Source organism: Streptomyces sp. NPDC032091 (assembly GCF_055580265.1).
The window spans coordinates 1-53,906 of record NZ_JBVILR010000012.1 but is presented as its reverse complement, the minus strand read 5'-3'; the positions used below and the strand labels follow the sequence as shown (position 1 = coordinate 53,906).

At 75.0% G+C, this 53,906-nt stretch carries 55 protein-coding genes (1 of these 55 running past the window's edge); 34 read left to right on the top strand and 21 right to left on the bottom strand.

Going from position 1 to position 53,906, the window contains the following annotated elements; all coding sequences use genetic code 11:
• The 4 genes from ACZ5NJ_RS20320 to ACZ5NJ_RS20305 form a co-directional block, all read left to right on the top strand.
• A protein-coding gene (locus tag ACZ5NJ_RS20320; protein WP_468766437.1) for an Orn/Lys/Arg family decarboxylase crosses the window boundary here: on the top strand, positions 1–1,274 show its 3' portion. It extends 1,090 nt beyond the left edge of the window; the window shows 1,274 of its 2,364 coding nt (coding positions 1,091–2,364); the start codon falls outside the window, past its left edge; its stop codon occupies positions 1,272–1,274.
• Between the two features lie 207 nt (positions 1,275–1,481).
• Positions 1,482–2,594: a glutamate--cysteine ligase gene (locus ACZ5NJ_RS20315; protein ID WP_468766436.1), complete on the top strand. Its 1,113-nt coding sequence runs from the start codon at positions 1,482–1,484 to the stop codon at positions 2,592–2,594.
• 84 nt (positions 2,595–2,678) lie between these two features.
• Positions 2,679–3,215: a CbrC family protein gene (locus tag ACZ5NJ_RS20310; RefSeq protein WP_468766435.1), complete on the top strand. Its 537-nt coding sequence runs from the start codon at positions 2,679–2,681 to the stop codon at positions 3,213–3,215.
• A 131-nt stretch (positions 3,216–3,346) separates the two neighbouring features.
• On the top strand, positions 3,347–3,910 hold the full coding sequence (locus ACZ5NJ_RS20305) for a transposase (protein ID WP_468766434.1): 564 nt from the start codon (positions 3,347–3,349) through the stop codon (positions 3,908–3,910).
• A gap of 8 nt (positions 3,911–3,918) precedes the next feature.
• Here the strand turns inward: ACZ5NJ_RS20305 and ACZ5NJ_RS20300 are convergent, their stop codons facing one another.
• On the bottom strand, positions 3,919–5,418 hold the full coding sequence (locus ACZ5NJ_RS20300) for an MFS transporter (RefSeq protein WP_468766433.1): 1,500 nt from the start codon (positions 5,416–5,418) through the stop codon (positions 3,919–3,921).
• Positions 5,419–5,622: 204 nt separating this feature from the next.
• Here ACZ5NJ_RS20300 and ACZ5NJ_RS20295 point away from each other — a divergent pair, with 204 nt between their 5' ends.
• Together ACZ5NJ_RS20295 and ACZ5NJ_RS20290 are read left to right on the top strand one after the other, a co-directional pair.
• Positions 5,623–5,949, top strand: a complete 327-nt coding sequence (locus tag ACZ5NJ_RS20295) for a type II toxin-antitoxin system RelE/ParE family toxin (RefSeq protein ID WP_468766432.1) — start codon at positions 5,623–5,625, stop codon at positions 5,947–5,949.
• Positions 5,950–6,000: 51 nt separating this feature from the next.
• Positions 6,001–6,123: a hypothetical protein gene (locus ACZ5NJ_RS20290; RefSeq protein WP_468766431.1), complete on the top strand. Its 123-nt coding sequence runs from the start codon at positions 6,001–6,003 to the stop codon at positions 6,121–6,123.
• A gap of 189 nt (positions 6,124–6,312) precedes the next feature.
• Here the strand turns inward: ACZ5NJ_RS20290 and ACZ5NJ_RS20285 are convergent, their stop codons facing one another.
• Together ACZ5NJ_RS20285 and ACZ5NJ_RS20280 are read right to left on the bottom strand one after the other, a co-directional pair.
• Positions 6,313–6,771, bottom strand: a complete 459-nt coding sequence (locus ACZ5NJ_RS20285) for an ATP-binding protein (RefSeq protein WP_468766430.1) — start codon at positions 6,769–6,771, stop codon at positions 6,313–6,315.
• Positions 6,772–7,053: 282 nt separating this feature from the next.
• Positions 7,054–7,866, bottom strand: a complete 813-nt coding sequence (locus tag ACZ5NJ_RS20280) for a SigB/SigF/SigG family RNA polymerase sigma factor (RefSeq protein ID WP_468766429.1) — start codon at positions 7,864–7,866, stop codon at positions 7,054–7,056.
• 291 nt (positions 7,867–8,157) lie between these two features.
• Between ACZ5NJ_RS20280 and ACZ5NJ_RS20275 the strand changes: the two genes are divergently transcribed.
• The 8 genes from ACZ5NJ_RS20275 (at position 8,158) to ACZ5NJ_RS20240 (ending at position 13,614) form a co-directional block, all read left to right on the top strand.
• Complete coding sequence (locus ACZ5NJ_RS20275) at positions 8,158–8,502, top strand: STAS domain-containing protein (RefSeq protein ID WP_468766428.1); 345 nt, start codon at positions 8,158–8,160, stop codon at positions 8,500–8,502.
• 65 nt (positions 8,503–8,567) lie between these two features.
• Entirely contained in the window at positions 8,568–8,729 is a 162-nt protein-coding gene (locus tag ACZ5NJ_RS20270) for a hydrophobic protein (protein ID WP_468766427.1), read from the top strand.
• 133 nt (positions 8,730–8,862) lie between these two features.
• Positions 8,863–9,045: an antitoxin gene (locus ACZ5NJ_RS20265; RefSeq protein ID WP_468766426.1), complete on the top strand. Its 183-nt coding sequence runs from the start codon at positions 8,863–8,865 to the stop codon at positions 9,043–9,045.
• An 84-nt stretch (positions 9,046–9,129) separates the two neighbouring features.
• Complete coding sequence (locus ACZ5NJ_RS20260; protein WP_468766425.1) at positions 9,130–10,158, top strand: S66 family peptidase; 1,029 nt, start codon at positions 9,130–9,132, stop codon at positions 10,156–10,158.
• Between the two features lie 109 nt (positions 10,159–10,267).
• Positions 10,268–10,897 (top strand): helix-turn-helix domain-containing protein, encoded by a 630-nt coding sequence (locus ACZ5NJ_RS20255; protein WP_468766424.1) that lies wholly within the window; start codon positions 10,268–10,270, stop codon positions 10,895–10,897.
• Entirely contained in the window at positions 10,894–12,258 is a 1,365-nt protein-coding gene (locus ACZ5NJ_RS20250; RefSeq protein WP_468766423.1) for an MFS transporter, read from the top strand. Before ACZ5NJ_RS20255 ends, ACZ5NJ_RS20250 begins: the two co-directional genes overlap by 4 nt.
• Before the next feature lie 41 nt (positions 12,259–12,299).
• A complete protein-coding gene (locus tag ACZ5NJ_RS20245; protein ID WP_468766422.1) occupies positions 12,300–12,881 on the top strand; it encodes a GNAT family N-acetyltransferase in 582 nt (193 codons plus the stop codon).
• A gap of 121 nt (positions 12,882–13,002) precedes the next feature.
• Positions 13,003–13,614 (top strand): LppU/SCO3897 family protein, encoded by a 612-nt coding sequence (locus tag ACZ5NJ_RS20240; RefSeq protein ID WP_468766421.1) that lies wholly within the window; start codon positions 13,003–13,005, stop codon positions 13,612–13,614.
• Between the two features lie 12 nt (positions 13,615–13,626).
• On the opposite strand, the gene ACZ5NJ_RS20235 is transcribed toward ACZ5NJ_RS20240, so the two are convergent.
• On the bottom strand, positions 13,627–14,031 hold the full coding sequence (locus tag ACZ5NJ_RS20235) for a MerR family transcriptional regulator (protein ID WP_468766420.1): 405 nt from the start codon (positions 14,029–14,031) through the stop codon (positions 13,627–13,629).
• 131 nt (positions 14,032–14,162) lie between these two features.
• Here ACZ5NJ_RS20235 and ACZ5NJ_RS20230 point away from each other — a divergent pair, with 131 nt between their 5' ends.
• The 3 genes from ACZ5NJ_RS20230 to ACZ5NJ_RS20220 all read left to right on the top strand — a co-directional run bounded on the left by ACZ5NJ_RS20230 (position 14,163) and on the right by ACZ5NJ_RS20220 (position 16,167).
• Positions 14,163–14,828, top strand: a complete 666-nt coding sequence (locus ACZ5NJ_RS20230) for a class II aldolase/adducin family protein (protein WP_468766419.1) — start codon at positions 14,163–14,165, stop codon at positions 14,826–14,828.
• On the top strand, positions 14,825–15,283 hold the full coding sequence (locus ACZ5NJ_RS20225) for a carboxymuconolactone decarboxylase family protein (protein WP_468766418.1): 459 nt from the start codon (positions 14,825–14,827) through the stop codon (positions 15,281–15,283). The genes ACZ5NJ_RS20230 and ACZ5NJ_RS20225 overlap by 4 nt, the downstream gene beginning before the upstream one ends.
• A 275-nt stretch (positions 15,284–15,558) precedes the next feature.
• Positions 15,559–16,167 (top strand): response regulator transcription factor, encoded by a 609-nt coding sequence (locus ACZ5NJ_RS20220; RefSeq protein WP_468766416.1) that lies wholly within the window; start codon positions 15,559–15,561, stop codon positions 16,165–16,167.
• A gap of 20 nt (positions 16,168–16,187) precedes the next feature.
• Here ACZ5NJ_RS20220 and ACZ5NJ_RS20215 read toward each other — a convergent pair whose 3' ends face one another.
• From ACZ5NJ_RS20215 to lanKC, 4 genes are all read right to left on the bottom strand, one after another.
• Entirely contained in the window at positions 16,188–17,996 is a 1,809-nt protein-coding gene (locus ACZ5NJ_RS20215; RefSeq protein ID WP_468766415.1) for an ATP-binding cassette domain-containing protein, read from the bottom strand.
• Positions 17,993–19,753: an ATP-binding cassette domain-containing protein gene (locus ACZ5NJ_RS20210; protein WP_468766414.1), complete on the bottom strand. Its 1,761-nt coding sequence runs from the start codon at positions 19,751–19,753 to the stop codon at positions 17,993–17,995. The genes ACZ5NJ_RS20215 and ACZ5NJ_RS20210 overlap by 4 nt, the downstream gene beginning before the upstream one ends.
• Before the next feature lie 100 nt (positions 19,754–19,853).
• On the bottom strand, positions 19,854–19,988 hold the full coding sequence (locus ACZ5NJ_RS20205; RefSeq protein WP_468766413.1) for a SapB/AmfS family lanthipeptide: 135 nt from the start codon (positions 19,986–19,988) through the stop codon (positions 19,854–19,856).
• Positions 19,985–22,621: a class III lanthionine synthetase LanKC gene (gene lanKC, locus ACZ5NJ_RS20200; protein WP_468766412.1), complete on the bottom strand. Its 2,637-nt coding sequence runs from the start codon at positions 22,619–22,621 to the stop codon at positions 19,985–19,987. Before lanKC ends, ACZ5NJ_RS20205 begins: the two co-directional genes overlap by 4 nt.
• Before the next feature lie 360 nt (positions 22,622–22,981).
• On the opposite strand from lanKC, the gene ACZ5NJ_RS20195 reads away from it, so the two are divergent.
• Entirely contained in the window at positions 22,982–23,434 is a 453-nt protein-coding gene (locus ACZ5NJ_RS20195; protein ID WP_468766411.1) for a subtilase-type protease inhibitor, read from the top strand.
• 133 nt (positions 23,435–23,567) lie between these two features.
• The gene (locus ACZ5NJ_RS20190) at positions 23,568–25,619 is read left to right on the top strand and encodes a dynamin family protein (protein WP_468766410.1); all 2,052 of its coding nucleotides are present in this window, start codon (positions 23,568–23,570) and stop codon (positions 25,617–25,619) included.
• A gap of 30 nt (positions 25,620–25,649) precedes the next feature.
• Here ACZ5NJ_RS20190 and ACZ5NJ_RS20185 read toward each other — a convergent pair whose 3' ends face one another.
• Entirely contained in the window at positions 25,650–25,895 is a 246-nt protein-coding gene (locus tag ACZ5NJ_RS20185) for a hypothetical protein (protein WP_468766409.1), read from the bottom strand.
• Positions 25,896–26,108: 213 nt separating this feature from the next.
• Between ACZ5NJ_RS20185 and ACZ5NJ_RS20180 the strand changes: the two genes are divergently transcribed.
• Positions 26,109–26,753 carry a dihydrofolate reductase family protein gene (locus ACZ5NJ_RS20180; RefSeq protein ID WP_468766408.1) on the top strand — a complete coding sequence of 215 codons (645 nt, stop codon included), beginning with the start codon at positions 26,109–26,111 and terminating at the stop codon, positions 26,751–26,753.
• Positions 26,754–26,782: 29 nt separating this feature from the next.
• Here ACZ5NJ_RS20180 and ACZ5NJ_RS20175 read toward each other — a convergent pair whose 3' ends face one another.
• Positions 26,783–27,418, bottom strand: coding sequence for a TetR/AcrR family transcriptional regulator (locus ACZ5NJ_RS20175; RefSeq protein ID WP_468766407.1), 636 nt, complete (start codon positions 27,416–27,418; stop codon positions 26,783–26,785).
• Between the two features lie 88 nt (positions 27,419–27,506).
• Here ACZ5NJ_RS20175 and ACZ5NJ_RS20170 point away from each other — a divergent pair, with 88 nt between their 5' ends.
• The gene (locus ACZ5NJ_RS20170) at positions 27,507–29,066 is read left to right on the top strand and encodes an FAD-dependent monooxygenase (RefSeq protein ID WP_468766406.1); all 1,560 of its coding nucleotides are present in this window, start codon (positions 27,507–27,509) and stop codon (positions 29,064–29,066) included.
• 25 nt (positions 29,067–29,091) lie between these two features.
• Here the strand turns inward: ACZ5NJ_RS20170 and ACZ5NJ_RS20165 are convergent, their stop codons facing one another.
• Together ACZ5NJ_RS20165 and ACZ5NJ_RS20160 are read right to left on the bottom strand one after the other, a co-directional pair.
• On the bottom strand, positions 29,092–30,723 hold the full coding sequence (locus ACZ5NJ_RS20165) for an amidohydrolase (RefSeq protein ID WP_468766405.1): 1,632 nt from the start codon (positions 30,721–30,723) through the stop codon (positions 29,092–29,094).
• Positions 30,724–30,764: 41 nt separating this feature from the next.
• The gene (locus tag ACZ5NJ_RS20160; protein ID WP_468766403.1) at positions 30,765–31,415 is read right to left on the bottom strand and encodes a TetR/AcrR family transcriptional regulator; all 651 of its coding nucleotides are present in this window, start codon (positions 31,413–31,415) and stop codon (positions 30,765–30,767) included.
• Between the two features lie 70 nt (positions 31,416–31,485).
• Between ACZ5NJ_RS20160 and ACZ5NJ_RS20155 the strand changes: the two genes are divergently transcribed.
• Together ACZ5NJ_RS20155 and ACZ5NJ_RS20150 are read left to right on the top strand one after the other, a co-directional pair.
• The gene (locus ACZ5NJ_RS20155) at positions 31,486–32,943 is read left to right on the top strand and encodes a purine-cytosine permease family protein (protein WP_468766402.1); all 1,458 of its coding nucleotides are present in this window, start codon (positions 31,486–31,488) and stop codon (positions 32,941–32,943) included.
• A gap of 104 nt (positions 32,944–33,047) precedes the next feature.
• Positions 33,048–33,731: an alpha/beta fold hydrolase gene (locus ACZ5NJ_RS20150; RefSeq protein ID WP_468766401.1), complete on the top strand. Its 684-nt coding sequence runs from the start codon at positions 33,048–33,050 to the stop codon at positions 33,729–33,731.
• A gap of 18 nt (positions 33,732–33,749) precedes the next feature.
• On the opposite strand, the gene ACZ5NJ_RS20145 is transcribed toward ACZ5NJ_RS20150, so the two are convergent.
• The 3 genes from ACZ5NJ_RS20145 to ACZ5NJ_RS20135 form a co-directional block, all read right to left on the bottom strand.
• On the bottom strand, positions 33,750–34,184 hold the full coding sequence (locus ACZ5NJ_RS20145; RefSeq protein WP_468766400.1) for a VOC family protein: 435 nt from the start codon (positions 34,182–34,184) through the stop codon (positions 33,750–33,752).
• A gap of 112 nt (positions 34,185–34,296) precedes the next feature.
• The gene (locus ACZ5NJ_RS20140) at positions 34,297–35,115 is read right to left on the bottom strand and encodes a M15 family metallopeptidase (RefSeq protein ID WP_468766399.1); all 819 of its coding nucleotides are present in this window, start codon (positions 35,113–35,115) and stop codon (positions 34,297–34,299) included.
• A 179-nt stretch (positions 35,116–35,294) separates the two neighbouring features.
• Positions 35,295–36,527: a glycosyltransferase gene (locus ACZ5NJ_RS20135; protein ID WP_468766656.1), complete on the bottom strand. Its 1,233-nt coding sequence runs from the start codon at positions 36,525–36,527 to the stop codon at positions 35,295–35,297.
• A gap of 301 nt (positions 36,528–36,828) precedes the next feature.
• On the opposite strand from ACZ5NJ_RS20135, the gene ACZ5NJ_RS20130 reads away from it, so the two are divergent.
• Complete coding sequence (locus tag ACZ5NJ_RS20130) at positions 36,829–37,506, top strand: macro domain-containing protein (protein WP_468766398.1); 678 nt, start codon at positions 36,829–36,831, stop codon at positions 37,504–37,506.
• Positions 37,507–37,579: 73 nt separating this feature from the next.
• A complete protein-coding gene (locus ACZ5NJ_RS20125) occupies positions 37,580–39,211 on the top strand; it encodes an ADP-ribosyltransferase domain-containing protein (RefSeq protein WP_468766397.1) in 1,632 nt (543 codons plus the stop codon).
• A 47-nt stretch (positions 39,212–39,258) separates the two neighbouring features.
• Here ACZ5NJ_RS20125 and ACZ5NJ_RS20120 read toward each other — a convergent pair whose 3' ends face one another.
• The gene (locus ACZ5NJ_RS20120; protein ID WP_468766396.1) at positions 39,259–40,272 is read right to left on the bottom strand and encodes a polysaccharide deacetylase family protein; all 1,014 of its coding nucleotides are present in this window, start codon (positions 40,270–40,272) and stop codon (positions 39,259–39,261) included.
• A gap of 233 nt (positions 40,273–40,505) precedes the next feature.
• Between ACZ5NJ_RS20120 and ACZ5NJ_RS20115 the strand changes: the two genes are divergently transcribed.
• Positions 40,506–42,131 carry a putative glycoside hydrolase gene (locus tag ACZ5NJ_RS20115; RefSeq protein ID WP_468766395.1) on the top strand — a complete coding sequence of 542 codons (1,626 nt, stop codon included), beginning with the start codon at positions 40,506–40,508 and terminating at the stop codon, positions 42,129–42,131.
• Positions 42,132–42,212: 81 nt separating this feature from the next.
• Here the strand turns inward: ACZ5NJ_RS20115 and ACZ5NJ_RS20110 are convergent, their stop codons facing one another.
• Positions 42,213–43,001, bottom strand: a complete 789-nt coding sequence (locus ACZ5NJ_RS20110; protein ID WP_468766393.1) for an SDR family NAD(P)-dependent oxidoreductase — start codon at positions 42,999–43,001, stop codon at positions 42,213–42,215.
• 93 nt (positions 43,002–43,094) lie between these two features.
• Between ACZ5NJ_RS20110 and ACZ5NJ_RS20105 the strand changes: the two genes are divergently transcribed.
• Complete coding sequence (locus tag ACZ5NJ_RS20105) at positions 43,095–43,691, top strand: TetR/AcrR family transcriptional regulator (protein WP_468766392.1); 597 nt, start codon at positions 43,095–43,097, stop codon at positions 43,689–43,691.
• Positions 43,692–43,700: 9 nt separating this feature from the next.
• On the opposite strand, the gene ACZ5NJ_RS20100 is transcribed toward ACZ5NJ_RS20105, so the two are convergent.
• A complete protein-coding gene (locus ACZ5NJ_RS20100) occupies positions 43,701–43,994 on the bottom strand; it encodes a WhiB family transcriptional regulator (protein ID WP_468766391.1) in 294 nt (97 codons plus the stop codon).
• A gap of 230 nt (positions 43,995–44,224) precedes the next feature.
• Between ACZ5NJ_RS20100 and ACZ5NJ_RS20095 the strand changes: the two genes are divergently transcribed.
• Positions 44,225–44,611 carry a VOC family protein gene (locus ACZ5NJ_RS20095; RefSeq protein ID WP_468766390.1) on the top strand — a complete coding sequence of 129 codons (387 nt, stop codon included), beginning with the start codon at positions 44,225–44,227 and terminating at the stop codon, positions 44,609–44,611.
• Between the two features lie 43 nt (positions 44,612–44,654).
• On the opposite strand, the gene ACZ5NJ_RS20090 is transcribed toward ACZ5NJ_RS20095, so the two are convergent.
• On the bottom strand, positions 44,655–47,171 hold the full coding sequence (locus tag ACZ5NJ_RS20090; RefSeq protein WP_468766389.1) for a helix-turn-helix domain-containing protein: 2,517 nt from the start codon (positions 47,169–47,171) through the stop codon (positions 44,655–44,657).
• Positions 47,172–47,346: 175 nt separating this feature from the next.
• On the opposite strand from ACZ5NJ_RS20090, the gene ACZ5NJ_RS20085 reads away from it, so the two are divergent.
• Complete coding sequence (locus ACZ5NJ_RS20085; RefSeq protein ID WP_468766387.1) at positions 47,347–47,580, top strand: hypothetical protein; 234 nt, start codon at positions 47,347–47,349, stop codon at positions 47,578–47,580.
• A gap of 646 nt (positions 47,581–48,226) precedes the next feature.
• Positions 48,227–48,598 carry a hypothetical protein gene (locus ACZ5NJ_RS20080; protein WP_468766386.1) on the top strand — a complete coding sequence of 124 codons (372 nt, stop codon included), beginning with the start codon at positions 48,227–48,229 and terminating at the stop codon, positions 48,596–48,598.
• A gap of 19 nt (positions 48,599–48,617) precedes the next feature.
• On the opposite strand, the gene ACZ5NJ_RS20075 is transcribed toward ACZ5NJ_RS20080, so the two are convergent.
• Positions 48,618–49,496, bottom strand: a complete 879-nt coding sequence (locus ACZ5NJ_RS20075) for an EamA family transporter (protein ID WP_468766385.1) — start codon at positions 49,494–49,496, stop codon at positions 48,618–48,620.
• A 52-nt stretch (positions 49,497–49,548) separates the two neighbouring features.
• On the opposite strand from ACZ5NJ_RS20075, the gene ACZ5NJ_RS20070 reads away from it, so the two are divergent.
• Positions 49,549–50,397: a MurR/RpiR family transcriptional regulator gene (locus ACZ5NJ_RS20070; protein WP_468766384.1), complete on the top strand. Its 849-nt coding sequence runs from the start codon at positions 49,549–49,551 to the stop codon at positions 50,395–50,397.
• Positions 50,398–50,457: 60 nt separating this feature from the next.
• Here ACZ5NJ_RS20070 and ACZ5NJ_RS20065 read toward each other — a convergent pair whose 3' ends face one another.
• Positions 50,458–51,087 carry a TetR/AcrR family transcriptional regulator gene (locus ACZ5NJ_RS20065; protein WP_468766383.1) on the bottom strand — a complete coding sequence of 210 codons (630 nt, stop codon included), beginning with the start codon at positions 51,085–51,087 and terminating at the stop codon, positions 50,458–50,460.
• Between the two features lie 68 nt (positions 51,088–51,155).
• Between ACZ5NJ_RS20065 and ACZ5NJ_RS20060 the strand changes: the two genes are divergently transcribed.
• The 3 genes from ACZ5NJ_RS20060 (at position 51,156) to ACZ5NJ_RS20050 (ending at position 53,418) form a co-directional block, all read left to right on the top strand.
• Positions 51,156–52,769 carry an FAD-binding oxidoreductase gene (locus tag ACZ5NJ_RS20060; RefSeq protein WP_468766382.1) on the top strand — a complete coding sequence of 538 codons (1,614 nt, stop codon included), beginning with the start codon at positions 51,156–51,158 and terminating at the stop codon, positions 52,767–52,769.
• A 132-nt stretch (positions 52,770–52,901) separates the two neighbouring features.
• Positions 52,902–53,174 (top strand): DUF6400 family protein, encoded by a 273-nt coding sequence (locus ACZ5NJ_RS20055; RefSeq protein WP_468766381.1) that lies wholly within the window; start codon positions 52,902–52,904, stop codon positions 53,172–53,174.
• Positions 53,161–53,418, top strand: a complete 258-nt coding sequence (locus ACZ5NJ_RS20050; protein WP_468766380.1) for a hypothetical protein — start codon at positions 53,161–53,163, stop codon at positions 53,416–53,418. Before ACZ5NJ_RS20055 ends, ACZ5NJ_RS20050 begins: the two co-directional genes overlap by 14 nt.
• Positions 53,419–53,906 lie beyond the last annotated feature (488 nt).

The window sequence follows — 53,906 nt, the reverse complement described above, 5'->3', positions numbered from 1 at the left end:
TGCACTTCGACGAGGCGTGGTTCGCCTACGCCCGCTTCCACCCCCTCTACCGGGGCCGGTACGGCATGGCGGTGGGCCCGGACGTCCTCGACGACGCCGAACGGCCGACCGTCTTCGCCACCCACTCCACGCACAAGCTGCTCGCCGCGCTCTCCCAGTGCGCCATGGTCCACGTCCGGCCCGCGCCCCGGGCGCCCGTCGAACACGACCGCTTCAACGAGGCGTTCATGATGCACGGCACCACGTCCGCCTTCTACCCGGGCATCGCCTCCCTCGACGTGGCCACGGCCATGATGGACGGGCCGCAGGGCCGGTGGCTGATCGACGAGGCCGTCACCGAGGCGGTCCGGTTCCGGCAGGCCGTCGTCCGCACCGGCCGCCGCATCGCCGCCGCGGGCGACCGGCCCGACTGGTTCTTCGGTGTCTGGCAGCCCGAGACGGTCACCGACCCGGCCACCGGAACGCGCATCGCCTTCGCGGACGCGCCCACCGCCCTGCTGGCCTCCGACCCCGCCTGCTGGCAGCTCGAACCCGGCGCCGCCTGGCACGGGTTCGCGGACCTGACCGACGGCTACGGCCTGCTGGACCCCGTCAAGGTCACCCTCACCTGCCCCGGCGTGACGGCCACCGGGGAGACCCTCCCGTGGGGCATCCCCGCCCGGATCCTCACCGAGTACCTCGCGACCCGCGGCATCGTGGTCGAGAAGACCGACAGCTACACCACGCTCGTCCTCTTCTCGATGGGCATCACCAAGGGCAAGTGGGGCACCCTCATGGACGCCCTGATGGACTTCAAGGCCCTCTACGACGCCGACGCCCCGCTCGACCGGGTCCTGCCCGCCCTCACCGCCCGCCACCCGGCCCGCTACCGGGACACCACCCTGCCCGAACTGTGCGCCCGGATGCACGGACACCTCACCCGCGGCGCCTTCATCGACGCCCTCGACGAGGCCTTCCGCCGGCTGCCCGAACCCGTCCACCCGCCCCGCCACTGCTACCAGCGGCTCATCCGCGGCGGGACCGAACGCCTGCGCCTGGCCGACGCCGCCCACCGGGTCGCGGCCGCCATGGTGGCCGTCACCCCGCCCGGCATCCCGGTCCTGATGCCCGGCGAGTCCCTCGGCGCCCCGGACGGCCCCCTGCTGCGCTACCTCGGCGCCCTGGAGGCCTTCGACCGCGCCTTCCCCGGCTTCGGCAGCGAAGCCCACGGCGTCACGGTGGACCCGGAGACGGGCGACTACCTGATCGAGTGCCTCCGCCTGCCGCCCCGGTAGCCGGCCGGGCCGGGCCGGTCGCCGCCTCCGCGTGCCGGCCGGCGCGCCGCGCCCGGCCCGGGTCAGGCACGGAGAACCGCGGCCCGTGGGGTACAACCGCTTCTGCCGGGGCACGTGAGACGCGGCGGGTGCGACAGCCCGGCCGCGGTCGGCCCGCGACGGGCGCCGCACCTGACGTACGAGGTCGACGAAAGGAACGTGACGGGCATGCGCAGCGTAGGCGTGGAGGAGGAACTGCTGCTGGTCGACACCGCGACGGGGGAGCCGCGGGCGCTCTCGGCCGCCGTGATGTCGGCCGCGTCCCGCGAGGGGGACGGGACGCACGATCCGGCAGGGGGCGCGCTGGAGTCCGAGCTCAAGTGCGAGCAGGTCGAGTTCGCCACCCGGCCCGTCCTGCGGATGGGCGAGCTCGCCGAGGAGATCGTCCGCTGGCGCGCCGAGGCGGACCGGCACGCCGCGGAGGCGGGCGGCGCCGTCGCCGCGCTGGCCACGTCCCCGCTGCCGGTGCGGCCGTCCACGATGTCCGGCGAACGCTACCGCTGGGTGAGCCGGCAGTTCGGCCTGACCGCCCAGGAGCAGCTCACCTGCGGCTGCCACGTCCACGTGTCCGTCGACTCGGACGACGAGGGCGTGGCCGTCCTCGACCGCATCCGCCCCTGGCTGCCGGTACTGACCGCCATCAGCGCCAACTCGCCGTTCTGGCAGGGCGAGGACAGCGCGTACGGCAGCTACCGCAGCCGCGTCTGGAACCGCCTGCCCTCGGCCGGTCCCACCGACGTCTTCGGCAGCGCCGAGCAGTACCACCGGCAGGTGGGGGACATGCTCGCCACCGGCGTCCTGCGCGACGACGGCATGATCTACTTCGACGCCCGGCTCTCCGCCAACTACCCCACGGTCGAGATCCGCGTCGCCGACGTCTGCCTCGAACCCGACACCCCCGTCCTCCTCGCCGCCCTCGCCCGGGCCCTGGTGGACACCGCCGCCCGCGAGTGGCGCGCCGGGCGCCCGCCGGCCCGCATCGGCGTCGGGCTGATGCGCCTCGCGGCCTGGCAGGCGGCCAAGTCGGGCCTGGACGGCCCCTTGCTCGACCCCCGCAGCATGAGCCCGGCCCCTCCCGAGGAGGTCCTCGACGTGCTCCTGGACCACCTGCGGGAGGCCCTCGACGACAACGGCGACCTCGAACTCGCCCGCCGGGGCGTCACCCGCCTCCTCGAACGGGGCAACGGCGCCCGCCTCCAGCGCCACCTCCTGCGGACCACCGGGGACCTGCGCGCCGTGGTGACCGAGTGCGCCCGCCTCACCACGGCGCCCGCCCCCTGACGGACCAGGGGCCGCGGCGTCCCCTAGCTTGTTCTTTATGGTGGGGCGGGCTGACTGTCCGTGACGGCTGTTACGGTCGCGGTCGTGACTGAGCAGCTTCCGGAGTTCCCGTACCACCCCGACCCCGTCGCTACGGGCGTGGTTGTTCCGTCAAATGCGACCTGCATCTGCTGTGGGCGGGGACGCGGGTACATCTACACGGGCCCGGTCTACGCCGTCGAGGACCTCGAGGATCAGCTGTGCCCGTGGTGCCTCGCGAGCGGCAGCGCCGCGGAGCTGTTCGACGCGCACTTCACGGCAGGGACTTGCCTGGGCGAGGACGTACCCCTTGAGGTCTTCTCAGCAGTCGACAGCCACACCCCAAGCTTCTCGGCGTGGCAGGAGCCTCAGTGGTTCTTCCACTGTGGCGACGGTGCCGCGTTTCTGGGCCGTGTCGGGCTTGCCGAGCTCGCCGCTCACCCTGACGCGCTGGAGACAGTGCGACAGGAGGTGAACGGATGGGGCTGGCCGTCGGATCAGGTGGAGCGGTTTCTCGGCTCGCTGGACAGAGACGACCAGCCGGCGTACCTGTTTCGGTGCCGTCGCTGCGGTACTCACCTCGCCTACTCGGACGTCGCATAGGCCCTGGATGAGAGTCGAACAGTGCCCGCACGTGATCACCCGTATGGTGATTCCAGGGACGTGAACACGGCCTTCGCCTGATCCTGTGCTCCGACCAAAGAGGCACCTGACCAGCACGAAGGCCGTGGGCAATGAGTCTGCTGCATCACGATGCCCAGCGGGATGCGTTCGCTGTGGCGTCACACCTCCGGGACGGCTTCTACGCATGTCTGACCACGCGGCGCGATGGCCTGTTCGAGGTCATGGACGCGTTGCTGTGTGCGGACGGGCCAGTGACCGCGCTGGTGGATCTGACCTTGCTGGCCGAGCATCGTCGTGGGCACGGTGCTCTGTACGCCGCCTTGAACGAGGGCCGCATCGACGCGAACCGGCTGCGGCGGACACTGGCCGCGCTGCCGCAGCCACGGGCCGCCGATGACCAGCTCGTCCTGGCGGTGGACGTGAGCAACCGGCTGCGGCCGGACGCCGAGTGCAGCGCGGACGGGCTGTTCTGCCACACCTTCGGCCGAGGCCGGGACCAGCACCTGATGATCCCGGGCTGGCCAAACGCCCTTGACAGGCCGGCCCGACACGGACGCGCTCTCGCCGCACCGGGCGAAAGCCAAGTACGTCCAGTACGTGGGCTTCCGCCCGGCGCACCGAGAGCACGCACCAGACGCCGCGTGGCCGCCCTCCGGGCGACGACGGGAGTTTGACGACAGGCCTAGGGACGCCCGGCCCCCGTGGGGCCTTCCGCGGTGGGGGCACCCGCGGACAGCGGGACGGCGACCTCCTCCAGCGGCCGCCGTTCCGCGTCCACCCCCCAGAAGAAGGCCGTCAGCCCGCCCAGGACCATGAGCACGCCACCGACCGCGTACCCGGCGAACACCCTCCAGGGATCGGAGCCGCCGCCGATCAGGGTGGCGAACAGCCACGGCGCCACGACACCGCCGAAGAGCATGGAGAGGGCGAAGAAGAAGGAGATCGCCTGGGCCCGCATCTCCACCGGGAAGACCTCGCTGACCGTCAGGTACGCCGACGACGCGGCCGCCGAGGCGATGAAGAAGATCACGCACCACAGCACGGTCTGGGTGACCGCGCTCAGCAGCCCTTCCGCGAACAGCCAGCCCGTGACCAGGAGCAGGACCCCCGAAAGGCAGTAGGTCGTCCCGATCATCCGGCGCCGGCCCAGGGAGTCGAAGAGCCGGCCGAGCAGCAGCGGTCCCGCCAGGTTCCCCAGGGCGAAGGGGAAGATGAAGTAGGCGACGGCCCCGCCGCGGATGTCGTAGAACTCGGCCAGGATCAGCGCGTAGGTGAAGAAGATCGCGTTGTAGAGGAACGACTGGGTCACCATGAGCATGAACCCGAGGACCGAGCGCCGGCGGTAGTCGCGGAACAGGATCCGGGCGAGCTCCCGGTAGCCGACGGGCGGCCGCTGCCGGTACTCCACCGCGCGGCTCTGCGGCACGGGTTCCAGCCGGGCCCCGCCGCGCTCGATCCTCTCCTCGATCTCGGTGACGACCCGTTCGGCCTCCTCGTGCCTGCCGTGCGTGAGCAGCCAGCGCGGGCTCTCCGGAAGGCTGCGGCGCAGCCCCCAGATCGCCGCGCCGATCGCGGGCCCGACGAGCAGGCCGATGCGCCAGCCGGTGTCGAGCGGGAACAGGTCGGGGTTGAGGAAGAGCAGGTTCGAGGCCGCCCCGATCATCGCGCCGAGCCAGTACGTGGAGTTGACGGCCAGGTCCGCGTGACCGCGGTGCCGGCTGGGGATCAGCTCGTCGATGGCCGAGTTCAGCGCCGCGTACTCGCCGCCGATGCCGGTGCCGGCGATGAAGCGGGTGACGGCGAAGAAGGCGAAGCCGGAGGAGAGGGCGGTGAGCGCGTTGCCCAGCAGGTACACGCCGAGGGTGACGATGAACAGCCTGCGGCGGCCGAGCCGGTCGGCGAGCCGGCCGAAGACGAGCGCGCCGACCACCTCCCCGAGCAGGTAGATGCTGGCCGTCAGACCCACCTGGGACGAGGTGAGGCCCAGCGTCTGCTGGTCCCTCAGCCGGTCGGCGATCGACCCGGCGATGGTGATCTCGATCCCGTCGAGCACCCAGGTGATGCCCAGCGCGGTGACCACCCGCCAGTGGAATCCGCTCCAGGGCAGCCGGTCCAGCCGCTGCGGCACCGTGCTCCGGACGGTCCCGGCCCCTCGTAGCGTGCCCACCGGATGCGCCGCCATGACAACCTCCCCGCGGTTCGGACGGACGTACGCGACCCCACCGTCACGACGCCGAGACCCTGCGTGTGCCCCGCCGGCCCGCCGCCAACCCCCGCGTCACCCGCCCGGCGGCCCGGCCCGTACGCCGTCCGTACCGCGGGCCGGGGCATGGGGGCCGGCGGTACGGGTAGGCGCCGGGGCCCTCGTGGCAGAGGAGGACGCGACATGCACGGCTCCTCGGGCGCGGGCGCCCCCGGACCCCGTCGGCGGTGCCGGACGGGAACCGGCCGGGCCCGGTGCCGCATGGTGTGGGAGGCGGCCGCGCTCGAAGCGGCCGCCCGGTTCCTGGAGGACGACCCGGAGGGCCTGCGCCAGCTGCTGGAATCGGCCGACCTGCTGCCGGTCCGGCCCCGGCCCCCCGGAACCGCCGCGTACGGCTCGCCGCACGTGCGGCGGATGCACGCCGGCCGCTACCGGCTGCTCTACCGGGTGACCGGCACCGCGTCCGCGGGCGCGGCCATCACCGTGCTCCACGTCGGCCGCGTGCCCTGACGCCCCCGCCGACGGCGTGTCAGCTCCTCCTTCGGGGGCAAGCGCGTCCACATGACACCGAACACAACAGAGCTGTCCGCCTGGGCCGTCCAGTCCGCTCCCGCCTGGCTGCACCTGCTGGTGATCGCCTTCGCCGTGCTCGTCCTGGTGACCACCCTGACCCGGGACAGGTAGTCCCGCCGTGCTGTTCCTGACCCTGCTGGTCCCGCCCCTGCTGATGTGCGCCGTGCTCGGGCTCGGCCGCTACGAGGAGTACATGCTGGGCGCGCCGGGCGGTGCCCCGTCCGGCGCCGCCCCCCGCCCCGCCGGCCGGCACAGGCGCCCTGCGGGCGCCGCCGTGCCGCGGGCGCGCCGACGCCCGGCTCAGCGGCCGGGAGCCGTGTCCGGGGCCAGGCGGGACGCCTCGATCTCCGCCCACACCGCCTTGCCCTCCCCGCTCACCTCGGAGCCCCAGCGGTCGCAGAGCCGGTCGATGATGTTGAGCCCGTGACCGCCCGGGACGCCGCGCCGGGGGGAGGGGTCGCGGCGCGGGAGGTCCGTGGAGGCGTCGAACACCTCGATCCGCAGGACCTCGTCACGGGTGAGGGCGATCAGGAGGCAGCCGCCGGCGTGCAGGCTGGCGTTGGTCACCAGCTCGGAGACGACGAGCAGGGCGTCCTCCGCGCTCTCGGACCCGTCCCACCCCCAGTCCTCCAGCGCCCGCCGCGCGAAGTCGCGGCCCTTGGCGACCTGCCCCCGGGCGCCGGCCAGGGCCAGCTGGCGGCGCTGGCGCGCGGCCGCGGGCTGTGGTGGATGGCCGGTCGGCGATCCGCTGCTCGTCACTGTGGTCTCACCCTCACCGTTGCATGCTCTCGTCTCGTGGCGACCGCAAGGGCCCCGGCTGTGCCCGTCGCTTTCCGGACCGTACGAACCTGCCCCCGGACCGGCCGGGGACACCCGGCGGGTCCGCGTTTCGGGCGCTTCGAGTGCCGGACAGTGTACGTGGCCGGACCCTTCGGGTCGCGGTCGCGTGCGGTGTCGGACGAGGGCGGGCGGACGGCACGGCGACGATCGGATCGCGGCCGGGGCGTGCGGCCGACGTCGGCGGGCCGTCCTCATGGGGCCCTACGAGGCGAGCATGCCTTCGCGCAGCCGGCTCAGCGTGCGCGAGAGCAGCCGGGAGACCTGCATCTGCGAGATGCCGAGGGCGGCGCCGATCTCGGACTGGGTCCGGTCCTGGCCGAACCGCATGCGCAGGATCAGCCGCTCCCGGGGAGCCAGCTCACGCAGCAGGGGGGCGAGCGTGTGGCAGTCCTCGAACAGCTCCATGGCGGGGTCCGTGTCACCCAGCCGGTCCGCCAGGGCGCGCGTCGGCCGGCCCGCCCCCATGGCCTCGTCCGCCTCGCAGGCCAGGTCCAGCGAGCCGCTGGTGTAGCCGTTCGCGGCGACGAGACCGTCGATCACCTCCTCCTCGGGGAGCCCGAGGTGCCCCGCCAGCTCCTTGACCGTCGGGGCGCGGTTCAGCGTGTCGGTGAGGGCCTCCTGGGCCCGGGCGAGCTCGGTGCGCAGCTCCTGGAGCCGGCGCGGCACGTGGACGGCCCAGGTGGTGTCGCGGAAGTGCCGCTTGATCTCACCGGTGATGTACGGGAGCGCCAGCGTGGAGAACTCGACCTCGCGGTCGGGGTCGTAGCGGTCGATGGCCTTGATCAGGCCGATGGTGCCGACCTGGACGATGTCGTCCATGTCGATCCCGCCGCCGGCCGCCCGGGACCGGAAGCGCCGGGCCGCGAACCGCACGAGGGAGAGGTTCATCTCGATCAGGGTGTTGCGGACGTACTGGTGTTCACGGGTCCCCTCCTCCGTGGCGCGCAGCCGGGCGAGGAACACCCGTGACAGCTCCCTCGCGTCCGCGGGGGAGAGCTCCCGCGCCTGTTCCACGGCCGGAAGCGCTCCGGCCCACGGCTCCGCTCCCGCGGCCGCCGCGGGGGCCGGGGCATGGTGGTCCGTGTGGTGCACGGGGTGTACGACTGCGGCCGGACGAGGCATGGGGGCCGTCCTCTCCCTGGGTCGGTGGCTGCCGCCGCCGCTCCTGCCCACGCGTCCGGGCCGTACACCTCCGGATTTCGCGACCTTCCGCCGGCGGCTGTCCGGGACCGGGACACCGTCCCCGGGCGGGCGAGCGTGCATACTCCATTCCGGAACCGTAGGGCGAGAACCGGGGAGGCGGAGATGGCGGGAGCTGAGGACGTGCACGGCGACGGTGTGGTCGGGGACGGATACCCGGCCGGGGCCGGCTGGGTCGTGGCGGCCCGCGGAGAGCTGGACCAGGACACCCTGGGACCGCTGGAGCAGGCCCTGACCGAGGCCGCGGGGCGCCACCGCCTGGTCGTCCTGGACGCGGGCGGGGTCACCTTCGGCGACTCCTCCTTCCTCAACCTGCTCCTGCGGGTGCACCGCACGACCGTCCTGCGCATCGCCGCTCCGGGCGACCAGCTGCGCCGGCTGTTCGCCCTGACGGGAGTGGACACGGTCCTCTCCCTGTACCCCGGAGTCCAGGAGGCGCTCGACGGCTGACGCCCGCGGACCCGGGCGCATACGTCGGGGCGGCGGGGGCATGCGAGGGCCCGGAGGTGACACACATGGTTCCCCTGCTTCTCGTTCTTCTGCTCGCCCTGATCCTTTTCGGTGCGGGCTTCGCATTGAAGGTCCTCTGGTGGGTGGCGCTCGCCGTGCTGGTGCTCTGGCTGCTCGGCTTCGTCGCACGCCCGAGGACCGGCAGCGGCCGCTGGTACCGCTGGTAGCCGCCGCTCCCGACGCACACCGGCTCCGCGGGGCCCGCCCCTCACGGGGGGCGGGCCCCGCCGCCGCATCCGGATGCGGTCCGCCGGAAGGAGGGGGACGCTGGAGGGGCACTACGTCCGAAGGAGGACCATCATGTCGATCGTCGACAAGCTCAAGGGCATGCTCGGGCAGCACCCGGACAAGGCCAAGGAAGCGGTGGAACGCGGGGGAGACATGATCGACGAGCGGACGGGCGACAAGTACACCGACAAGGTCGACATGGCCCAGGAGAAGGCCAACGACTTCATCGACCGCGACAGGCCCCAGCAGTCCTGACCCCACCGCACCGGCCGGGCGGGGGCCCGGAGCGGCTCGGAATCCGGTGTCCCGGGAGCACGGCCCTCTGCCAGAATCCGGTCCATGTCCGTTCGATATCCGCGCCCCTTGCGCCCCGGAGACCGTGTAGGTGTCACCTCCCCGTCGAGCGGGGTGGCGAAGGAGCTCGGCCCACGCCTGGACGTGGCCGTCCGTGACCTCCGGGAACACGGGTACGAGGTCGTCGTCGGCCGGTGCATGGACGGCACGGGGCACGTCAGCGCCCCGGCCGCCGACCGCGCCGCCGAGCTGATGGAGATGCTCACCGACCCCGCCGTCAGGGCCGTCGTGCCGCCGTGGGGCGGGGAGACCGCCATCGACCTGCTGCCGCTGCTCGACTGGGACCTCCTGCGGGAGGCCGAGCCCACCTGGGTCGTCGGGTTCTCCGACCTGTCCACCCTGATGACGCCGCTGACCCTGCTCACGGGCGCGGCGACCGTCCACGGCGACAACCTCATGGACACGCCCTACCGGGTGCCCGAGGGGATCCTGTCGTGGCTGGACGTGGTCGCCTCGCCCCCGGGGCGCCGCTTCACCCAGATCCCGCCGGGCCGTCACCGGGGCCCCGGGCACGACGACTTCGCCCGCTTCCCCGAGGTGCGCGAGCAGGCGCTCGGCCTCGCCGGCGCCTGGACCCGGCTCGACGGGGACGGCGACGTGGAGGCGGAGGGACGGCTGATCGGCGGCTGCGTCGAGACCCTCTGCAATCTCACCGGGTCGCCCTACCTCGACGTGACGGCCTTCGCCGACGAGGAGGCGCCCGAGGGGCTCCTCGTGTACGTGGAGGCCACCGGCGACGACGCCTTCACGATCTGCCGCAACCTCCACGGGATGAGGCTCGCCGGGTTCTTCGACCGGGCGAACGCGGTGCTCGTCGGCCGGACCCACGCCCCGGACAGCCCCTCCCTGACCCAGCACGAGGCCGTCCTCGACGCACTCGGCCCGCTCGGCGTACCGCTCATCGCCGACGTCGAATGCGGCCACGTCCCGCCCCGCATGCCGATCGTCAACGGAGCGCACGGCCGCGTCGTCCACACCCCGGCCCGGAGCGAACTGACGCAGACCCTGGACTGACCCCCGTCCGCCCGGTCGGCGCCCTGCCGGGGAGCGCCTTTCGGCCAACTCCCAAATAAATTCTGCAAAATAACTTTGGGAAAGCCTTCGGGGGACCTAGCCTCGCGCCATGGTCAACGACGAACACCGCCGCGTCCTCGACCCCGAGCGCGACGCGGCAGCCCTGAAGGCCCTCACCCACCCCCTGCGCATCCGCCTGCTCGGCCTGCTCCGGCAGGACGGGCCGGCCACCGCCAGTGAACTGGCCGTCCGTACCGGTGAGTCGTCCGCCTCCACCAGCTACCACCTGCGCGTCCTCGCGAAGTACGCCTTCGTCGCCGAGGCGGAGCACCGTGACGGGCGGGAGCGCCGGTGGCGGGCCGTGCACGCCGCGACGTCCTGGAGCGGCGGGGCGATGGCGGCCACGCCGGACAGCCGGGCCTACGTCGGCCTGTCGCGCCGGGCGCAGATCGAGCACCTGGAGGCCTCCCTCGTCCGGCACGAGGCCGATGTGGCCGAAGGCCGCCTCGGGCAGGAGTGGGCGGGGGCCGCCGGGATCAGTGATCAACTGCCCCGGCTGACCCCCGAGTCGCTCACCGAACTCTGGGACGCGCTCCACCGGAAGCTGGCGGAACTGACCGCCCGTGACGCGGCGGACCCGCGCGCCGCGCAGGTCGTCCTCCTCACCGCCGGGCTGCCCCTGGCGCCGCCCGCCCCCGACGCCCCCGCCGCGGAGCCGGACGCCGGGAGCGGCTCGTGACCAGGCCGCCGCTGGACGCCGTCACCGCGCGCCGCCGCTACGTCAGGGTGTGCGTGCTCTTCTGGCTGCCCCTGGGCCTGACCGTCGCGCCGGTCGTCCTGCTGTTCACCCAGCGCGGCATGAGCATGCAGGCCATCGCCGGCCTGTTCGCCGTGCACTCCCTCACCGCCGCGGCGCTGGAACTGCCCACCGGGGGCCTGTCCGACGTGCTGGGACGCCGCGCCGTCCTGGCCGCCGCCGGCCTGCTCGACCTGGCCGCCCTGACGCTCCAGGCGCTGAGCACCAGCCCCTGGCTGCTCGCCCTCGGCATGGCCCTGCTGGGCGCCGGCCGCGCGCTGTCCAGCGGCCCCGCCGAAGCCTGGTACGTCGACACCGTCCACGCGCACTCCGGCCCGGGCGCGGACCTGCACACCGGCCTCGCCCGCGGCTCGTCCGCGACGTCCGCCGCGCTCGCCGCGGGCACCCTGCTCGGCGGCGCCCTCCCCTGGCTGCTCGGGCTGGGGCCGGACCTCGGCGCCCGGCTCGCCGACGCCACCGCCGGGCTGGTACCGCCCCTCTCCGTCCCGCCGCTGCTGGGCGCGGCCGTCGAAGTCGCCTTCGTGCTGTACGCCGTGACCGCGCTGCCCGAACCGCCCCGCCCGGCGGCCACCCTGCGCGGCGTGCTGCGCGGGGTCCCGGCCACCGTCGTGGAGGGGCTCCGGCTGGGCGGCCGTGACGCCCTGGTCCGCCGGGTGTTCCTCGGCGCCGCGGCCGCCGGCTGCGGCCTGGCCGCGCTCGAACTGCTCACCCCGGGCCGCGCCGCCGCCCTCACGGGAGCCCCGGAATCCGGGGCGGTGCTCTTCGCCGCACTCGCGTGCGCCGGCTTCCTCTGCGCCGGCCTCGGCAGCCACCTCGCCCCGCTGACCGTCCGGCTCGCGGGCGGCGGCGAGCGGGCCGTCATGGCCGGCCTGGGCGCCGCAGCGTGCGGACTGCTCCTGCTCGGCGCGGCCCCCGCGTCGACGGGGCCGCTTCCGACGGTGCTCGCGGCCGCAGGTTACGGCCTGGTCTACCTGGGCGTCGGCGCGGCGGGACCGAGCGAGAACGAGGTCCTGCACCGCCGCGTGGCCGCCGCGGGCCGGGCCACGGCGCTGTCCGTCCAGTCCCTCGCCCTACAACTGGCCGGAGCCCTGGCCGGCTTGCTCGCCGGCGCGCTGCCGCCGGGCCGGCCGCCCTGGCTGCTGGGCGCCGCCGCGCTCCTGGCCGGAGCCCTCCTGTGGACCCGAGGTACCCGCGGCGCCGGCCGCCCCGGCCCGCCGCCGGCCGCGCTCGCCCCGGGCCGCGCCGGCCCGGCGCCCGTGGAGCGCTCGCCGAGCAGCCGGTAAACCGGTTTCGCGACGAGCCCGCCCGGCCCTAGAGTCCGCCCGTGGAGATCACCTACGAACGGTACGAGTCCGCCGACGCGGAACACCTGGTCGGCTTCCTCTGCGGCGACAACTGGCCGTTCCACGCGACGGCCGAGGTGGACCCGGCCGAAGCCCGGAGCCGGATCGCGGACGGTGCGTACGAGGGCCGGGACAACCGCCTCTTCTGGATCACCGTGGACGGAGAACGGGCCGGACTCGTCCGGCTGATGGACCTGTGCGACGACACGCCGATGTTCGACCTGCGCCTGCGCTCGGCGTACCGGGGGCGGGGGATCGGCGGCCGGGCCCTGGCCTGGCTCACCGCCCACCTGTTCACCGAGTTCCCGCACGTCCGGCGGGTCGAGGGGACCACACGGCAGGACAACGCGGCGATGCGCCGGGCCTTCCGGCGCAGCGGCTACGCGAAGGAGGCGCACTACCGCGACGCGTGGCCGGCCCCCGACGGCCTCTTCCGCGACTCCGTCGGATACGCGGTCCTGCGGCGCGACTGGGCCTCCGGCTCGACGACACCCCCCGACTGGGACGACGAGCCGGGCCTGCCCGGCGACGGCGGCGCCGATCGCAGCGGCGACGGCCGGTGACGTAGCGGCGGAACCGTCAGTTCCACCCCGCTCGGCCCGACGCCCGGTGCGCCCCTGGACGGATTCAGGCCAGGGGCGCCGATTGATATAGCGTGCCCACGTCAATCGCACCATCGTGATCGTGGGGGACTCCCGTATGACCTATCCGCCGCAGCCGCAGGGCCCCGGCCCGTACGGCCAGCCCGGCCCGTACGCCCAGCAGCCGCAGGGGTACCCGCAGCCCCAGCCCGGGTACCCGCAGCCCCAGCCGGGGTACGCGTACCCCCCGCAGCAGGGCCAGCCGCCCTACGGCGGGGCGCCGCAGCAGCCGATGTACCCGAACCCGCCCCAGATGCAGATGCAGCCGCCGCCCCCGCAGCAGTGGGGCGCTCCGCCGGCCCCGCCGGCCCGCGGCGGGGGCATGGGCGTCATGAAGATCCTCAAGGCCATCGGCATCGTGGTCGTCCTCATCGCCGCCGCGGTGGGGTACTTCCTGAGCCAGGACGACGCCGACCACGCGAAGGTCGGCGACTGCCTGAAGAACAACGGCACCACGGCCGCCAGCCTGGACCTCCAGGTGGTCGACTGCGGCACCACCGGCGCCGCGTACAAGGTGGTCGAGGTCATCCCCGGCACGCTGGACACCAACCGCTGCGAGGGCAAGTCCGACCTCGGCTACTACGAGCAGACCCGCGGCTCCCGCCGCAGCTCGGGCAAGCAGTTCGTGCTCTGCCTCAACCAGACGAAGAAGTGACCCGCCCGCCGTTCACGGCGCCGGATCGTTCGTCCGCCAGGCGGCCATCTGCTCACGGAACTTGGGGCACGTGACGATGTCCTCCTCGCCGCACCGGAGGGCATGCGTCAGCAGCTGGTGGGCGTGGTCCAGATCGACCATGCGCTGCTCGATCTCGGTGATCTTGGCGCGGATCATCGCCTCCCGCTGCGGCTGCTCCCGCTGGAACTCACCGATCTCGCCCAGCGTGAGCCCGGCCTGCTGACAGGTGCGGAGCACCGTGATCCGCTCCGCCGCCTCCGGCGGATAGCGCCGCTGCCCGCTCTCGCGCTCGGGCGCGGGCAGCAGGCCGTGGCGTTCCCAGTAGCGGATGGCCGAGGCGGGCACCCCGGTGAGCTCGGAGAGCCGGCCGATCGTCATGCGCACGGTGCGTTCCACCCGTACCACCTGCTCCTCCAGTGATCCGATGTCGGACGGCTTGACTTGAACCTTGGTTCAAGTTGAAGAGTGGCAGGCACGTGGACGGCGGCGCAAGGGCTGCCGTCGGCAGCACACTTGGAGGCAACGCCATGAGTGATACGCACGTGCGCGACGAGCGGGCGGACCGGCTGGTGGAAGCCGCGGAGGCGCTCTTCACCGCCGGGGTGATGTCCCACTCCGGACACGCCAACCTGAGCGCCCGGCTCGACGGCGACCGCATCCTGCTGACGCCGGGGCACGTCCGGGGACTGCGGCCCGGCCAGCTGGCGACCGTCGGCTTCGACGGCAAGGTCCTCGAAGGCGAACTGCGGTCCGTCAGCGCCGAGATCACCGCCATGCACACCGCCGTGTACCGGGCCCGGCCGCACGTGGGCGCGGTCATCCACACCCACTCGCCCGCCGCGACGGCCTTCGCCGTCGCGCACCGGCCGCTGCCCTGCCGCACCGAGCCGATGCTCCGCTTCGGGCAGGCCGAGGAGGTCCCGGTGGTGCCCTGGGGGCCGCGCGGATCCGACGTGTCGGTGCGCGGCATCGTCGAGGTGCTGGAGCGGCGTCCCACGACCTCCGCCGTCCTGCTGGCCAACCACGGACTCCTGGTGTTCGGCCCGGACGCGGCGGCCGCCGTCCAGCTCGTGGTGGCCATCGAGGAGAGCGCCGAGGCCGAGATCGCCGCCGCGGCCATCGGCGGGGCCGTGGACTTCCCGCCGGACGCCCGGGAGGCCGTGCGCGTCGCACTCGCCCGGGTCGCGTCATGACGGACGCCAAGGACACCGCGGACACCGCGGGCACCGCCCCCGGCTCCCGCGCGGAGGCCGTGCGCGACCGGTACCGCTCCACTCTCGGCGCCGTGCCGGGCGGAGTGGAGGAAAGGCTGCGCCTGGCGGGCGAGTTCGACCGGCTGTCGACGGAGGAGACGCTCGCGGCGCTGCGGCACATCGTGCTGACCGGGAATCCGCTGGGGGCGCGGGTGCAGCAGCTCGTCCACTTCGGGCAGCTGCTGGCCCTCGGCCGCGAGCACCCGGCCCGGATCCACGCCCGGGGCGCCCTGCACGCAGGAGCGGGCATCGCGGACCTCATCGGCGTCGCCGAGACCGCGCTCATCACCGCGGGCGTCCCGGCGTACGCACTCGGCACGGAGGTCATCGCCGAACTCGTGGCGCACACCCGGGCGGACGCACCGGCGGACGAGGACGGCCCGGCCCGGTTCTGAGCCGTGCGCGGACCCCGCCGCGGACCCCGCCACCGCGGGCCGGCCGTCCGCATCCGGCCGGAATCAGCCGTACCGCTTCCTTTCGGCGGGCGGCACCGACCGCTACCGGAGCCGCAGCGCCGGAGCGTGGGGCGGGTGCGGCGGCCGCTGCGGGCGAGGGGCCGGGCGCCGTTTCGGCCACGCTTCCCGCCGGACCCCCCAAGGGGACGTTCCTCCCGCATGGTTGCTGGGCACCCGCTTGGGTGCCCATCGATCATCACGCCAGGAGTGCCCCGATGACCAAGGTCCTCGTCCTGCACAGCGTCAGCCTCGTGAGGTCGGCCCTCGCCGCCCTGCTCAGATCCGAAGGAGGGTTCGACGTCGACTCCGCCGGCTGGCGCTCCGCCGCGCGCCAGGCGGAGTCCTTACGGCCGGACGTGACCGTCGTCGACCTCGACTGTCCGGGTGCCTCGGCCACCCTGGGGCTCCAGGGCGGCACCGCCCGCCCGCTCGCCGAGCCGGCGGCCCCGCTGGTGGTGCTCGCCACCTCGGGAGCGCCCGGCGCGCTGCGGCGCGGGGTCCAGGCCGAGGCCCGCGGCTACGTGGACAAGGACGGCTCGCCCGGCCGGCTGGTCCGGGCCGTCCGCAAGGTCGCCGCGGGAGAGCGGTTCGTCGACGCCTCCCTGGCCTCGGCCCTGCTGGAGGCCGACCCCATGCCGCTCAGCCCGCGCGAACTCAGCGTGCTGGCCCGGGCCGCGGAGGGCGACTCCATCGCCGAGATCGCGCACGCGCTGCACCTCGCCAGCGGAACCGTGCGCAACTACATGGCCGCCGTCACCCGCAAGACCGGCGCCCGCAACCGGATAGACGCCATCCGTATCTCGCGGAGGGCCGGCTGGGTCTGAGGCCCGCCCGCCGGCCCCGCTCACACTCCGGCGTTCCAGACCCCCACCAGCTCGCGGTACAGGACCGACCTGGCCGGGAGGTCCTCGTGCGTGCCGCAGACCGCACGGTTCCCGTCCAGGACGAGGACCCGGTCCGCCCGTGCCGCGGAGGAGATGCGGTGGGCCACCACGACGAGCGTGCCCGGGCGGGCGGCGAGCGCCCGCTCGGCGCGTTCCTCGGCCGCCGGGTCGAGGTGGCAGGTGGCCTCGTCCAGCAGCAGCAGGGGCGCCGGCGACAGGTAGGCGGCGACGAGGGCCAGCTGCTGGCGCTCGCCCTGCGAGAGCGCGGCCGGGTCGACCGGTGCGTCCGGGCCGCCCAGCCGGTCCACCAGGCCGTCCGCCCCGAGGGCGGCCACGGCCCGCTCCAGCTCTGCCCCGGGTACCGGCCCGGGGCACAGCTGGCCCAGGTTCTCGCGCACGGAGCCCGTGAACACGTACGCCTGCTGCGGCAGCAGGGTCCGCCGCGGGTCGGGGCCCCGCGCGGGGCCGGGGCGGGCGGGGGCACCGGCCAGCAGTACGGTGCCGCGGCCGGGCGGGAGGAGCCCCGCCAGCAGCGCGGTGAGCGTGGACTTGCCGATGCCGCTCGGGCCGACGACGGCCAGGTGCTCCCCCTCACGCAGGACCAGGTCCAGGCCGTCGAGCACCGGCTCGGCGCGCACCCCGTACGCGAACCGCACCCCGCGCAGCTCGGCCGCCGCGCCGGGGTGCCGGGGGACCGCCGGGCCGGGCCGCCGCCCGGGGGCCGGTCCCGGCGACGGTCCCGGACCCGGAGCCGGAGCGGCGGCCGGCCCCCCTACCGCGCCCGCCTGCGGTCCTACCGGGTCCGGGGTGCAGAAGCGGTCCAGGACCACCACGAGGCGGGTGCCCGCGGAGCCCAGGGCGCCCATGAGCGCGTCGAGCGCGGGCAGCAGCGACTGGACCAGGTAGGTGAGCGCGGCGGCCAGGGCGCCGGCGCTCACCCCGCGTCCCAGCAGCCACGGCGCCCCCAGGAGCAGCGCGACGACGGGCAGCCGGCCCGCCACCCCGAGCGCCAGGGTGCGCAGGGCGGACCACCGGGCGAGCAGCCGGGTCAGCCGCTCCTGTTCGGTGATCGGCGCCAGCAGCCCGGCCCCCGCCCGCGCCCCGCCGCCGCAGGCGACCACGTCGCGCAGCCCCGCCGCCAGTTCACCGGTCCGGGCGGCCAGGGCCTCGTCGGCGTCGAGCGCGCGCCGCTGCGCCCGCGCCACCGGGCGGAGCGTGAGCAGGAAGCCGGCCGTCCCCAGGAGCAGCGGCGGCAGCACGAACAGCAGCAGGACCGGCGCCAGCGCCGCCATGCCGGCCAGCGCGCCCGCCGCGGTGAAGACGAAGGACCGGGCGACGAGCACCAGTCCCGCGAACGAGTCCCGCGCCATCTCGGTCTGCTGGGCCAGCCGCGAGACGGCCCCGTCCCGGCCGGCCCGGGCCGGGTCGGCGACCGCGCGCTCCAGGGCCTGGCGCACGGCCCGGCGCACCAGACCGTCGCGCAGCGGCTCGACCAGCTCCGCGAGCCCGCCGAAGACCCCCCGCAGGGCGAGGCCGCCGAGGACGGCCCCGGCTCCGGCGACCGCCAGCCAGACCAGGCCGGTGCCGGTCCGGGCGGCGAGGAAGCCGTCGTCGAGGGCGCGGGCCACCGCGTAGCCGCCGAGGAAGGTGTGGGCGGATTCCAGCAGGGACCACAGGGCCAGGGTGCGCAGCGTCCGGATCCGGCCGCGCAGGAAACGGCGTCCCTCACCTCCGACGCGGCGCCAGGCGCCGGTCCCGTCGGCGCTCACCGGCCGGTCCCGCCGGAGTGGTCCGCGTCCCAGCCGAACAGCGAGCGGTAGGCGGGGTCCCGCCACAGCTGCGCGTGCGGCCCCGTCGCCCGGACCCTGCCCTCGTCCAGCCAGACGACGAGGTCGGCGCGCGCGGCCGTGGCGGCCCGGTGGGTCACCACCAGCCGGGTCCGAGCGCGCACGTCACGGGCCAGGGCGCGTTCCACCTCGCGGGCGGTGACGGTGTCCAGGCTGGAGGTGGCGTCGTCCAGGACGAGTACCCGTCCCGCCCCGCAGAAGGCCCGCGCCAGGCCGAGGCGTTGCAGTTCCCCGCCGGACAGCGGAGCGTCCTGGAGCGGGGTGCGGTAGCCGCCGGGGAGGCGGCGCACGAACGCGTCGGCCCCCGCCGCCCGGGCCGCGGCGCGCACGGCGTCGCCGCCGGGCGCGGGCCGGGTCCCGAAGGCGATGGCCGCGCCGACGCTCCGCCCGAACAGGGCGGGCCGCTCGAAGGCGTGGCCCACCTCCCGCCGCAGCGCGTCGGCGGTGAGTTCCTCCAGCGGGGTGCCGTCGAGCAGGACCCGGCCCCCGTCGCAGGCGGTCAGCCGTCCGACGGCGGCGGCCAGCAGGCTCTTGCCGGAGCCGGAGCGGCCCACGACGGCGGTGGTGGTGCCGCCCGGCAGCCGCAGGTCGATGCCGTGCAGCACGGTCCGTCCCGCGCGTTCGACCCGGACCCCGCGCAGCTCCAGCGTGCCGGGCCCGTCGGGTGCGTGCTCCCGTGCGCCCTGGGGGAGTTCGGGCAGGCCGAGCAGGGCCGCCGTGCGGCGGGCGGCGGCGCGGCCGCGCACCACCGCCGCGAGCCGGGCGGTGACGGCACCGGCACCGGCGGCGAGTCCCGCGTAGCGGACGGCGGCGAGCAGACCGCCGACGCCGAGTGCCCCGGCCGCCAGGCGGATGCCGCCGACGCCGAGGACCACGTACAGCAGGAGCGGCATCAGGGCGCCGGTACGGGCCATGGTGCCGCCGTAGATTCGCCACATCCGCCGTCCCTCGCGGCCCAGTTCGGGCAGCGGGGCGAGGATCCGGGCCGCCTCGCGGTCCGCGGTCCCCGCGGCGGCGATGGTCCGGGCGCCGGCCAGGGCCTCGGCGAGGCGTCCGGCCAGGGCGAGCTGGACCTGCTGGTACCGGCCGACGCTGGCCCCCGAGGCGCGGGCGAAGGCCCTCAGCAGCAGCGCCAGCACGGGCACCCCGGCGAGGAAGGCCAGGCCGGTCCAGACGTCGACGAGGAACAGGGCGGCGAGTCCACCGAGCGGGGGCAGCACGGCCGTGACGGCCGTCGCGACCGCCGCCGGGACGGTCCCGGCGCCGGCGGCGTGGGCCGTGAGCCGGGCGGAGAGTTCGCCGGGGGAGTGCCGGGCCGCGTGGTGCGGTGCCGTGGCCAGCAGCGCGGCCAGCGCGCGCCGGCGCAGCCAGGCCGTGGAGCGGGCGTCGACGCTGCCGGTGAGCCGCACGGTCGCCGCGTCCAGCAGCACCTCGGCGGCGATCGCCGCCGCGCACCCCAGGGTCCACGCGGTGGCGGAGGGGTCGCGGCGCAGGAGCAGGTCGAGGGCGTGGCCGAGGACGGCCGGTTCGGCGAGCGCCGCGCACGCGGCGGCCAGCGAGCAGCCGAACACGGCGGCGGTGCGGCCGGCGCTGTGCCGTGCGGCCGCCTTCAGCGCCCGGTCGGCGGCATCGGCGGCATCGGCGGCCGCCGTCTCGCCGGGGACGTCGGACGGGGTCATCGGCAGCGGCTCCTCGTCTGTCCCGGGGCCGGGACGGGGTGCCCGGGGATGTGGTGCGGGCCCGGGCGACGAGTCGTCGCCCGGGCCCGGGGGGACCCGGTCAGTTACAGGTCGTGACGCTCAGGCTGCTGTCGCCGCACAGGAGGAGGCTGGCGCGGCTGCCGCCGCCGGTGTGCGCGGCCTCGGTGGTCTCTTCCTTCGGGGTCTCCATGGACTGCAGGTCGAGAAGGGTCATGACGGGTTCCTTTCCATCGGGGGTGTGTTCTGCTGTGTCACGGTCCCCGGGGGGACCGGCTCTGGGGCCGCCGCGGTGCGCGGCGGCGGCAGGAACGGCAGGTGCGCGCGACCGCCGGTCGCGGCGCTGCCGAGGGCGAGGAGGGCGCCGGCGGTGCCGGTGGACAGGTCCATCGACAGGCGCATCATCTGCTCGCCGGGGAACGCGAGGTGCCCCTGGTACGGGAGCGCGTGGCGGGCCAGGGCCTCGATCTGCCGGGCGATGTCCTCGGCCCGGGTGCCGGGCCCGGGAGTGGTGGTCCGGGACAGGTGCAGGATCATCCCGGCCGCGCCGCGGAAGAGTCCGGGCTGGGCGTAGAAGGTCGCCTGGGCCGCCTGGACGATCCGGGCCCGCTCCGCGTCGAAGCGGTCGTCGTCCGCGAGCTGCGCCCAGTCGTCGAGGACCATGCCGATGCCCACGCTGCCGGCGCCGAGGTACGGCATGGTGCGCCAGCCCTCGTCCACCTGGAGGGTGCCGAAGGCGCTGGTCACGCAGTGGTCGAGGTCGCGCTGGAGGAACTCCCCGGCGCGCCGCAGCAGTTCGCGGTCGCCGGTGCGCTCGTACAGGCGCAGGTGCAGCAGGGCGATCCCGCTGTGGCCGTGGAGCAGCCCGGTGCGGGCGAGCGCGGGGGCCGCGGCGTGGGCCAGGCCGGCGCAGCGCAGGGCCGCCGCCTGCAGGGCGCCGTCACCGGTGGCGGCGGCGAGGGAGTCCAGGGCGAGCCCGATGCCGGCGAGGCCGCCGTGCAGGTCGGGTCCCGCGGACTGCCACTGCTCGTCCAGCAGGCGTTCCACCAGGGCGAGCGCGCGGTCGTGGTGGCCGAGGCGGTGATGGGTCCAGGCCAGTCCGGCGAGCCCGTCGTAGAAGCCGAGCGGGGTGCCGGACGCCGGGTCCTTCGTCCTGGCGAGCAGCCACTCCTCCGCCTCGGGCCAGGGCGCGCCGCCCGTTTCGGCCAGGGCGTAGAGGACGCCCGCGGCGCCGTGGCCGAAGGCGGTGCCGCCGCCCGCGGTGGCGAACTGGGCGGGGTCCCCGGGGAAGAGGCGGTCCTCGCGGTCCGGGGTGGCGGCGGCGTGCAGGGCCGCCGTCAGCGAGGCGCGGGCGGCCGGCCAGTCCTGCGGCGCCGCCGGGAGGTACGGCCGGGCGGGGGCGGGCAGCCGCCCGGCGGGGGCGTCGGAGACCGGGCCGGCGAGGATCTCGCGCACCGCCTCGTCGAGGAAGGCGCGGGGCACGGGGAACTGCTCGGCGGCGATGTCCGCGAGGTGCGCGGCCTTGCCCCGGTCCATGACGAGCAGGCTGGTCAGCGGCAGGAACAGGGCCAGGCGCAGGCAGGCCAGGGCGTAGCGGTCGACGGCGAAGCCGCGCCGTTCGGGCGGGGCGACGAAGGCCGGGTTGGCCACCGTCTGGCGCAGGCCCTCGTCGACGTGGGCGGCGGCCTCGAAGTCCAGCAGGGCGACGGAGGGTTCGCCCGTGACCGGGTCCTCCGCGACCATGATGTTGAACAGGTGCAGGTCGTTGAAGACGACGCCGCGGGCGTGGACGGCGTCGACGGCCTCGGTCACCCGCGCGTGGATCTTCAGCGCCCAGTCGGTGTAGGCGGCGAGCTCGGCGGGGGCGGGGTCGGCCTCGATCAGGGGGTGGCGGCGGGCGAAGTAGGTGTTGAGGGGGTGGCCGTCGAGGTACTGGAGCGCGAGGAAGTGGTGGTCGCCGACGGTGAAGGTCCCGTGGACGGCGGGTACGCAGTCCAGTCCGGCCAGGCGCTCCAGCGCCCGGCTTTCGCGGTGCAGCCGGGTCACGGCGTCCGCCCCGTCGGCGGCGAGCCCCGCGAAGGGGCGGGCCTCCTTGAGGACGACCCGTTCGCCGGTGCGGGTGTCGCGGCCCGCGTAGACGCCGCCGCCGTTGGAGAAGTGCAGGGCCCGCTCCACGGTGTAGGGGACGCCCTCCAGGGTGACGGCCGCGCGCCGTTCCAGGTGGGGCCGCAGGAAGGCGGGCGGCTCGATCCAGGCGGGCGGCTGGAACACCGGGCCGCGGGCGTCGGGCACCAGCCGTCCGTCGGGCGCCTCGATCGCGGGGACCAGCTCGCCGCGGTCGTCGTAGCAGTGCCGGAGGGTGAAGCTGCCGTAGCGCAGGTGGACCGGGCCGTCGTTCCACCGCAGGTCGCTCAGGATGTAGGGGCCGGGCTCGCCCGCCAACAGGGCGTCCAGGTCCTCGGCGACGCGCCGGCAGGCGTCCGGGTCGGCGGGGTAGACGGTGAGGAACTTGCCGCTCGCCGCGCGGTCCGCGTACTTGGCGTTGCGCAGGTGCAGCAGGTAGCGGCTGGGGACGAACTTGAAGGCGATCCGCCGCTCGACGCAGTAGGCGTACACCCGGTCGAGGATCCGCTCGGCGTTGTCGAGGCAGGCCGAGACGTGGATCTTCCAGCCCTGGGAGGGCAGGTCCAGGTCGAGGGGGCGCAGGGCGAGCCAGTCGCCGCTGCGGTGCGAGCGCCAGCCCTCGGGTACGGGGGCGAGGGCGGCCGGGAAGGCCTCGCCGGCACGCCGGTACGGTGCGTCGTAGAACCAGCGGTCGGCGTCGCAGAAGGCCGCGTGCCCGTTGTTCACACCTGCTCCCTCGGTCGGTGACGTGAGCAAAGGTGGCACGCCGCGGAAGGCCCGCGACAGTCGTGTTTGTCACCAGCCCGGCATGCGGTACGCACGGGTCACCGGCGCCCCGGCGGGAGCTCCGGGCCGCCCCGTTCCGGTCACCCTCGGGGGCCCGTCCGCCCGGTGCGGGGCGGCCGCCACCAGGGCGGAAGGGGGACGGCGGCCGTGCCACCTGCGCGCTCCGATATCCGGACCAGGTGTCCGTAATCCGTTCGTCGAGGTGCGACTGCCCTTCGGATCTGGGAGGGTCGGTCCCGCTTGAGCACCACAAGAAGCTTCTGGACCGCCCGACGCCTTGGATTCGAAAGGGAGTTGATCATGCGTCACCGTCTGGCCGCAGTCTCCGCCGCCGCCCTCCTCTGCCTCGGCGGGACCATGGGCGTGGCACGGGCCGAGTCCGCGGCCCCCTCCGCACCGTCCGGCCCCTCCGCAGGGTCCGGCCCGTCCGCCCTGGTCCTCACCGTCGCCCGCGGGAACGACGCCGCCCCGGGCGCCGTCCTGCGGGCCGCCGTCCTCACCTGCGCCTACACCGCCGAGGGCACCCACCCCGCCCCCAGGGCCGCGTGCGATGCCGTGAACGCCACCGGCGGCCGGTTCGACCGTCTGCTGACCGCCCCGGACCCCGGCCGCGCCTGCCCGAAGCACCTCGACCCCGTCACCGTCACCGCGGACGGCGTGTGGCAGGGCAGCCGCCTCACCTGGAAGCACTCCTTCGCCAACCCGTGCGTGATGTCCGCGACCCTCAAGGGCGACCCGGTCTTCGCCTTCTGACCCGCACCACCCTGCCCGCCGGCACGCCGGGGCCATCGTCAACCGAGTCCGGCGGCCCGCAACTCCAGGGAACCGGAGTGGCCTTGACCGGTTCCGGCGGCGCGCGGCGCCGTCCTGCGGTAGAAGTACCGGCATGATGCCGGTCGAGGAAGCCCAGGACGAACTCAAGCACCTGCTCAGCCGCTGCGAACGCTGGCTGTGCGACGACGAGGGGCCGCGCGACCTCCTCCCCGATGCGGCGGGCCTCGCCGACGACGCCGCACGGGTGGAGGCCCTGCGCACGCGCGTCCTGTCGTCCATGCTCAACGTGGCCCTGCTCGGACGGCAGTCGTCCGGCAAGAGCTTCCTGATCAGCGGCTTACAGGGCGGCCTGGAGTACGTCCCCATCACCGACGAGGACGGGATGCCGTCGGCCGAGTACCTCGGCGTGCTCCCGTCCTCGGCCCGCCCGACCACGGCCTGCCCCTGCACCGTCGTCCCCGTGGGTGACGAACCGGCCGAGGAGGGCGCCGGCCGGGCACGGCTGCGCGCCAGGTTCGCGGGCGGCAGGGTGGAGGACATCGGCACCGACCTGCCGCCCGCCGTGGTCGCCGCGTACGGAGCGGTGGACGGCGACGTCACCAACCGCCGCCGCGAGCACATGAACCTGCGGGTCGAATCCATCGAGGTGCTCCTCTCCGACGCCCGGCTGCCGGTCAAGCTCTTCGACCTGCCCGGCTCGGAGTCCCCGATCGAGGAACACGAGATCATCATGCGGGAGGCCTGGGCGAAGGCCGACTGCTTCGTCTACGTCAGCCACGCGACCTCGGCCCTCACCGCGAACGAACTCCAGCTCATCCGGGACCTGTACGCCCACCACATGCAGAGCAACGCCAACAAGAGGGTGCTGTGGGTCCTCTCCGGGATCGACCTGGCGACCCAGCGCGAGCAGGGCCGGGCCGCCTGGAAGAGCGTGCTGGCCACGAACAACGCCTACCTGCGCACGCACTTCGGCGCCCCGGGCGGCCAGTTCATCGGGGAGGGGTTCCTGCCCGTGTCGGCCGCCTGGGAAGCCGAGGGGGACTTCAGGAACGCCCAGGGGGACGACGGCGACACCCTCAGGCGGCTCAGCGGCATGGAGACCCTGCGCGACCACCTGCGCGACCTGATGGAATCCGGCGCGGGCCACGCGCACCTGCGCCAGGTCGCCGACGAGGCGCGCTGGCTCGTCCGGCGCCGCCAGCGCCAGCTCGCCGACATGCTCGACACCCACCTGCTGGCCGTGGAGGACCTGGAGGTCCAGCAGCAGGGCCTGCGCGGCCGCATCGCGGGCGCCGAACGCTCCCTGGACGGCATCCGGTCCGACCTCGGACGCGAGCTGCAGCGCAGGATCCGGGCGGCACGGGCGCCGTTCGGCGGACTGGCCGACGTACTGCACCGGCGGCTCGACCCGCTGATCGACGGCGGCAACCTGAGCGCCGAGCACGCCAATGAGGTCGACGTGCTCCAAGTGCAGCTGTTCAGCCGGTGGATGACCTCGCCCGAGGGACCGGCGACCCTGTGGGAACGCGAGCTGCAGGCCTTCGACGCGAGCGCCCGGCAGCTGCTGCGGGCGGACCTCGGCGTCGACACCGGTACCCAGCTGGTCTCCCCGGAGCCGCTCGACACGAGCTACTTCCCGATGCGGACCGACGGCCGCCAGCCCCTCACGGCCTACGGGGTGGTCCAGGCCGCGGCCAACACCCTCGGCGTCGCCAGCCCCCTCGCGGCGGGTGCGGTGTGGCTCACGACCAGCCTCAGCCTCACCACGATCGCCGTTCCGGCGGGGGCCGCCGTCCTGACGGCGATCGCCATCGCCAAGGTCACGGACCTCCTCAAGGACCGCGAGTCCAAGGTCCAGCGGGCCCGTCAGGAACGCAAGGACATGATCGACGAACAGGTGAAGCAGGCCCGCAGCGCCTTCGAGAACGTCACCCAGAGCCAGGGCCGGCTGCTCGTCGACGCGGTCGAGCACCACCACGCCCAGCACCGGGCACGCCTGAAGGCGACGCTGGCCCAGATCATGGAGCGCATCAACGCGGAGGACACCGTCCGCAGCCGCGCCGTGATCGAGTGCCTCACCCCCGTGAACCAGAGCGGCCAGGCCCTGGTCACCGAACTCCAGGACCTCCGCGACGCCCTCGGCAACGACCTCGCCGGCCGCTGACCCGCGGGCCGGACCGGAGGAGGCCCCGGTCTAGCGCATACCGCCGTTCTGGAAGTCGACGCGGCACTCGTCGATCTCCGCCCTCGTGTGGGTGTTCACGAAGTCCCGGGCCGCTTCCTTCTTCTCCGCGACGGGGACGTTCGGGTCCGAGATCAGGCTGGTGATCGCCGCACAGTCCATGGCGGTCACCGCCGGGGCGGCCCGGGCCGACTCGGCGGGCAGGAGGGCGGCGGCCGTCACCGCGGCGAGCACACCGAAGACGCGTAGCCCTTTCATCGGCCGGTCCTCTCCGGACGGCGGAACCCCCGCCGTCCCTCGTCGCCCTCCCGGCCGGGCGGAACCCGTGCGGAGGGGTCCCTGTGAACGTACCGCCGGGGCGGCGGGCGCGCATGCCGGGACGGACGGGGTGCCGGACGGCGCGGCGATGAGTTCGCGGGCTCCCGCCGGTCTATCCCTTGACGGAACGCACCGACTCACCGGGAGTACGCCATGGGCCTCGTCCACATCGAACTGTTCGCCACGCTCGACCTGGTCGGGCAGGCGCCCGGCGGCCCCGACGAGGACCCCGCGGGGTTCCCGTTCGGCGGCTGGCAGGCGCCCCTGCTCGACGACGTCACCGGGGAACAGGTCGGCGCCGCCTACGAAGGGACGGACGCCCTCCTGCTCGGCCGGCGGACGTACGACATCTTCGCCGCCTACTGGCCCCACCAGAAGGGCGGCCCGGACAACGAGATCGCCGCACTCTTCAACAGCGTGCCCAAGTACGTGGCCTCCCGCGGCGAGCCCGACCTGCCCTGGGCCGGATCCACGCGGCTCGGCCCCGACCTGGCCGCCGCGGTGCGTGAGATCCGTGAGCGGCACGAGCACGTGAAGGTCGTCGGCAGCCTGAACCTCGTGCAGACCCTGCTGCGCGAGAGGCTCTTCGACCGCCTCGACCTCTGGCTGCACCCGATCACGCTCGGCGTCGGGAAGAAGGTCTTCGACGACGGCGTGGTGCCCGCCAACCTCACGCTCCTCGCGCCCCCGGTGGCCGGCTCGAAGGGCACCGTGTACCTGCGCTACGGGCTCGCCGGGGGCACGCCGGCCACCGGCGACATGAGCGCCCCCGACCGGGGGGCCGGCACCGGCGCCTGAGCCCTTCCGGGGCCGGGGCGGGCGGCCGCTCAGCCGGGGAGGGCGCCGGCCAGGCCCGCGCCGAGGAGCGCGAAGGCCCGGTCGGCGGCGGCGACGGCCTCGGGGTGGACCTCGTCGGCCGGGCGGCCCGCCTGTACCTGCGTGCTGTTGCGCTCGGCGAGGGTGCGCAGCACGGTGACGATCTGTACGGCGGCGAGCCGCGCGGTGAGTTCGTCGGCCCCGGCTTCCTCCAGCGCCTCCGCCAGCGCCGCGATGCTGCGCTCCGCGTACCGCAGCAGCCGTTCGCTGAGGCTCGCCGTCGTGCTGAGCAGCCGGGCGAAGGCCACCGCCTCCGGGTCGGAGGTGAGCCCGGTGACCGGATCCCGCCGCGCCAGGGCGTCGAGCTCGTGCGCGTGCAGGGCGGCCAGCGGGCTCGTACCGGCCGGGCGGGCCCGGACCACGCGGGCCGACTCGTCCTCGTGGTCGGCGAACACGTGCAGGACCAGGTCTTCCTTGGTCGGGAAGTACGTGAACAGCGTGCGCTTGGAGACCTCGGCCGCCTCGGCGATCTCCATGATCGACACGTCGTCGAACCCGCGGCTCAGGAACAGGCGCAACGCCGCTTCGAAAATCGTCTGCCGGGTGCGCTGCTTCTTGCGTTCCCGCAGTCCAAGGTGCTCAGCCATGCCCACACGATAGCAATCAGGTGACCCGGGAGAAAGTTGCACCTGGTATAGTTATCTCCCAAGTGAAGGAATCTTCCCGGGAGGCTCCATGAACACGCAGGTCACCCACGCCAAGGCCACCGAGGCCACCGAGGCCACCGAGGCCACCGAGGTCATCGTGGTGGGCGCGGGCGGTGCCGGGCTGACGCTCGCCACCGAACTCGCCCTCGCCGGCGTCCCCGCCGTCCTGCTGGACCGGCTGCCCGGCCGCAACCTCCAGTCCCGCGCCGGGGCGATCCAGCCCCGCACCGCCGAGATGCTCGCGCTGCGCGGGCTGCTGGACGACGCCCTCGGGCGGTCGGTCGACTACCGGCTCGCCGGCGGCCACTTCGCGGGACTGCCCGTTCCGCTGGACTACGCGGCGTGGGACACCCGCTACCCGCACCCCGTGCTGCTCCCGCAGGACCAGCTCGAAGCGGTGCTGGAGGACCGGCTCGCCGCACTGGGCGGGCGGGTGCTGAGGGAGCACCGGATGACCGGCCTCCACCAGGACGCCGACGGCGTCACCGTCACCGTGTCCGCCCCGGACGGCGAGCGCTCGGTGCGGGGCCGCTACCTCGTCGCGTGCGACGGTGCCCACAGCACGGTGCGCAAGATCGTGGGCGCCGCCTTCCCCGGCCAGGCCGCCACCGTCCGCATGGCCACCGCCGACCTGGTGCTCACCGGCGCCGTCGACGAAAGCTCCTCCGGGCACATCAGCTCGCGCATCCACACCTCGCCCGAGGGCCACTTCGCCATGATCATCCCGCTGGCGAACGGGCTCCAGAAGCTCATCTTCAGCGGGCCGCGCACGGCGCTGGCCGAGCGCGACGCCCCGGTGACGGCCGAGGAGGTCCGCGAGGTGCTGCGCGCCACCCACGGCGGGACGCTCGACGTCGCCGAGATCCGCTACGCCTCCCGGTTCAGCGACGCCAGCCGGCAACTGGAGCACTACCGCCACGGCCGGGTGTTCTTCGCCGGGGACTCCGCCCACATCCACTCCCCGGCCGGCGGCCAGGGACTCAACCTCGGGGTCCAGGACGCGTTCAACCTCGGCTGGAAGCTCGCTGCGGTCCTGCGCGGCGAGGTCGGCGAGGAGCTGCTGGACACCTACCAGACCGAGCGGCACCCCGTCGCCGCGCGCGTGCTGGCCCTCACCCGGGCCCAGGGCGTCGTCATGGGGCCGCAGCGCGACGGCGGGGTGGGCGAACTGCGGGACGTGCTCACCGACCTGCTCCGCCTGCCCGAGGCGAACCGGTACATGGCGGGCGTGATGGCCGGACTCGACCTCTGCCTCCCGTCTCCCGACGCCGCCCCCCACCCGCTGCTGGGCCTGCGGATGCCGGACCTCGACCTCGTAGCCGCCGACGGCGAGCGGCTGCGGTTCAGCGATCTGACGCGCACCGGCGGCGGGGTCCTGCTCGACCTCACCGGCGCCCCCCTGGCCGCCGCGGCCCCCTGGGCCGACCGGGTCACCTGCGTGCGGGCCCGGGCGGAGTCCGGAGCCGCGGGCGCCGAGGCCGTCCTGGTCCGGCCGGACGGGTACGTCTGCTGGGCCGGGGGCGCCGGCCTCACCGAGACCCTCACCCGCTGGTTCGGCCCGGCCGGCCGCGCGGGGGAGGCGGGGTGAGGCCCCGCCGCCCCCGCGCCGGGGCTCAGAGGCCCTCGGCGCGGTGCGTCGGGCGTCCGTCCACCACCGTGAGCAGCACCGGGAGGCCGGGCAGTTCCTCGGCGGCGGTGGTGAGGGGGTCGGCGGCGAGCACCGTCAGGTCCGCGCGGAATCCCGGGGCGAGACGGCCGGACTCGTGTTCGGCGCCCGCGGCGTAGGCGGGGGCCGTGGTCATCCCGCGCAGCGCCTCCAGGGCGGTGAGGGCCTGTCCGGGGCCGTGGGGCGCGAGGGTCAGGTCCCGGCTCGGGCGGCGGTGGCGGGCACCGGCCATCACGCCCAGCGGCGGGAACGGCGCGATCGGCCAGTCGGAGCCCAGCACCACCGTGGCGCCGGCGTCCCGCAGGTCGCGGCAGCGCCAGGCCCGCGAGGCCCGCTCCTCGCCCAGGCGGCGCGACCAGTTGTCGGTGTGGTCGGCGCGGGTGAAGTCACAGCAGTGCGTGGGCTGCATGGACGCGATGACCCCCAGCTCGGCGAAACGGCGCAGGGTGTCGTCCGGGACGGTCTCGATGTGCTCCACGCGGTGGCGCACCCCGCCGGGCCCCCCGGAGGCCCGCGCCTTCTCGACGGAGTCGAGCACGTGCCGGACCGCCGCGTCGCCGATCGCGTGCGTGGCGGTGGGCACGCCCGCCCGGTGGAGTTCCCCGACGACGTGCGTGTACGCGGCCGGGTCCGGCCAGAAGGAGCGCGTGGACTCCCCGTCGCGGTCGGGGTGTTCCAGCCAGGCCGTGCCGTTGTCGATGGTGCCGTCCATGAACAGCTTCACCCCCGCGACCCGCCACAGCGATCCGCCGGTGCCCTGCTGTGCGATGAGGTCGCGCACCCCGTCGGGGCCGGTGCCCGGCTGGCACCAGGGCGCGACCCGCAGCCGCAGCGGGAGTTCCCCGGCCGCGTCGAGTTCCGCGTACAGCTCCAGGCTGTCCCCGTTGGCGTCCATGGCGTGGCCCCCGGTCAGGCCGGCGGCGGCCATGGCCCGCAGGGCCGCCGAGAGCCGCTGCCGGCGCTGCTCGCGCGTGGGCCGCGGGGCGACCCGTTCGACGAGTGCGCAGGCGGCGTCCTCCTGGAGGAGGCCGGTCGGCCGCCCGTCGGCGTCGCACACGACCTCGGCGGAGGCCTGGCCGAAGGTGCGCGGGCCGTCGACCCCGGCCAGTTCCAGGGCGCGCCGGCTGGCCAGGGCCGAGTGGGCGTCGAAGAGCAGCAGGAACGCCGGGACCCCGTCGAGCACGGAGTCGAAGGGGGCGGTCCCGACGGGCCGGTCCCCGAAGACGTTGGGGTCCAGGCCCCAGCCGAACAGCCATTCACCGGGCGCGAGGCCGCGCACCCGTCCGCCCAGCTCGCGCCGTACGTCCTCCAGGCCGGTGCAGCCCGACAGGTCCAGGCCGTGGGTGAGTTCGGCGCCGGAGACCGGATGGAGGTGGCCGTCGGTGAGACCGGGGGTGACCACGGCGCCCTTGAGGTCGACGACCGTGGTCGCGGGGCCGGCGAGGGCCCGTACCTCCCGGTCGTCGCCCAGGGCGAGGATCCGGCCGTCCTCTCCGGCCGCGAGGGCGGTCTGCGGCAGGAACAGCCCCGTCGCGGGGTCGAGCAGGCGGGCGGAGAGCAGGACGAGACGGGCGCGCACGGCGACTCCTTGTGGCAGGCGGGGCGAGGGGTGAGGAGAGGTCAGTCGGTGCCAGCGGGCCGGGAGGGGGGTTCCAGGGCGCCGTGCGGCAGGCCGAGGCTCTGTTCGGCCGTCGTGACGGCCAACCGGGCGACCGCCGCGGGCCGGCCGCCGGTGTCGGTGTTGGCGTGCGCCCCGAGACCGTCCAGGACGACGAGGATCTGGAGGGTGGAGACGTACGGATCCGGGGTGCGGAACTCCGCGCGGGCGACGCCCTCGCGGATCAGCCCCTCCAGGCGGCCGCGCCAGGCGGCCTGCTGTGCGGCGACCCGGTCGCGCAGGACGGGCCGGTAGCGGCTGAGGTGGCGGGCGTTGATCCACAGGCGGCTGATGGCGTCGTAGTCGTCCCCCGCCGTGTGGGCCAGGAACCGGGCGAGCCGCCGGGTGGGGCCCTCCGCGCCGGTGTCCTCGGGAAGGAGGCGGTCCAGCTCGGCGCCGGCGGCGCTGCCGAACGCCTCGGCCACCAGGTCCTCCACGGACGGGAAGTAATGGCTGATCAGACCGGGCCGGACGGTGAGCCCGTCGGCGATCCGCCGGAGCGTGACGCACTCCAGCCCCTCGGTCAGCGCGACCTGCGTCGCCGCCTCGACGATCTCCGCCCGACGGGCGTCGGGGGACTTGCGAACCCGTTTGCGCTGAACGCTTGACGACATACCGGCGATGCTATTGAGTGTGCGACCAATAAGCAAGCAGGCGGGATACGCACGCACACCGGAGGGCCACATGGCATCCACGACCCCCGACCCCCGGCCCCGCCCGGCCGGCGCACCGGGACCGGCCCCGCACCCGCCCGAGCGGACGGGGCGCGTCGAAGCCCACGGCATCGACCTCATCCCCGACTCCGAACGCCACGGCCGGCCCCGGGACCTCTTCGCCGTCTGGGCGGCGGCCAACGTCAACTACCTCGGCCTCGTGATCGGCGGCGCACTGGTGCTGATGGGGCTGAGCCTGTGGCAGACCCTCGCCGTGCTCGTCGTGGGCAACCTGTTCTGGCTGCTCACCGGGCTCCTGGCCACCTCCGGACCGGCGGCTGGCGCGCCCAGCGAGGTGATCACCCGGGCGCTGTACGGGGTCCTCGGCAACCGCGTGAACAACGCGGTCGGGGGCTGGCTGGTCTCCGTCTGCTACTTCGCCCTGAACCTGGCGGCCGCCTCCACCGCCGCCTTCTCCCTGGTCGAGCGGGCCGGTGCGACGGCGGGCACCGGCGTCAAGGTGGCGGTGATCCTGCTGATCGCCGCCCTCACCCTGGCGATCAGCGTCTACGGCCACGCGATGATCATGAGGCTCTACCTTCCGATCACCCTCGTCCTCGCGGCCGCCTTCGCCGTCGTCGCCGTGGCGGTGGCCCGGCACGCGGACCTCTCCTACCATCCGGCCGAACCGCTCACCGGCACCGCCCTGTGGGCGGCCCTGATCGCCGGCACCACCCTGACCGCCTCCGGCCCGCTGTCCTACACCACCAGCGCCGACTTCTCCCGCTACCTGCCCCGCACCGCCTCACGCGGAGCCGTCACCGGATGGACCGCGCTCGGCGCCTTCCTGCCCAGCGTGCTGGTCTCCGCCCTCGGCGCGCTCGCCGCGACCGCCGTCGACATGACCGACCCGCAGAACGCCCTCCAGCGGATCCTGCCCGGCTGGTTCGCCCCCGTCTTCCTGCTCGCCCTGGTCCTCGGCACGATCGCCGCCAACGCCCTCACCGCCTACAGCGCGGGCCTCGCGCTCCAGGCCGTCGGCCTGCGCATCCGCCGCTCCGTCAGCGTCCTCTTCGACGGGACCGTCGCCGTCGCCCTCACCCTGTACGGGCTGCTCGTCTCCCGCTTCCTCGACACCGTCGGCAACGCCCTCCAGGTGATCGTCGTCCTGATCGGCCCCCTGATGGCCGTCTACGCCACCGACGTCCTGCTGCGGCGCGGCCGCTACGACGGCGCGGCGCTCCGCGACGAGAGCCCCGGCGGCCCCTTCTGGTACACGGGGGGCTTCAACCCGGCCGGCGCCCTCGCGACCCTGGCCGGCGTCGGCGCGGCCGCCCTCTGCGTCGACACCCTCTACACGGGCCCGGTCGCCGCGGCCCTGGGCGGCATCGACCTCTCCCTCCCCGCCGGCATGCTCGTCTCCGCCACGCTCTACGCGGCCCTGATGCGCACCGACCCCACCGTCCGCGCCACCCGCGCCGGGAACTGACGCACCGCCGGCGGCGGCACGGACGGCGGCGGGCGGCCCACCGGACGGGGGCCTACGCTGGGCGTGCCGCGCTCGGAAGGCGTCGCGCGGAAGGGAGTCGGGCCGTGCGGACGTTCGTGCTGATCCACGGGGCCGGCGACGGCGGCTGGTACTGGCACCTGGTCGCTGCGGAGCTCCGGGCGCGCGGTCACCGGGTGGTCGCCCCGGACCTTCCCGGCGGCGACGACGCGCTGACCCTCGACGACTACGCCGACGCCGTCGTGGACGCGGCCGGCGACGCCCGCGACCCGGTCGTCGTGGGGCAGTCGTTCGGCGCGTTCACCGCCCCGCTCGTCGCCGCCCGCCGCCCCGTCGCCTCGCTGGTCCTGGTCGCCGGGATGGTCCCCGCCCCGGGCGAGTCACCGGACCGGTGGTGGGACGGGACCGGTTACGCCGAGGCCGTACGGCGCCGTGACGGCCGGGACGGCGGCCCCGCCACCGGCGGCGACCCGTACGCCGCGTTCTACCACGACGTCCCCCGCGACCTGGCCGAGGAGGCGATGCGCAGGGAACGGGCCCATCCCTCGCCGGCGGCGTCGGCCCAGCCGTGGCCGCTCGACGCCTGGCCGGGCGTGCCGACGAGGTTCGTGCTGTGCACCGAGGACCGCTTCCTGCCACCGGCCTTCCTGCGCCGCCTCGTGCGGGAGCGCCTCGGAGTCGTCCCGCAGGAGCTCGCGGCGGGCCACTGCGCCGCGCTCAGCCGTCCCGTCGAGCTGGCCGCGGCGCTGGCCGCAACGGACAGGGTCTGACCCCGGCGCCCGGGTGGCTCAGTCGAGGCAGAACTCGTTGCCCTCGACGTCCTGCATGATCAGGCACGACTCGTTGAAACTGTCGGCCCGCAGCAGCTCCACCCGGGTCGCGCCCAGCGCCACCAGCCGTGCGCATTCGGCCTCCAATGCGGCCACACGCTCCTCGCCCACGAGCCCGGTGCCGACCCGGACGTCGAGGTGCACCCGGTTCTTGACGCTCTTCCCTTCGGGAACGCGCTGGAAGAACAGCCGCGGGCCCACGCCCGAGGGGTCCTGGCAGGCGAACGCCGAACCCCGCCGCTCGGGCGGGAGCGAACCGTCGAACTCGTCCCAGTCGGCGAACCCCGCCGGAGGCGGCGGCACGACGTACCCCAGCACCTCGCACCAGAAGCGGGCGACCCGCTCGGGCCGCGCGCAGTCGAACGTGACCTGAACCTGCTTGACCGTTGCCATCGGGCCACCGTAGCAGCAGGTCCGAGAGCCTCGACTTCCCTCAGGAGCACCGTGGTTGGCCTTCTGCGGAGCCCGGCGAAGAGAACGGCGCAGGCCTCCGGATGAGATGCCGTCAGGGCCGGTGCCCGGACACGGAGCGGCGGGAGACGGGGAAGTCGAAGTAGGTGTCCGGGAACAGTTCCGGCTTGTACGTGAAGTGCCACCACTCCTCGGGCAGGTTGACGAACCCTTCCGCGGCCAGCGCCCCCTCGAGCAGCCTGCGGTGGGCGCGCTGTGCCCCCTGGATGCGCGGGTCGTCGGTGTGGGAGAGGGTGTCGAAGCAGTCGAAGCCGGTCCCCATGTCCACGGAGTTGTCGGGGTACCGCTGCTCCGGCGGCGCGTAGCAGGGCACGGATTCCTGCCCCGGCGTCGGCGGCGGCGCCGGGAGCGCGGGCAGCGGCACGATCGTGAGGTCCATGGTGCCGCCTCGGCTGTGCCCGGACTTCTCGGCGATGTAGCCGTCCTCGAACAGGCGGGACTTCTCGACCCGCGGATAGAACTCCGCCTTCCGCCGTTCGTCGGCCAGGTCTTTCGCCCAGCGCACGAAGTGGTCCACGGCCCGCTGCGGCCGGTAGCAGTCGTACACCTTCAGCGAATAGCCCTGGGACAGGAGGTGCGTCTGGGCCCGGTGCAGGGCCTCGGCCGCCGGCCGGGTCAGGATGCAGACGGGCTGCCGGTAGCCGTCGATCCGCTCGCCGACGAAGTTGTGCGCCGACACGTAGCGCATCTCCTGGATGATCGTCGGGTCCACGGAGTCCAGCGCGACGAAGGCGCGGGGGGCCTTGGGCTCCGGCGCCCCGGTGGCGGCGCCGGCGCCGGCCGCCGAGGTCGTCGCGAAGACGGTCGTGGCGGCCACGGTCACGGCGATCCGCACCCTCGTCGGCATGGTCATCGCGTTCTCTCCCTGGGGCTGGGGCTGGGGCTGGGGCTGGGGGCTCCGGCCGGGGCCGGCCGGGCCGCGGTCGCGGTCGCCGGGTCCCTCGTCTCCTCGTCCGCTCCTCCCGGATGTATGCCTCGGACCCCGAAGTCTGTCCGGCGGACCGCCCGGGATTGGCTCGGACCGGCCCCCTGTCAGCGGGAGACCAGCGCGTCGAGCGCGGCGGCGACGGGGGCGACGCCGTCCTCGGCGGCCAGCCGGCGGGCGATCCGCCGGGCGCGGTCGCGGTGGCCGGGCTCGGTCACGGCCCGCCGCAGGGCGGACCCGAGGGTGGCGGAGTCGAGGCGGCGCAGGGGCACCGCCTCGGGGGCGGTGCCCAGTTCCACCAGGCGCGAGGCCCAGAAGTGGGCGTCGAACTGGACGGGGACGGGTACACAGGGGACGCCCGCGCGCAGGGCGGCGCCGGTCGTGCCGGCTCCGGCGTGGTGGACGACGGCCGCCATGCGGGGGAAGAGCAGCGCGTGCGGGACGTCGCCGATGGTGATCATGTCGTCCCCGGTGGCCGCGAGGCCCGCCCAGCCGTGCTGGATCACACCTCGCAGCCCGCACGCGCGCAGGGCGGTGACGACGTGCGCGCTGACGCGCCGGGGGTCGGGCGTGGTGGCGCTGCCCAGACCCACGTAGACCGGGGCGGGGCCGGAGCCGAGGAAGTCCTCCAGTTCCGCCGGGAGCCGGCCGCCGGTGTCGTGGGGCCACCAGTAGCCGGAGACCTCCAGCCCGGGACGCCAGTCACGGGGCCTGGGGACCACCAGCTCGCTGAAGCCGTGCCAGACGGGCCAGCCCTGCCGCTCGCGGTCCCGGCGGGCGGGGGAGAGGCGGCGTACGGGCAGGCCGTGGTCCGTGGCGAGGCCGCGGGCGGCCCGGGTGAAGACGTGGTCGACGGTGGCGAGGACGGCGTTCCCGCCGATCCGGTTGGCCAGCGGTCCCAGGGAACGGGTGCCGAGCATCGGGGGCGGGAACGCGCGGGTTCCGTGCAGGGGTTGCAGGAAGAGACCCATGCTGGGCCGGGCCAGGGCCTGCGCGATGGCGTAGCCGAGGGGTGCGACCGTGCCGCCGGCCAGTACGACGTCCGCCTCGCGCGCCGCCTGCACCAGAGGGGCGGCCATCCCCGGCGCGATCCGCCTCGCCAGGGCCACGGCCCGCAGCAGTTTCACGGCGCCGGTCCGGCTCCGGTGCAGGTCCCGGCCGCGCCGCGAGTGCAACTCCGCCCGCGGGTCCCCGGGAAGGGTCCGGAACCGCATCCCCGAGCCGGCGACCAGCGGTTCGAACACGCCGTGGGTCACCAGCGTGACCTCGTGTCCGGCCCGGACCAGGCCGGCGCCCAGGCCCGTGTACGGTGCGACGTCCCCGCGCGACCCCGCGGTCATGATGGCGATCCTCACGCGGCCAGTCTGACGGCGACGAGCACAGGGCCGGGGCGGCGTCGCGTGGCGGCGGCCGGAAATCCTCCGAACCGGCAGCGCCCCGCGCCGTGTTGACGGGCGGGTTCCGGCCCTTCGATCACTGGCTGGGTGCGGGCCGGCCGTGCCCCGCGTGGACCGACCGGCGCCCGCCCCTCCCGGCGCGGCCGTGACGGCCGGTCAGGGGGCTGCCGCCGAAGTGGCGTTGTCAGTGGTCGCCGATAGCGTCGGGGGTGTTGGAAGAGCCGTTTCCCGACAGGAGTGGACGATGACCGAGAACCGTGTGCAGCCCGTGCTCAGGGTCGTGCTGACCGATGTGAACGAGCGCGTGGTGGAGGCGTGGCGGGCGGCGTTCGCGGACACCCCGGGGATCGCGATCCGCAGGGGCTCGATCCTCGACGAGGACGTCGACGCCTGGGTCACCCCCACCAACTCCCTCGGCCGGATGGACGGCGGGGTCGACGCCGTCATCAAGCGGCACCTCGGGGCCGGCATCCAGCTGCGCGTCCAGCGCGCCATCCGCGACCGGTTCGCCGGGTCCCTCCCGGTGGGCAGTGCCGTCTGCGTCCCGTCGGGGGCGGCCGTCCCGCGTTACCTGATCTCCACGCCGACCATGGTCCAGTCCTCGCAGAACGTCCGGGACACGCTGAACGTGGCCCTGGCGTGCGCCGCCGCGTTCCAGGCCGTCCACCGGCAGAACCGGCGGGAGCCGGGCAGCATCCGCTCCGTGGCGCTGGTCGGGATGGGTGCGCAGACCGGCCGGGTCCCCGCCCGGGTCTGCGCCAACCTGATGTGGACCGGCTACACGCTCTTCCACGACCACTGGTTCGAGAACGACGACGAACTGCGGGCCACGATCACCGCCCAGCTCGACGGGATCGAGCAGGCGCCGGCCACGCGGCGGGTGCGCATCGTGCCGCCGAAAGGGCATTCCTTTCGCCGCTGACGCCGCCCCCGCCGCCGCCCCGCCCGCCGCACCCCTCCACCCCGCCAGCACGACGACCGGGAGCCACGCCCCCATGAACGACACCGCCGCCGCCCCGGCCCAGCCCGACGCGAGCGACCCGCTGCACCTCACCGAACTCTTCAAGGGAGGCGGTGAACCCTGGCTGCCGCTCCTGAAGCCCGTCATCGAGGCACAGCCGGACGCCGCCCGCTTCATCGGCCAGGGCCGCAGCCCGGAAGTCGTTCCGGTCCGCGAGCTGACCTTCCAGGCCCTCAAGCCCCATCCGCCGCACAAGTGGAAGGTCGTCGTCTTCGGCCAGAACCCCTACCCGCGGCCGGAGAGCGCCACCGGCATCGCCATGTTCGACAACACCTTCAACGACTGGAAGGACAGCCAGTTCGGCAGGGTGGTCAGCATCCGCTGCATCATCAAGGCGGCCGCGATGTGGAAGTACGGCATCGTGAAGAAGACACCGATCGCCGACGTCCGCGCCCTGCTGAAGGAGCACGACACGGTCCAGCCGCCGGAGTGGTTCCAGGCGATGCTCACCCAGGGCGTGCTGCTGCTGAACGCCGCGCTCACCGCCAGCGGTGACGGCGCCCTGGGCGCCGACCGGCACACCGCCTTCTGGCGGCCCGTCGCCGAACGGATCGTCGAGGAGATCCTCAAGGCCAAGCAGGACGCCGACGAGGAGGACCGCAGCGTCGTCTTCGCCTGGTGGGGGGCGCACGCCCGCAGCCTGAAGAAGGTCGTCCAGCGGCTCCAGGCGAAGTACCCGGACGTCGAGGTCCGCCACATCGACCACGCCAACCCGGCGGCCCAGGGCGACCTCTTCTGCGAGGGAGACCACTTCGCCACCGTCAACGACGCCCTCGCGTCGCTGGGTGCCGAGCAGATCGACTGGCTGCCGAGCAAGGGGTGGGACCGGGAGGCCGGGGAGACCGCCGCCGGCGCCGCGGACGGCGACGTCGCGGCACGGATGGGGGCCTTCATCGCCTCGACCATGGAACTGCACCAGCTCTATCTGGAGCGGCTCACCAGCGTCAAGGACGAGGGACTCGTCCTCCCGGCGATCACCGGTGTGTCCGACACCCCGCTGATGGACTTCCGGGCGGCCGTCGCACCCGTCGCCGAGGTGCTGTCCGGCCTGGGCCGCCACATCGACCGCTCCCTGGAGTTCGGCAAGCGCCGGGCGGACGAGACCGCCCGGGCCGGCCGGCTGTCCGCCGACGCCATCGCCGCGCTCCACCTCTACACCTGCGAGTCCGCCTTCTACCGCGAGATCAACGCCGTCCTGCGCTCCCCGGACCGCACCAGGGTGGTGCCCTACCTCGGCTACCTCCGGCTGCTGTTCTCGGCGGTCTCCGAGCTGCCCGCCCGCACCGCGCCGCTGTGGCGCGGCGTCTCGCTGGACCTGCGGGCGCAGTACCCGGTCGGGGGGACCGTGACCTGGTGGGGCGTGTCCTCGTGCACCTCCGAGCTGAGCGTGGCCCGTTCCTTCCTGGGCAGCCGCGGCAAGCGGACGCTCTTCGAGGTGACGCCCGCACGCGCGGTGGGGATCCGGAGGTTCTCGGCCTTCACCGGCGAGGAGGAGTACATCCTCGCGCCGGGCACCCAGCTGAAGGTGACGGAGGTCAGGAGCGAACGGGGCGGCCTGTGCACGGTCCGGCTGACCGAGGCGGAGGCCGGGCCCCTGGTCTCCTGACCCGGGGCGGCGCCCCCCCGAGCCCCGCGCCGGCCCGGGCGGCCGGCTCAGTACGGCCGGGCCCGCTGCGCGAAGGCCGGGGCCAGCTCGTTCTGCGCGGCGCGCGGGAAGGCCACGGTGGCGGGGTCCCCGTCCGAGACGTAGCGGTCCTTCCCGGCGGCGAGCTTGTCCAGCCAGCGCGAGGACCCGAACTCGGCGTCCTCGTCCTTCGGGCCCGCCGAGCGGATCCGGGGGATCGCACCCGGGGTGAAGGACTTCGCGTACGGGGAGACCGACGGGTTGGCCCCCACGAGGTACACCCCGTCGTAGCGGTAGTCCGCCCCCCGCGCCGCGACCCCGGCGGGCTCGGGCATGGCGCCGAAGGGCAGGGCGAGCGAGGTGACCCGCGTCCCCGGTGCGGCCTTCTCGATCGCCTGCTGGCCGGCCGAGATCGCCCGGGCGGCGCCCGCCTGGTCCAGGGACCGCAGGTTCTCGTGGCGGTCGGTGTGGTTGGCGACCTCGTACCCGTGGTCCTTCAGCCACGTCAGGGCCTTGGCGGCGCCCGTGGCCGAGAAGGCGTCCGCGTTGACGAAGAAGGTCGCCACCGGCTTGAACGCGGGGTACTTCCTCGCCGTCTCCGCCAGGATGGCGACGGCGGTCCCGGGCGCCGGGGCACCGTCCGGGCCCAGCCGCACCTGGCTGTTGGTCGAGTCGTCGAAGGTCAGGACCACCGGGTGCGCGCCGGCCGGGATGTCGATGTGCCCCGTCTGGAAGTCCCGCGCGGTCACCGGCACGTAGTCCTCCCGCGCGAGGCGTTCCAGCTCGGCGCGGAAGTCGGCCGGGGTGCGGTCGTAGACGCTCGCCGGCTTCTCGGTCAGCTGGTGGTACATCAGCACCGGGACCCGGCCCAGCTCGTTGGCGCCGACCACCGCCGGGTCCTTCGCCGCGACGGGGCTGGCCGCCGCCGGCGGGGCGGCCCCGCGGGGTTCCCCGGCGGCCGGTGACGTCCCCGTCGAACAGCCGGTGGCGAGCAGTGCGGCGGCGCCCGCGAGGACGCCGAGCGGGACGAACGGGTGGCGCATCAGAGGGCCTCTCCACGGTGCGGGTGTCGTGCCATACCTACCGGGGACGGCGGTGCGCATACCGCACTGTCCCCTGCTCGGCGTAGCCGCCGCGCCGGAGCCGTTCGCGGCCGTTCGTGTGAAATGTCGGCGGGGCGGGGCCGTCGGCCCGCGGGGCGGCAATGAATGGAAACAGCGCCCGGCCCGCACATCCGGCCCGCACCCCCCACGCCCACGGCACGAAGGACGGCGAGATGTCCCGCACCCGCATACCCCGCTCCGGTCCCTCCTCCCGCCCCCGCCGGCCGGCCCGCAAAGGCGCCCTCATAGCGACGGCCGGAGCGCTCGCGCTGGCCGGCGCGGGCGTCGGCGCCTGGACGTTCCTCGCACCGGGCCCGGGCATCGAGGGCGTGAGCGACGGCGCCGTCCTCAGCGGCCGCGCCGCCGCGCAGGTCAGCGCCTACCTCGCGGCCGGCGCGCCCGCCGGGGGCAAGGGCCTGCACGCCACCCTGGACGGCGCGGCGGTCCCCCTCACCGCCGACGGCGCCCGCCTGAAACTCGCCCTCCCTCAGCTCAAGGAGGGCCGGCACACGCTGGTCGTGGCGGGCGACAGCAGCCTCCCCTTCGCCTCGCACCGCCAGGTCGTCGGGTTCAGCGTGGACAGCACCCCGCCCGAGCTGAAGGTGGCCGCCCCCGAGATCAAGAACGCCTCCGCCCCCGTGACCATCAGCGGAACGGCCTCCACGGATGCGGAAGTGAGCGTCAACGGCAAGAAGGTGCCCCTCGACAAGGCCGGTGCCTTCAAGGCCACGGTGCCCAAGGGCACCCCCCTGGTCACGGTCACCGCGGTGGACCGCGCCGGGAACACCACGACCAAGGACGTGTCGGCCCGGGGGCGCCGCCCCATGATCCGGGCCGCGCACATCACGGCCATCGGCTGGGGCGACGACACGCTGCGCGGCGGCGTCCTCGCCCTGGTCCGCAGCGGCAAGCTCAACGCCGTCGAACTCGACGTCAAGGACGAGGACGGCGAGGTCGGGTACGCCTCCCAGGTGCCGCTGGCCCGCGAGATCGGCGCGGCCAAGGGCTACTACGACGCCCGCAAGGCGATCGACGAGCTGCACGCCGCCGGCGCCCAGGTCATCGGCCGCATCGTGGCCTTCCGCGACCCGAAGCTGGCCGCGGCCTCCTGGAAGGCCGGCAAGCAGGACCAGCTCGTGCTGACCCCGTCCGGACAGCCCTACGACGGGGGCCACTACGGGGCCCTGTCCTTCACCAACTTCGCGAACCCCGCGGTCCGCAAGTACAACCAGGACCTCGCCGTCGAGGCGGCCCGGCTCGGCTTCGACGACATCCTCTACGACTACGTGCGCCGGCCGGACGGCCCGCTGTCGCAGATGCGCTTCCCCGGCATCGGCACCGCGACGCCCGAGCAGTCCATCACCTCGTTCGTCGCCGACACCCGGACCGCGCTGCGCCCCCAGGCCAAGTACCTCGGCGTCTCCGTCTTCGGGATCGCCGCGACCCGGCCGACCGAGATCGCGCAGGACATCGGGGCCCTGGTCAAGGTCACGGACTACGTCGCCCCGATGGTCTACCCCTCCCACTGGGCGCCGGGGGAGTACGGCGTCGCACAGCCCGACACCTCCCCGTACGCCATCGTGCAGCGCTCGCTCGCCGACTTCGCCCGCCTGGCGAAGGGCACGCAGACCGAGATCGTCCCGTGGCTGCAGGACTTCTCGATGGGCAGCACCTACGGGCCGGCCGAGGTGGCCGCCCAGATCAAGGCCGCCGAGGCCAACAAGATGGAGTCCTTCATCCTCTGGAACGCCGGCGCCCGCTACCAGGGAGCGGCGCTCCAGCAGATCACGGCGCACTGACGGGGCCGGCCGCATCCCCTCGGGGCGGCGGCCGGCCGCGCAGCGGGCGGGTCCCCGGCGGCGGGGGCCCGCCCGCGCGCGTCAGGCCTTCAGGATCCGCCCCGACACCGCCAGGGTGACCCGGCGGGGCGTCAGGGAGGCGGCGAGCGCCGAGACGCGGTTGGCCAGGCCCGCGACGATGCTGGGCGGGGTCTTGCCCCGCTCCAGCGCCCGGCGGGTGGCGGTCACGACCTGCTCGGGGGTGGCCATGCGGCCGACGGCCGCGTCCCGGCTGCCGACGACGTCGAAGAACTCCGTGCTGACCGGACCCGGGGACACGGCGAGCACCCGCAGCGGGGAGCTGCGGGTCTCGTAGCCGACGGCCTCGGTGAAGCTCAGGACGAAGGCCTTGGTGGCGCCGTAGACCGCCATCGCGGGCGTCGGCTGGTAGGCCGCCGCGCTCGCGACGGTGACCAGCGCGCCCCGGCCGTCGGCCGCGAGGTCCGGCAGGAACGCCCGGGTCAGCTCGGCGACGGCCACCACGTTCAGCTGGATCATCTCGTTGATCTGCGCGACGTCCTGCCGCACGAAGGGGCCGTGGCTGCCGAACCCGGCGTTGTTGACGAGCGTGTGCACCACGATCCCGCGGGCGTCGAGCTCGGCCCGCAGCGCCGCCGCGGCGCCGGGCAGGGCGAGGTCGGCGGCGACCACGTGGGCCGTGACGCCGTAGCGCTTCTCCAGATCGGCCGCGAGCCCTTCGAGCCGGTCGAGGCGGCGGGCGACGAGGACGAGGTCCGCTCCGCGCTCGGCCCACTGGCGGGCGAACTCGACACCGAGGCCCGCGCTCGCCCCGGTGATCAGGGCCACGGTTCCCTGGTATGTCATAGGCATCGTCGGCTGCTCCGTTTCCACGTGTCGAATGGAAACGAATGTAGGCGGTGCCACCATTGTAGTCAATGACAACATGAGAGAGGGGGGTCCGCCTTGACCGAGGGGCCCTACCACCACGGCAACCTCAGGGCCGCTCTGCTGGAGCGCGCGGAGGCCGTCCTCGCGGAATCGGGCGCGGACGGCCTGTCCCTGCGCGCCCTGGCACGCGACCTCGGTGTGAGCCACGCCGCGCCGTCCCGCCACTTCCGCGACCGGCAGGCGCTGCTCGACGCCCTCGCCGTCAGCGGCTTCACCCGGCTGAACGAGCGCCTGCGGGCCGCCGCCGAAGCGCCCGGGCCGGTGCCGGCGCGCCTGGCCGGCCTGGGACGGGCCTACGTGGAGTTCGCCGTCTCCCACGCGCCCCTGCTGGACCTGATGTTCAGCGCCAAGCACGCGGACGACTCCAGCGCCGAACTCCGGGAGCTCGGCCACCTCAGCCTCGACACCACCGCCGGACTCATCGCCCGGGCCCAGGCGGAGGGCACCGTCCGCGCCGGCGACCCGGCCCGGCTCGCCCAGGTCGCCTTCTCCACGGTGCACGGCCTGGCCACCCTGGCCGTCGGCTCCCTCTTGGATGACACCCCGCTGGCGGAGGCCACCGACCTGGCCCTCGACGTCCTGCTCACCGGACTGGGCCACCCCGGCCGGTGACCCGCCGCCTCAGACGGCGCCCGCGAACCGGGTGTCCACCAGCAGGACGTGGCGCTCGTCCGGGGTGAGGCCGCCCCGGACCCCGTCCGGAACCCGTTCGGCCAGGGCCTGGCGGCGGCAGGGGAGCCGGACCGGGCAGCCCCCGCAGACCGCCTTGGCGGCCTCCTCGCGCTCCCGTGCGGCCGCGGCGTGCTCGCCCGGGCCCGGGGCGAAGACCGCACGGGCGACCGTGCGGCACGGCCCGTCGAGCGGCCCGGCGGACCGGGGGCGGTGCAGTACGTCCGTACGGGAGATGTCGGCCACGGGCTGTTCCTTCCGGAAGGGGCGGTCCTGCGTGACGGCCCTGTGACGGCGCGTATCACCCGAACGCGCGCGTTCATGCACCCGGACCCCGTCCGCCTCCTCCGCCCCGACCTCCCCTCCGCCGCGACGTTCCGCCCCGACGTCCCCTCCGTCCCGCCCGCCCGGGCCGTCCCGCGCGGAAGGAGGCGGACACAGGAGTCACCGGCCCCGGACCGGGGCAGGGTGGGGCCATGGTCCACGTACTCGGCAGCAGGATCCTGCTGCGCCCCACCGATCCCGAACGCTCCCGCGCCTTCTACGGAGACACCCTCGGCCTCGCCGTCCACCGCGAGTTCGGCACCGGCCCCGAACGCGGCACGGTCTACTTCCTCGGCGGCGGATTCCTCGAACTGTCGGGCCGCGCCGACGCGCCGCCCGCCCCCGGGCTGCGGCTGTGGCTCCAGGTGGAGGACGCCGAAGCGGCCCACCGCGAGCTCCGGGAGCGGGGCGCCGAGGTGCTGCGGCCACCGCTGCTGGAGCCCTGGGGGCTGATCGAGATGTGGATCGCGGACCCGGACGGCGTGCACATCGCCGTCGTGGAGGTGCCGGCCGACCACCCCCTGCGCTTCCGCCCCTGAACGCCCCCGCCGGCCCGGCCGCGCCCCCGGCTGCGCCCTCGGCTCAGCCGGTGTCCGCCCGGCCGCCGCCCGCGTCGACCGGCGCCCAGCGCTGGGACCGCGCCGTCTGGGCGCGGCGGTACTCCCGGCCCAGGTGGTGCTGGAGCCGGACGTGCCGGAACTGGTACACCGCCCCCGCCTGACGCAGGACCCCGCGCCGGTAGGCGTCGTCCAGGAAGGCGGCCGTGTCCCAGGGCAGCTTCCCCGTCGCCGGCAGCCACAGCCTTGCCAGCACCAGCCAGCGCCCCCACGCGGTGAACGACAGCGCGTACGACAGCCCGCCGCCGAGGCCCACCACACCGCCGATGTAGAGCCCGTCCCACGCGTCCCAGTGCAGCTCCCCGAGGAAACCGTCCAGCAGCGCCACGATCAGCTCGCCGCCGAACGCCACCGACAGCGCGAGCAGCGGCACCAGCGCCAGGAACTGCCGCCGGACGACGGCCCGGTTGGCGGCGAGCAGGCTGAGCGGGTCCGCCGCGGAGGCCACGTCGAGCGGGGCCTCGAAGGCCGCCAGCAGGCCGAAGACCAGTCCCGCTCCCGCACCGAAGATCAGCCCGAAGACGAGCATGTTCACGGCCGTGCCCTTCAGGACCGCCAGGTTCAGCACCAGGACCCCGTAGAACAGCTGCCGTTGCAGCGTCAGGGCGCAGGCGCACCCGAGCCCCATCACGGCCCCGCCCGCCATGACCGCCCCGAACCGCGCCGTGAACACCCGGAGCGGGCCGCGCCGCACCCCCGCGTCCCGCCCGGGTTCCGCCACCGGGCGGGCGCCCGGCAGGCGCAGCCGCAGCCGGACGTGGGCGGGCTCGAAGGTGCCGCCGCCCCGGACGATCATGACCGCGTACACCGACCCGAAGGCGAGCCCCGTGACGGGACCCATCAGCGCGCCCTGCACGAGCGTCACCCAGGCCGGGAGCCGGCCGATCAGGAAGCCGATCAGCCAGGTGCTCAGCGTGGCGCAGACCGTGGCCGTCAGCGCCACGCCCAGCACGCGCCGGCGGCGCGGCAGGAAGTCCCCGATCTCCCACCAGGCGAGGTCCTGCCGTTCCCGGTCGGGGTGGGCCAGGTGGTGGGCGAGGTAGCCGAGCCAGTGCGCCGCCCGCTCCGGGTTCCGGCCGCGCTTGCGGGCGTCCGGCCGGTAGACGGCGGGGACGAACCCCGCGAGCAGGTGCTCCTCGATGGAGCTCTCGTCGGGGAACTCCCGGGGGTCGAGCAGTTCGGCCGGGTCGGTGCCGGGCCGTTCGCTGTAGAGGGTCCGGGCCAGGGCGGTCATCAGCGGGGTGCGCAGGGCCGCGGCCAGGGCCGCCGCCCGGCCGCCGCCGTCGGACGGGTCGCGCTCCCTCAGCCGCTGCACCACCCCGTCCCACGGACCCCGTGCGCCGCCGCCGGTCCCGTCGCGGCCGCGACGGGCGGTGCGCGGCAGGTACGACGCGACGTCCTCGGGCGTGAGGTCGGCGAGCTCGATGACGGAGGCCCACACCAGCGGGGTACCGGCCGCCCCGACCGCCTCGGCGAACTCCTCGCGCCGGCTGGTCAGGACGAGCGGCGAAGAGAACTCGTTCAGCCGCTCCAGGGCGCGGCCCCGCAGCCCCTCCGCGATCTCGTCGAAACCGTCCAGGACGGGCAGGACGAGATCGGCCCCGATCAGCGCGTCGGCCATGGAGGTGCCCGCCACCCGGTCCGCCAGGTGCGGGTGGTCCCGTACGAGCCGTTCGGCCATCCACGTGCGCAGGGGCCGGACCGCGGGGTCCCAGGAGCCGATGCTGAAGATCACGGGGACCCGGTCCGGCGCGGTGGGGGACTCCAGGAAGTCCTGGACGAACCGGATGGTGAGCACCGACTTGCCCGAGCCCGCCCGGCCGAGGACCACCAGGCGCCCCGACGGCCTGCTCCGGTAGAACTCGGCCACGGCCGGCAGAGCCCCGCTCAGGTCGGCGGGGGGCCGGGGCGCCGCGGCCCCCGGCGCCAGCCGCTCGACGTTGTCCTCGTGGTCGCCGAGCGCGGCGTCGGTGCGCCGCCACCGCACCGGCAGCGGGAAGGGGTCGTGGACCCGGCGCTGCTCCTCCTCCAGCCGCCAGCGGCGCCGGACCTCCAGAGCCAGGTCACGGGCCGCGGCCAGGACCTCGTCCCGCACCAGCGTCCCGGAGGGGGCCGCCGGCGCCCGCAGCCGCCCGGGCAGGCCACCGCCGGAACCGGCCGCAGCCCCTGAGGCCCCGCCGGCCCCGGGCAGCCCGCCGGAACCCTCCGGCCCCCCGTCCGGACCGGCCGTCTCCACCGGGGCCCCGGGCCCGCTCGCGAGCAGCTCGGCCAGCCGCCCGCGTTCCTGCGGCCCGGCGCCGAGCGCGTCCTGGAGCTTCGCCAGCGAGAGCAGCGTCGGGTTCGGCGCCCGGGCACTCTCCAGCCGCCTGATGGTGCTCTCGCTCACCTCGGACTTCTCCGCCAACTGCTGCTGCGTCAGCCCCGACCGCCGCCGCAGGTCCCTCAACAGCTCGGCCAGCCGCACGAGTCGGTCGCTCGTCACCAGGCTCCCTCCCCCTCCCGGCCGGTCACCGACCCGGACCGCAGGTGAGCGTAGCGGCCGGCGACCGGTCATACGTGACCGGTGCCATGACCTGTACCCCGACCTGCGCGGACCCCAGTCTTCGAGGCGGAGAACGCGTCACCGGCGAGGCGCCGGGGAGTCGAGGAGGAGAGGAATGACCTACCGCTTCTGGTGCGGCGAATGCGGGTTCAAGACCCCCTGGGGGCCCGAATCCGTGGCCGAACGCCAGCACATGGACCACTACGCGGCCCGGCACCCCGGGCTGCGTCTGGGCGGACAGGTGGAGGCCGGCGCCACGGAGTCCGGGCGGAGCGGCGGCCTCGGCTGCGCTGGGACGGCCGTCCTCCTCGTCCTGCTCCTGATCCTCGCGGCCGCGTGCGGGCGCTGACCGGGGGAGGCAGGAGCCCGTGCCGGGCATCGCCGTACACCGTCTCCACGCCGACGACCCCGCCGTCAAGTCCCTGCTCGCGCGGGGCCCGGTGGGCCCGGTCGAGCGCGAGCGGTTCGCCCGGGAGGTGGACCCTCGCCGCCGGGTCGACGGGGCGTACACCGCCCGCGCCGTGGACGCCGACCCCGGCGCCCCGCGGCCCTGGATGGCCATCGGGTACGTAACCGGCGCCGGCCCGAGGTCCGCCGAAGCGCGCAACCGGGCCCACCGCGTCCGCCTCCCCGGCCCGCCCGACGCCCACCCGTCCGCCCCTGCCGTCCAGGACGCCGTCGGGGACGGTGGACCCTCCCGCCCGGCCCCCACCCCGCGATCGGGACGGGCACGGGCCCCGGCACGTCCGAAGGGCCCGCCCCTCCGTGACCCGGGACCACCGGGCCGAGGCCTTCCAGGCCGTCACGGGTCCGCCGACCCCCCCGCCCTCGGGCGACCGCACCGACTGCCGCTCCTGGACGGTGCTCGACGGCTCGGTGCCGCTCCGCACGGCCTTCCACCGCGACGGCCGGCGCCCGCCCCCGCGGCGGGACGCGATAATGGCCTCACCGCGGACCGCCCCGCGGCACGCACCGGGACGGGGGACGAAGGACCGATGACCTTGAGGGAAGGCCTGCGGGTGGAGCTCGCCGTGGACATCGGGCTGGGCGACGCGGTCACGGGGCCGGCCGGGGCACCCGCCGGCTTCCTGTCCCTGGCGTCGGGCACCGCAGGCACGGTGGAGCGGGTGGACGAGCGGCCCCCGGGCCACGCGGTCCTGGAGTACGAGCGGCTGCGGTCGCTGCTCGGCGACTACGGCCACACGATGCCCGCCGAGAGCAGGAAGCGGCTGGAGGAGGAGGTCGCGGCCCTCGAAGCCGAGTGGGCCGCCTTCCAGCGGGAGGGGAGCCGGGTGACGGTCCGGGTCCGCTTCGACAACGGGTTCGTCCTCGACGGCGCCCACGCGGACCTCCTCACCACCCCCTGACCCCGGCCGGCGGTGGACCTCAGGAACCGCCGGTGAGCCGGAGCACCGCGATGCCCGCCAGGACGGTGATGCCGGCGGCGATCCGCCGGTGGCCGAGGCGTTCGCGGAACACGACCGCGCCGATCAGGGTGCCGAAGAGGATCCCGGTCTCCCGCAGCGCCGCGATGGTCGGCAGGTCGCCGCGCGACTGCGCCCAGACGACGAGTCCGTACGCCAGCAGGGACAGCAGTCCGCCGGCCAGTCCGCGGCCCCACATCGGACGCAGCGCGCCGAGCAGGGCGGGCCCCCGCAGGGCCCAGGCGATGAGCGGGAGGACGAGCCCCTGGCAGAGGAACAGCCAGGCGATGTAGCCGGACACGCTGCCCGAGACGCGGACGCCGCTGCCGTCGACAAGGGTGTACAAGGCGATCATCACGCCGGTGCCGAGCGCCGCGGCCAGGGCGGGCAGCTGGGCCCGGCCGGGCATCCCGTCGGCGAGGGCGAGGGCGGCCAGCCCGCAGGAGATCACCGCGATGCCGACGGCCTGGCCGGCGGGGAGAGGTTGGCCGAGGAGGGTGACGGAGACCAGGGCCACCACGAGGGGCGAGGTCCCGCGGGCGGTGGGATACATCTGGCCGAAGTCGCCGAGCTGGTAGGCGCGCAGGAGCAGCAGCTGGTACGCGACCTGCAGCGCGGCGGAGGCGCCGAGGTAGGGCCAGGCCGCCGGCTCGGGCACCGGGGCGAGGCAGACGAGGACCGCTCCGCAGCCGGCGGAGGCGAGGCTGATCAGGGTGAAGCCGGCCAGTTTGTCGCGCAGGCCGTGGGCCAGGGCGTTCCAGACGGCGTGCAGCACCGCCGAGGCGAGGACGACGACGGGCACGGCGGCCGCGCCCGTCGGGAACGGCAGGTTGGCGGGCACGGGCGCTCCCCACGACAGGCTATGGAATGGAATTCCTTGTTACGATACTGCCATGGAAATTCATTCCACCGCCGGGGGCGGGCTCGCCGCCCGCATCCGGGCCCGCCTGCCCGAACTGCGCGACACCGAGGCCCGGGTGGCGCAGGTCGTCCTGGACAAGGGGGCGGAACTGCTGCACCTCAGCGTCAGCGACGTGGCGGCCCTGGCCGGCACCGCGCCGTCCTCCGTCGTACGGGCCTGCCAGCGGCTGGGGTTTCGGGGCTACCAGGAACTCAAGATCGCCGCCGCCCGGCAGGCGCCCGCCCCGGAACCCTCACAGGACCGGGACCCGGCCGCCCGGGCCCTCGCCGACACCCTCCGCGCCGCCCGCGAGGCGCTCGACGGGGTGACCGCGACGGTGACCCCGGACCGGCTGCGCACGGCGGCCTCGCTGATCGGCGCGGCCCCCCGGGCGCTGGTGGTCGGCGCGGGCCTGTCCGGCGCGGTCGCGCTCGACACCGCCTACCGGCTGCGCGCGCTGGGCATCGCCGTCGACGCGCCCGCCGACCCGCTGACCGCGCAGCTGGCGGCCTCGCAGCTGACGGCCGCCGACGCCTGCCTGGCCATCAGCCACACCGGCGCCACGCGCAGCACGGTGGACGCCGCCCGGCGCGCGCGGCGGGCCGGAGCCCGGGTCGTCGTCCTCACGAGCTACGCCCGCTCACCGCTGAGCGAGACCGGCGACTGCGTCCTCGTCGCGGGAGGCCAGGACCTGGTGTTCGGACTGGAGACCGTCGCGAGCCGGCTGGCCCACCTCGCCGTGGTCGACGCCCTCACCCTCACCCTGCTGGAACAGCGCGGCGCCCCGGCCGAAGCGGCCCTGCGCCTGTCGGCCGACGTCACGGTCGACCACTCCTACTGAGCGCCCGGGCCGCGGTCCGCACCGGAACGGCGGCGGTCGCCGGTCACCGCCGCCACCGGGTCAGCGGTCGCCGTCCGGGGCGAGAGCCGCGGCGACCGCGAAGAGGCGGGCGCAGCGGCGGGTCATGGCGTCCGGGGTCTGCTCCGGGTGCCCGACCCACCAGCGCACCAGGGTGGCGACGAGGTCCCGCCACACGTACCGAAGGGCGTCGGCGTCCAGCGGGTCGGTGGAACCCGCGCCCCGCAGCAGTTCGGCGGTGCCCGCGGCCGCGAGCCCGTCGATGGCCGACCAGTACTCCGCGGCCCGCCGGGCCGCCTCCCCGCCCGGCGGCAGCGTGGTGTCGTAGAGCACGAACCACGCCTCCCGCTGCCCCTCCAGCGCGGTGAAGACCGCGCGGAGCACCCGCAGCGGCGTCTCGGACGTGGTCCCGTCCGGCCCCATCGCCGTGCGCACGGCCCCCAGCAGGCGGTCGCCGACCGGGACCAGGCAGGCGACGTAGAGGTCCTCCTTCGTGCCGAAGTACTGGTGCAGCAGCGTCTTCGTGACCCCCACGCGCGCCGCGATCGCGGGCAGCGACGCCGCCGCGTAGCCGCGGGTGCCGAACTCGGCAGTGGCGGCGTCCAGGATCTGCCGCGCCCGGTGTTCGCGGGGGACTCCCTTGGTACCGGCTTTCGAAGGAGGGGTTGCCATGGAGCGATATTACCAGTACGTAATTTACCGCACGGTAAATTCCTGTCTCCAGACCTCCGGAGTCCCCCATGGACGGCACCACCGCTCGGCCGGCCCCCCGCTCCCGCTCCTGGTGGGGCTGGGGCTGGACGGACGCCCACCCCGACGACGCGGAATGCGTCGCGATGGGCGCCCTCCTCCCCGGCACCCTCGCCCGCCCGCTCCCCGTGCCCCGCGTCCGCGACCTCCGCATCGCGGCCCCCGCCGTCGAGCCGCCGCCGAGCCTCGCCCACCTGGTCACCGCCGACCCGGCGGACCGCGCCGCCCACGCCATGGGCAAGGCCTACCGCGACGTGGCCCGCGCCCTGCGGGGACGGCCCGGCCGCATCCCCGACCTCGTCGCCCGCCCCGCCGGCGAACGGGACGTCACCGCCCTCCTGGACTGGGCCGGCGACCAGGGCGTCGCCGTCATCCCCTACGGCGGCGGCTCCTCGGTCACCGGGGGAGTGGAGTACCGCGGCGACGCCCACCGGGCCGTCCTGTCCCTCGACCTCACCGCCATGGGCCGGATCCTGGAGGTCGACACCGCGGGCCGCGCCGCCCGCGTGCAGGCCGGCGCGTTCGGGCCGGATCTGGAGGACGGGCTGCGTCCGCACGGCCTCACCCTGCGGCACTTCCCGCAGAGCTTCGAGTTCTCCACCCTCGGAGGCTGGCTCGCCACCCGGGCCGGCGGCCACTACGCCACCGGCCGCACCCGCATCGACGACTTCGTCCAGTCGATGCGCGTGGTCACCCCGGCCGGGACGAGCGGCTCCTGGCGCCTGCCCGCCTCCGGCGCCGGCCCCTCGCCCGACCGCCTCTTCCTCGGGTCGGAAGGGGCGCTCGGCGTCATCACCGAGGCCTGGATGCGGCTGCAGGAAAGGCCCCGCCACAAAGCCTCCGCGGCCGTCTCCTTCACGGACTTCCACGCCGCCCTGCGCGCGGTGCGCGACCTGGCGCGGACCGACCTCCCGCCCGCCAACTGCCGTCTGCTCGACCCGGGCGAGGCCGCGCTGGCCGGCGCCGCCCGGGACGGCTCCTCCGTCCTCGTCCTGGGCTTCGAGTCGGCGCACGAACCGGTGGACGGCCGGCTCGCGCGCGCCGTCGAACTGGCCCGCTCCCACGGAGGCGGGCCGGCCGGCGGCGCCGGCCCGGACCGCACGGACGGGGACTCCGGGGGAGACGCCGCCGTACGCGCCTGGCGCGCGGCCTTCCTGCGGATGCCCTACCTCCGCGACGGGCTGGCCAGGATGGGCGCGGTGGCCGAGACCTTCGAGACCGCGGCCACCTGGGACCGCGTCCCCGGCCTGATCGACGCGGTGCGCACCGCGATCGGCGCGGCGGCGCTGAAGGCCACCGGACACCCCGCGACCGTCAACTGCCGCCTGACCCACGTCTACCCGGACGGCGCCGCCCCCTACTTCACCGTCCTCGCCGCCGGACGGCCCGGCGACGAAGCCGCCCTGTGGGACGACCTCAAGGCCGTCGCCGTCGACGTGCTGCACCGCCACCGCGCCACCATCACCCACCACCACGCCGTCGGACGGGACCACCGGCCCGGCTACGACCGCCAGCGCCCCGAACCCTTCGCGCTGGCCCTGACGGCGGCGAAGACCGCGCTCGATCCGATGGGCGTCCTCAACCCCGGCGTGCTCGTGGGCTGATGGCGACGGCCACACCCCCCTGCCCCGGTATCCGGTATCCGCTATTCGCCCGGACCCTCCGCTTGTGGGCGGGATGTGACTCCGCCCACCCTCCCTTGACCCGGCAAGGAAGGCATACCTAAGTTCTGCCCCATGTCCTCGAACCACTTCACGCCCCCGACCGGCCCGGGCGACGCGGAAACCATCGGCTTCTCCGTCGACCTCACCTCCCAGGAGATGCTCCGGCGCGCCCAGGTGATGGCCGCGCTCGGCCCCGACTGGGACCCGGTGGAGGTGCTGCGCGGAGAAGAGGCGGCGTACGACCTGCTCTACTCCGGGCTCGACGCGGAGCAGCAGCGCCTCTACGACGACCTGGTGGCGGCCGGTGTACTGCCCGTGCGCGGGGGCGGCCATGCTGCCCCTTGACCCGCAGGCCGACATCGGCCGCCGGGCCTGGGTGCCCTGCCCGCGCTGTGAGGACACCCGGGACTGCGGGCCGTGCGGGGAGCGCCGGACCTGCTCCCGGCACTGGCGCTACCTGCTCTCCAACAAGGGCAGCCTCCTGCACCTCCAGTGCCCCGGCTGCACCCACGTCTGGACGCACGAGAGCGGCTTCGGTGCCACGCGCTCGCTGTGGAGCCGGGTGACCGGCGGCCCCGCGCAGCCGTAGCAGCGGCTCGGAAAGCGGCGTTCGACGCGCCCGTTTCCTTCGATTCGCTGGCCGGAAGTGGCCCGGGACACGCACCGGACGGGGTATGAACCGGCACGCACGGTGACATAGGGGCCGCTCGGCGGTGAGGCGGCCCACAGGACCCACGTCACATCCGGCCTCGCCTAGTAGACCCGCCCGCACCCCCGCCCACCGTCTCCCACCAGCGGGATCCGCCCCTCCGCCCGGGCGGGGCCTGTCGCTCCGGTCCGAAGCCGGCTCGTAGGAGGGGGGCGTTGCCAGGGCGGCGGGGGCCTGGCTAACTGGTGATGTCGCCGGGGCGGCCGGGGCGCACAGCCCCCCGCCCGGACGGCCCCTCTCCCCCGTGTGAGTGGCTCCCGTGTGCTCCGGCATGCGCCGCGACCGCCCCTGTTCCCGTCGGAAGGTTCCTCCGTGTCCAACGCCGTCATCCGCCGCATCGCCGCTTCGAAGAAGACCCTCGCCGGTAC

Excerpts from the sequence above, each read along its gene's own strand:
- ACZ5NJ_RS20275 (WP_468766428.1), top strand. The coding sequence starts at position 8,158 with ATGGCGGGAGCTGAGGACGTGCACGGCGACGGTGTGGTCGGGGACGGA.
- ACZ5NJ_RS20185 (WP_468766409.1), bottom strand. The coding sequence starts at position 25,895 with ATGAAAGGGCTACGCGTCTTCGGTGTGCTCGCCGCGGTGACGGCCGCC.
- ACZ5NJ_RS20205 (WP_468766413.1), bottom strand. The coding sequence starts at position 19,988 with ATGACCCTTCTCGACCTGCAGTCCATGGAGACCCCGAAGGAAGAGACC.
- ACZ5NJ_RS20170 (WP_468766406.1), top strand. The coding sequence starts at position 27,507 with ATGAACACGCAGGTCACCCACGCCAAGGCCACCGAGGCCACCGAGGCC.
- ACZ5NJ_RS20110 (WP_468766393.1), bottom strand. The coding sequence starts at position 43,001 with ATGCCTATGACATACCAGGGAACCGTGGCCCTGATCACCGGGGCGAGC.
- ACZ5NJ_RS20095 (WP_468766390.1), top strand. The coding sequence starts at position 44,225 with ATGGTCCACGTACTCGGCAGCAGGATCCTGCTGCGCCCCACCGATCCC.
- ACZ5NJ_RS20260 (WP_468766425.1), top strand. The coding sequence starts at position 9,130 with ATGTCCGTTCGATATCCGCGCCCCTTGCGCCCCGGAGACCGTGTAGGT.
- ACZ5NJ_RS20315 (WP_468766436.1), top strand. The coding sequence starts at position 1,482 with ATGCGCAGCGTAGGCGTGGAGGAGGAACTGCTGCTGGTCGACACCGCG.
- ACZ5NJ_RS20080 (WP_468766386.1), top strand. The coding sequence starts at position 48,227 with ATGACCTTGAGGGAAGGCCTGCGGGTGGAGCTCGCCGTGGACATCGGG.
- ACZ5NJ_RS20085 (WP_468766387.1), top strand. The coding sequence starts at position 47,347 with ATGACCTACCGCTTCTGGTGCGGCGAATGCGGGTTCAAGACCCCCTGG.
- ACZ5NJ_RS20265 (WP_468766426.1), top strand. The coding sequence starts at position 8,863 with ATGTCGATCGTCGACAAGCTCAAGGGCATGCTCGGGCAGCACCCGGAC.
- ACZ5NJ_RS20155 (WP_468766402.1), top strand. The coding sequence starts at position 31,486 with ATGGCATCCACGACCCCCGACCCCCGGCCCCGCCCGGCCGGCGCACCG.
- ACZ5NJ_RS20050 (WP_468766380.1), top strand. The coding sequence starts at position 53,161 with ATGCTGCCCCTTGACCCGCAGGCCGACATCGGCCGCCGGGCCTGGGTG.
- ACZ5NJ_RS20210 (WP_468766414.1), bottom strand. The coding sequence starts at position 19,753 with ATGACCCCGTCCGACGTCCCCGGCGAGACGGCGGCCGCCGATGCCGCC.
- ACZ5NJ_RS20270 (WP_468766427.1), top strand. The coding sequence starts at position 8,568 with ATGGTTCCCCTGCTTCTCGTTCTTCTGCTCGCCCTGATCCTTTTCGGT.
- ACZ5NJ_RS20295 (WP_468766432.1), top strand. The coding sequence starts at position 5,623 with ATGCACGGCTCCTCGGGCGCGGGCGCCCCCGGACCCCGTCGGCGGTGC.
- ACZ5NJ_RS20115 (WP_468766395.1), top strand. The coding sequence starts at position 40,506 with ATGTCCCGCACCCGCATACCCCGCTCCGGTCCCTCCTCCCGCCCCCGC.
- ACZ5NJ_RS20305 (WP_468766434.1), top strand. The coding sequence starts at position 3,347 with ATGAGTCTGCTGCATCACGATGCCCAGCGGGATGCGTTCGCTGTGGCG.
- ACZ5NJ_RS20220 (WP_468766416.1), top strand. The coding sequence starts at position 15,559 with ATGACCAAGGTCCTCGTCCTGCACAGCGTCAGCCTCGTGAGGTCGGCC.
- ACZ5NJ_RS20255 (WP_468766424.1), top strand. The coding sequence starts at position 10,268 with ATGGTCAACGACGAACACCGCCGCGTCCTCGACCCCGAGCGCGACGCG.
- ACZ5NJ_RS20225 (WP_468766418.1), top strand. The coding sequence starts at position 14,825 with ATGACGGACGCCAAGGACACCGCGGACACCGCGGGCACCGCCCCCGGC.
- ACZ5NJ_RS20065 (WP_468766383.1), bottom strand. The coding sequence starts at position 51,087 with ATGGCAACCCCTCCTTCGAAAGCCGGTACCAAGGGAGTCCCCCGCGAA.
- ACZ5NJ_RS20055 (WP_468766381.1), top strand. The coding sequence starts at position 52,902 with ATGTCCTCGAACCACTTCACGCCCCCGACCGGCCCGGGCGACGCGGAA.
- ACZ5NJ_RS20230 (WP_468766419.1), top strand. The coding sequence starts at position 14,163 with ATGAGTGATACGCACGTGCGCGACGAGCGGGCGGACCGGCTGGTGGAA.
- ACZ5NJ_RS20175 (WP_468766407.1), bottom strand. The coding sequence starts at position 27,418 with ATGGCTGAGCACCTTGGACTGCGGGAACGCAAGAAGCAGCGCACCCGG.
- ACZ5NJ_RS20060 (WP_468766382.1), top strand. The coding sequence starts at position 51,156 with ATGGACGGCACCACCGCTCGGCCGGCCCCCCGCTCCCGCTCCTGGTGG.
- ACZ5NJ_RS20070 (WP_468766384.1), top strand. The coding sequence starts at position 49,549 with ATGGAAATTCATTCCACCGCCGGGGGCGGGCTCGCCGCCCGCATCCGG.
- ACZ5NJ_RS20195 (WP_468766411.1), top strand. The coding sequence starts at position 22,982 with ATGCGTCACCGTCTGGCCGCAGTCTCCGCCGCCGCCCTCCTCTGCCTC.
- ACZ5NJ_RS20160 (WP_468766403.1), bottom strand. The coding sequence starts at position 31,415 with ATGTCGTCAAGCGTTCAGCGCAAACGGGTTCGCAAGTCCCCCGACGCC.
- ACZ5NJ_RS20290 (WP_468766431.1), top strand. The coding sequence starts at position 6,001 with ATGACACCGAACACAACAGAGCTGTCCGCCTGGGCCGTCCAGTCCGCT.
- ACZ5NJ_RS20125 (WP_468766397.1), top strand. The coding sequence starts at position 37,580 with ATGAACGACACCGCCGCCGCCCCGGCCCAGCCCGACGCGAGCGACCCG.
- ACZ5NJ_RS20190 (WP_468766410.1), top strand. The coding sequence starts at position 23,568 with ATGATGCCGGTCGAGGAAGCCCAGGACGAACTCAAGCACCTGCTCAGC.
- ACZ5NJ_RS20145 (WP_468766400.1), bottom strand. The coding sequence starts at position 34,184 with ATGGCAACGGTCAAGCAGGTTCAGGTCACGTTCGACTGCGCGCGGCCC.
- ACZ5NJ_RS20135 (WP_468766656.1), bottom strand. The coding sequence starts at position 36,527 with ATGACCGCGGGGTCGCGCGGGGACGTCGCACCGTACACGGGCCTGGGC.
- ACZ5NJ_RS20120 (WP_468766396.1), bottom strand. The coding sequence starts at position 40,272 with ATGCGCCACCCGTTCGTCCCGCTCGGCGTCCTCGCGGGCGCCGCCGCA.
- ACZ5NJ_RS20180 (WP_468766408.1), top strand. The coding sequence starts at position 26,109 with ATGGGCCTCGTCCACATCGAACTGTTCGCCACGCTCGACCTGGTCGGG.
- ACZ5NJ_RS20300 (WP_468766433.1), bottom strand. The coding sequence starts at position 5,418 with ATGGCGGCGCATCCGGTGGGCACGCTACGAGGGGCCGGGACCGTCCGG.
- ACZ5NJ_RS20130 (WP_468766398.1), top strand. The coding sequence starts at position 36,829 with ATGACCGAGAACCGTGTGCAGCCCGTGCTCAGGGTCGTGCTGACCGAT.
- ACZ5NJ_RS20140 (WP_468766399.1), bottom strand. The coding sequence starts at position 35,115 with ATGACCATGCCGACGAGGGTGCGGATCGCCGTGACCGTGGCCGCCACG.